This is a genomic window from Escherichia sp. MOD1-EC6098 (genome assembly GCF_002965865.1).
GTDB lineage: Bacteria > Pseudomonadota > Gammaproteobacteria > Enterobacterales > Enterobacteriaceae > Escherichia > Escherichia marmotae.
In genome coordinates, this window is record NZ_PTSN01000020.1 from 1 (window position 1) to 54,037 (window position 54,037).

General features: G+C 48.7%; 73 protein-coding genes, 2 tRNA genes and 2 pseudogenes (1 of these 77 cut by a window edge). 17 read left to right on the plus strand and 60 right to left on the minus strand.

Translation table 11 applies throughout. From position 1 onward, the window contains the following. The 4 genes from C0K55_RS19225 to C0K55_RS19240 form a co-directional block, all read right to left on the minus strand. The coding region (locus tag C0K55_RS19225) for a phage tail protein (RefSeq protein WP_105283424.1) at positions 1-835 on the minus strand (835 nt) is incomplete at its 3' end. Further along, a complete protein-coding gene (locus tag C0K55_RS19230) occupies positions 832-1,458 on the minus strand; it encodes a hypothetical protein (protein WP_001199731.1) in 627 nt (208 codons plus the stop codon). The genes C0K55_RS19230 and C0K55_RS19225, both read right to left, overlap by 4 nt. Beyond that, a complete protein-coding gene (locus C0K55_RS19235) occupies positions 1,442-2,668 on the minus strand; it encodes a baseplate J/gp47 family protein (protein ID WP_105267037.1) in 1,227 nt (408 codons plus the stop codon). Before C0K55_RS19235 ends, C0K55_RS19230 begins: the two co-directional genes overlap by 17 nt. 42 nt (positions 2,669-2,710) lie before the next feature. Beyond that, positions 2,711-3,457, minus strand: a complete 747-nt coding sequence (locus tag C0K55_RS19240; RefSeq protein WP_061322967.1) for a lysozyme inhibitor LprI family protein — start codon at positions 3,455-3,457, stop codon at positions 2,711-2,713. 332 nt (positions 3,458-3,789) lie between these two features. Here C0K55_RS19240 and C0K55_RS19245 point away from each other — a divergent pair, with 332 nt between their 5' ends. Beyond that, positions 3,790-4,359: an antA/AntB antirepressor family protein gene (locus tag C0K55_RS19245; protein ID WP_097453493.1), complete on the plus strand. Its 570-nt coding sequence runs from the start codon at positions 3,790-3,792 to the stop codon at positions 4,357-4,359. Here C0K55_RS19245 and C0K55_RS19250 read toward each other — a convergent pair. From C0K55_RS19250 to C0K55_RS19475, 48 genes and pseudogenes are all read right to left on the minus strand, one after another. Beyond that, complete coding sequence (locus C0K55_RS19250; protein ID WP_001261330.1) at positions 4,335-4,682, minus strand: hypothetical protein; 348 nt, start codon at positions 4,680-4,682, stop codon at positions 4,335-4,337. The two genes, C0K55_RS19245 and C0K55_RS19250, sit on opposite strands and share 25 nt — an antisense overlap. A 453-nt stretch (positions 4,683-5,135) precedes the next feature. Beyond that, positions 5,136-5,849: a phage baseplate protein gene (locus C0K55_RS19255; RefSeq protein ID WP_105266332.1), complete on the minus strand. Its 714-nt coding sequence runs from the start codon at positions 5,847-5,849 to the stop codon at positions 5,136-5,138. Then, positions 5,849-6,856, minus strand: a complete 1,008-nt coding sequence (locus C0K55_RS19260) for a hypothetical protein (protein WP_063100418.1) — start codon at positions 6,854-6,856, stop codon at positions 5,849-5,851. The genes C0K55_RS19255 and C0K55_RS19260 overlap by 1 nt, the downstream gene beginning before the upstream one ends. After that, the gene (locus C0K55_RS19265; RefSeq protein ID WP_063100417.1) at positions 6,856-7,122 is read right to left on the minus strand and encodes a hypothetical protein; all 267 of its coding nucleotides are present in this window, start codon (positions 7,120-7,122) and stop codon (positions 6,856-6,858) included. The genes C0K55_RS19260 and C0K55_RS19265 overlap by 1 nt, the downstream gene beginning before the upstream one ends. Further along, positions 7,119-7,787: a hypothetical protein gene (locus C0K55_RS19270; protein ID WP_105266331.1), complete on the minus strand. Its 669-nt coding sequence runs from the start codon at positions 7,785-7,787 to the stop codon at positions 7,119-7,121. Before C0K55_RS19270 ends, C0K55_RS19265 begins: the two co-directional genes overlap by 4 nt. Positions 7,788-7,790: 3 nt before the next feature. After that, positions 7,791-9,905: a hypothetical protein gene (locus C0K55_RS19275; protein ID WP_105266330.1), complete on the minus strand. Its 2,115-nt coding sequence runs from the start codon at positions 9,903-9,905 to the stop codon at positions 7,791-7,793. A gap of 64 nt (positions 9,906-9,969) precedes the next feature. Further along, positions 9,970-10,587, minus strand: a complete 618-nt coding sequence (locus C0K55_RS19280; RefSeq protein WP_105266329.1) for a hypothetical protein — start codon at positions 10,585-10,587, stop codon at positions 9,970-9,972. Further along, complete coding sequence (locus C0K55_RS19285) at positions 10,584-11,015, minus strand: hypothetical protein (protein ID WP_000613368.1); 432 nt, start codon at positions 11,013-11,015, stop codon at positions 10,584-10,586. The genes C0K55_RS19280 and C0K55_RS19285 overlap by 4 nt, the downstream gene beginning before the upstream one ends. A gap of 23 nt (positions 11,016-11,038) precedes the next feature. Then, positions 11,039-12,376 (minus strand): hypothetical protein, encoded by a 1,338-nt coding sequence (locus tag C0K55_RS19290; RefSeq protein ID WP_105266328.1) that lies wholly within the window; start codon positions 12,374-12,376, stop codon positions 11,039-11,041. Next, entirely contained in the window at positions 12,376-13,320 is a 945-nt protein-coding gene (locus tag C0K55_RS19295; RefSeq protein WP_105266327.1) for a hypothetical protein, read from the minus strand. The genes C0K55_RS19290 and C0K55_RS19295 overlap by 1 nt, the downstream gene beginning before the upstream one ends. Beyond that, a complete protein-coding gene (locus tag C0K55_RS19300) occupies positions 13,307-13,747 on the minus strand; it encodes a hypothetical protein (protein WP_000762302.1) in 441 nt (146 codons plus the stop codon). The genes C0K55_RS19295 and C0K55_RS19300 overlap by 14 nt, the downstream gene beginning before the upstream one ends. Further along, positions 13,744-14,184: a hypothetical protein gene (locus C0K55_RS19305; RefSeq protein WP_000175376.1), complete on the minus strand. Its 441-nt coding sequence runs from the start codon at positions 14,182-14,184 to the stop codon at positions 13,744-13,746. Before C0K55_RS19305 ends, C0K55_RS19300 begins: the two co-directional genes overlap by 4 nt. Continuing rightward, positions 14,184-14,654: a hypothetical protein gene (locus C0K55_RS19310; RefSeq protein ID WP_089674428.1), complete on the minus strand. Its 471-nt coding sequence runs from the start codon at positions 14,652-14,654 to the stop codon at positions 14,184-14,186. The genes C0K55_RS19305 and C0K55_RS19310 overlap by 1 nt, the downstream gene beginning before the upstream one ends. Positions 14,655-14,711: 57 nt before the next feature. Then, on the minus strand, positions 14,712-15,740 hold the full coding sequence (locus C0K55_RS19315) for a hypothetical protein (RefSeq protein ID WP_001272364.1): 1,029 nt from the start codon (positions 15,738-15,740) through the stop codon (positions 14,712-14,714). Between the two features lie 14 nt (positions 15,741-15,754). Beyond that, complete coding sequence (locus tag C0K55_RS19320; RefSeq protein WP_001349881.1) at positions 15,755-16,372, minus strand: hypothetical protein; 618 nt, start codon at positions 16,370-16,372, stop codon at positions 15,755-15,757. Further along, complete coding sequence (locus C0K55_RS19325; RefSeq protein ID WP_001559066.1) at positions 16,365-17,687, minus strand: DUF2213 domain-containing protein; 1,323 nt, start codon at positions 17,685-17,687, stop codon at positions 16,365-16,367. Before C0K55_RS19325 ends, C0K55_RS19320 begins: the two co-directional genes overlap by 8 nt. Beyond that, entirely contained in the window at positions 17,668-18,501 is an 834-nt protein-coding gene (locus C0K55_RS19330) for a hypothetical protein (RefSeq protein WP_001018390.1), read from the minus strand. Before C0K55_RS19330 ends, C0K55_RS19325 begins: the two co-directional genes overlap by 20 nt. Further along, entirely contained in the window at positions 18,446-19,882 is a 1,437-nt protein-coding gene (locus tag C0K55_RS19335) for an anti-CBASS protein Acb1 family protein (RefSeq protein ID WP_105266326.1), read from the minus strand. The genes C0K55_RS19330 and C0K55_RS19335 overlap by 56 nt, the downstream gene beginning before the upstream one ends. 19 nt (positions 19,883-19,901) lie before the next feature. Further along, the gene (locus tag C0K55_RS19340) at positions 19,902-21,230 is read right to left on the minus strand and encodes a terminase (protein ID WP_105266325.1); all 1,329 of its coding nucleotides are present in this window, start codon (positions 21,228-21,230) and stop codon (positions 19,902-19,904) included. Further along, the gene (locus C0K55_RS19345) at positions 21,220-22,311 is read right to left on the minus strand and encodes a terminase small subunit (RefSeq protein ID WP_105266324.1); all 1,092 of its coding nucleotides are present in this window, start codon (positions 22,309-22,311) and stop codon (positions 21,220-21,222) included. The genes C0K55_RS19340 and C0K55_RS19345 overlap by 11 nt, the downstream gene beginning before the upstream one ends. A 3-nt stretch (positions 22,312-22,314) precedes the next feature. Continuing rightward, the gene (locus C0K55_RS19350) at positions 22,315-22,524 is read right to left on the minus strand and encodes a hypothetical protein (RefSeq protein WP_000126790.1); all 210 of its coding nucleotides are present in this window, start codon (positions 22,522-22,524) and stop codon (positions 22,315-22,317) included. After that, positions 22,502-23,434: a hypothetical protein gene (locus C0K55_RS19355; RefSeq protein ID WP_001204025.1), complete on the minus strand. Its 933-nt coding sequence runs from the start codon at positions 23,432-23,434 to the stop codon at positions 22,502-22,504. The genes C0K55_RS19350 and C0K55_RS19355 overlap by 23 nt, the downstream gene beginning before the upstream one ends. A 523-nt stretch (positions 23,435-23,957) precedes the next feature. Continuing rightward, positions 23,958-24,215 (minus strand): annotated as a pseudogene (locus C0K55_RS27195) (ParB/Srx family N-terminal domain-containing protein); the annotation flags it as partial. A 118-nt stretch (positions 24,216-24,333) separates the two neighbouring features. Then, positions 24,334-24,522 carry a hypothetical protein gene (locus C0K55_RS19365; protein ID WP_033873284.1) on the minus strand — a complete coding sequence of 63 codons (189 nt, stop codon included), beginning with the start codon at positions 24,520-24,522 and terminating at the stop codon, positions 24,334-24,336. 32 nt (positions 24,523-24,554) lie between these two features. Beyond that, the gene (locus tag C0K55_RS26245) at positions 24,555-24,710 is read right to left on the minus strand and encodes a hypothetical protein (protein WP_169025355.1); all 156 of its coding nucleotides are present in this window, start codon (positions 24,708-24,710) and stop codon (positions 24,555-24,557) included. Positions 24,711-24,751: 41 nt separating this feature from the next. Then, positions 24,752-25,129 carry a M15 family metallopeptidase gene (locus C0K55_RS19370; protein ID WP_105266322.1) on the minus strand — a complete coding sequence of 126 codons (378 nt, stop codon included), beginning with the start codon at positions 25,127-25,129 and terminating at the stop codon, positions 24,752-24,754. Between the two features lie 2 nt (positions 25,130-25,131). Beyond that, the gene (locus tag C0K55_RS19375) at positions 25,132-25,407 is read right to left on the minus strand and encodes a phage holin family protein (protein WP_063116910.1); all 276 of its coding nucleotides are present in this window, start codon (positions 25,405-25,407) and stop codon (positions 25,132-25,134) included. Further along, positions 25,397-25,789 carry a putative holin gene (locus C0K55_RS19380; protein ID WP_063116901.1) on the minus strand — a complete coding sequence of 131 codons (393 nt, stop codon included), beginning with the start codon at positions 25,787-25,789 and terminating at the stop codon, positions 25,397-25,399. Before C0K55_RS19380 ends, C0K55_RS19375 begins: the two co-directional genes overlap by 11 nt. Positions 25,790-26,547: 758 nt before the next feature. Next, positions 26,548-26,622: transfer RNA gene (locus C0K55_RS19385), tRNA-Gly, on the minus strand. A gap of 3 nt (positions 26,623-26,625) precedes the next feature. Beyond that, a tRNA-Thr gene (locus C0K55_RS19390) sits at positions 26,626-26,701 on the minus strand. Between the two features lie 366 nt (positions 26,702-27,067). Continuing rightward, a complete protein-coding gene (locus tag C0K55_RS19395; RefSeq protein WP_000640128.1) occupies positions 27,068-27,610 on the minus strand; it encodes a DUF1133 family protein in 543 nt (180 codons plus the stop codon). Further along, positions 27,607-27,897 (minus strand): DUF1364 domain-containing protein, encoded by a 291-nt coding sequence (locus C0K55_RS19400; protein WP_000228020.1) that lies wholly within the window; start codon positions 27,895-27,897, stop codon positions 27,607-27,609. The genes C0K55_RS19395 and C0K55_RS19400 overlap by 4 nt, the downstream gene beginning before the upstream one ends. Further along, entirely contained in the window at positions 27,897-28,496 is a 600-nt protein-coding gene (locus tag C0K55_RS19405; protein WP_063116900.1) for a DUF1367 family protein, read from the minus strand. The genes C0K55_RS19400 and C0K55_RS19405 overlap by 1 nt, the downstream gene beginning before the upstream one ends. 155 nt (positions 28,497-28,651) lie before the next feature. After that, positions 28,652-28,729 (minus strand): annotated as a pseudogene (locus tag C0K55_RS26680) (hypothetical protein); the annotation flags it as partial. A 280-nt stretch (positions 28,730-29,009) separates the two neighbouring features. Further along, the gene (gene hokD, locus C0K55_RS19410) at positions 29,010-29,165 is read right to left on the minus strand and encodes a type I toxin-antitoxin system toxin HokD (RefSeq protein ID WP_000813254.1); all 156 of its coding nucleotides are present in this window, start codon (positions 29,163-29,165) and stop codon (positions 29,010-29,012) included. A 271-nt stretch (positions 29,166-29,436) separates the two neighbouring features. Continuing rightward, complete coding sequence (locus C0K55_RS19415) at positions 29,437-30,033, minus strand: hypothetical protein (protein ID WP_096247239.1); 597 nt, start codon at positions 30,031-30,033, stop codon at positions 29,437-29,439. Between the two features lies 1 nt (position 30,034). Beyond that, on the minus strand, positions 30,035-30,253 hold the full coding sequence (locus C0K55_RS19420; RefSeq protein WP_096247240.1) for a DUF4014 family protein: 219 nt from the start codon (positions 30,251-30,253) through the stop codon (positions 30,035-30,037). Position 30,254: 1 nt separating this feature from the next. After that, positions 30,255-30,470, minus strand: a complete 216-nt coding sequence (locus C0K55_RS19425; RefSeq protein WP_063116897.1) for a hypothetical protein — start codon at positions 30,468-30,470, stop codon at positions 30,255-30,257. 1 nt (position 30,471) lies between these two features. Further along, positions 30,472-30,663 carry a hypothetical protein gene (locus C0K55_RS19430; protein WP_032348680.1) on the minus strand — a complete coding sequence of 64 codons (192 nt, stop codon included), beginning with the start codon at positions 30,661-30,663 and terminating at the stop codon, positions 30,472-30,474. 330 nt (positions 30,664-30,993) lie between these two features. Then, entirely contained in the window at positions 30,994-31,350 is a 357-nt protein-coding gene (locus tag C0K55_RS19435; RefSeq protein WP_000403792.1) for a hypothetical protein, read from the minus strand. Between the two features lies 1 nt (position 31,351). Beyond that, a complete protein-coding gene (locus C0K55_RS19440) occupies positions 31,352-31,882 on the minus strand; it encodes an ead/Ea22-like family protein (protein ID WP_096246955.1) in 531 nt (176 codons plus the stop codon). Further along, complete coding sequence (locus tag C0K55_RS19445) at positions 31,869-32,135, minus strand: hypothetical protein (protein WP_096246956.1); 267 nt, start codon at positions 32,133-32,135, stop codon at positions 31,869-31,871. Before C0K55_RS19445 ends, C0K55_RS19440 begins: the two co-directional genes overlap by 14 nt. Then, complete coding sequence (locus C0K55_RS19450) at positions 32,132-32,779, minus strand: ead/Ea22-like family protein (protein ID WP_096246957.1); 648 nt, start codon at positions 32,777-32,779, stop codon at positions 32,132-32,134. Before C0K55_RS19450 ends, C0K55_RS19445 begins: the two co-directional genes overlap by 4 nt. Continuing rightward, entirely contained in the window at positions 32,766-33,509 is a 744-nt protein-coding gene (locus tag C0K55_RS19455) for a DUF1627 domain-containing protein (protein WP_096246958.1), read from the minus strand. The genes C0K55_RS19450 and C0K55_RS19455 overlap by 14 nt, the downstream gene beginning before the upstream one ends. Positions 33,510-33,529: 20 nt before the next feature. Continuing rightward, positions 33,530-34,276: an ATP-binding protein gene (locus C0K55_RS19460; protein ID WP_096246959.1), complete on the minus strand. Its 747-nt coding sequence runs from the start codon at positions 34,274-34,276 to the stop codon at positions 33,530-33,532. A 6-nt stretch (positions 34,277-34,282) separates the two neighbouring features. Then, entirely contained in the window at positions 34,283-35,071 is a 789-nt protein-coding gene (locus C0K55_RS19465) for a hypothetical protein (RefSeq protein WP_063116892.1), read from the minus strand. A 77-nt stretch (positions 35,072-35,148) separates the two neighbouring features. Continuing rightward, positions 35,149-35,571: a toxin YdaT family protein gene (locus C0K55_RS19470; protein ID WP_045174332.1), complete on the minus strand. Its 423-nt coding sequence runs from the start codon at positions 35,569-35,571 to the stop codon at positions 35,149-35,151. Continuing rightward, positions 35,555-35,830, minus strand: a complete 276-nt coding sequence (locus tag C0K55_RS19475) for a YdaS family helix-turn-helix protein (protein WP_061892277.1) — start codon at positions 35,828-35,830, stop codon at positions 35,555-35,557. The genes C0K55_RS19470 and C0K55_RS19475 overlap by 17 nt, the downstream gene beginning before the upstream one ends. Positions 35,831-35,937: 107 nt before the next feature. On the opposite strand from C0K55_RS19475, the gene C0K55_RS19480 reads away from it, so the two are divergent. From C0K55_RS19480 to C0K55_RS19535, 12 genes are all read left to right on the plus strand, one after another. Further along, on the plus strand, positions 35,938-36,399 hold the full coding sequence (locus tag C0K55_RS19480; RefSeq protein WP_000753628.1) for a helix-turn-helix domain-containing protein: 462 nt from the start codon (positions 35,938-35,940) through the stop codon (positions 36,397-36,399). A 249-nt stretch (positions 36,400-36,648) separates the two neighbouring features. Beyond that, positions 36,649-36,783, plus strand: coding sequence for a hypothetical protein (locus tag C0K55_RS26960; protein ID WP_000233807.1), 135 nt, complete (start codon positions 36,649-36,651; stop codon positions 36,781-36,783). 11 nt (positions 36,784-36,794) lie between these two features. Further along, positions 36,795-36,947, plus strand: coding sequence for a DUF1391 family protein (locus tag C0K55_RS19490; protein ID WP_001169149.1), 153 nt, complete (start codon positions 36,795-36,797; stop codon positions 36,945-36,947). A gap of 420 nt (positions 36,948-37,367) precedes the next feature. Further along, a complete protein-coding gene (kilR, locus tag C0K55_RS19495) occupies positions 37,368-37,589 on the plus strand; it encodes a killing protein KilR (RefSeq protein ID WP_000560218.1) in 222 nt (73 codons plus the stop codon). After that, the gene (locus C0K55_RS19500) at positions 37,589-37,759 is read left to right on the plus strand and encodes a YdaE family protein (RefSeq protein WP_105266333.1); all 171 of its coding nucleotides are present in this window, start codon (positions 37,589-37,591) and stop codon (positions 37,757-37,759) included. Before kilR ends, C0K55_RS19500 begins: the two co-directional genes overlap by 1 nt. Positions 37,760-37,833: 74 nt before the next feature. Continuing rightward, positions 37,834-38,109, plus strand: coding sequence for a hypothetical protein (locus tag C0K55_RS19505; protein WP_001351479.1), 276 nt, complete (start codon positions 37,834-37,836; stop codon positions 38,107-38,109). Positions 38,110-38,210: 101 nt separating this feature from the next. Next, positions 38,211-41,336, plus strand: a complete 3,126-nt coding sequence (gene recE / locus C0K55_RS19510; protein ID WP_105266321.1) for an exodeoxyribonuclease VIII — start codon at positions 38,211-38,213, stop codon at positions 41,334-41,336. Positions 41,337-41,350: 14 nt separating this feature from the next. After that, complete coding sequence (locus C0K55_RS19515) at positions 41,351-42,439, plus strand: RecT family recombinase (RefSeq protein WP_096246965.1); 1,089 nt, start codon at positions 41,351-41,353, stop codon at positions 42,437-42,439. 63 nt (positions 42,440-42,502) lie between these two features. After that, complete coding sequence (ralR, locus tag C0K55_RS19520) at positions 42,503-42,697, plus strand: type I toxin-antitoxin system endodeoxyribonuclease toxin RalR (RefSeq protein ID WP_021500490.1); 195 nt, start codon at positions 42,503-42,505, stop codon at positions 42,695-42,697. Beyond that, a complete protein-coding gene (locus C0K55_RS19525) occupies positions 42,690-42,878 on the plus strand; it encodes a DUF1187 family protein (RefSeq protein ID WP_096246962.1) in 189 nt (62 codons plus the stop codon). Before ralR ends, C0K55_RS19525 begins: the two co-directional genes overlap by 8 nt. 106 nt (positions 42,879-42,984) lie before the next feature. Continuing rightward, the gene (locus C0K55_RS19530; protein ID WP_001311878.1) at positions 42,985-43,266 is read left to right on the plus strand and encodes an excisionase; all 282 of its coding nucleotides are present in this window, start codon (positions 42,985-42,987) and stop codon (positions 43,264-43,266) included. After that, positions 43,232-44,308 (plus strand): tyrosine-type recombinase/integrase, encoded by a 1,077-nt coding sequence (locus C0K55_RS19535; protein ID WP_096246963.1) that lies wholly within the window; start codon positions 43,232-43,234, stop codon positions 44,306-44,308. The genes C0K55_RS19530 and C0K55_RS19535 overlap by 35 nt, the downstream gene beginning before the upstream one ends. Positions 44,309-44,700: 392 nt before the next feature. Here C0K55_RS19535 and C0K55_RS19540 read toward each other — a convergent pair whose 3' ends face one another. From C0K55_RS19540 to yobA, 3 genes are read right to left on the minus strand one after another with little or no spacing between them, the layout of a single operon-like run. Further along, complete coding sequence (locus tag C0K55_RS19540) at positions 44,701-45,042, minus strand: YebY family protein (protein WP_000976465.1); 342 nt, start codon at positions 45,040-45,042, stop codon at positions 44,701-44,703. A 12-nt stretch (positions 45,043-45,054) separates the two neighbouring features. Continuing rightward, complete coding sequence (copD, locus tag C0K55_RS19545; protein WP_105266320.1) at positions 45,055-45,927, minus strand: copper homeostasis membrane protein CopD; 873 nt, start codon at positions 45,925-45,927, stop codon at positions 45,055-45,057. Positions 45,928-45,930: 3 nt separating this feature from the next. Further along, positions 45,931-46,305: a CopC domain-containing protein YobA gene (gene yobA, locus C0K55_RS19550; RefSeq protein WP_105266319.1), complete on the minus strand. Its 375-nt coding sequence runs from the start codon at positions 46,303-46,305 to the stop codon at positions 45,931-45,933. A gap of 138 nt (positions 46,306-46,443) precedes the next feature. On the opposite strand from yobA, the gene holE reads away from it, so the two are divergent. The 3 genes from holE (at position 46,444) to exoX (ending at position 48,118) form a co-directional block, all read left to right on the plus strand. Further along, the gene (gene holE / locus C0K55_RS19555; RefSeq protein ID WP_000916764.1) at positions 46,444-46,674 is read left to right on the plus strand and encodes a DNA polymerase III subunit theta; all 231 of its coding nucleotides are present in this window, start codon (positions 46,444-46,446) and stop codon (positions 46,672-46,674) included. Between the two features lie 100 nt (positions 46,675-46,774). Next, positions 46,775-47,431, plus strand: coding sequence for a carbon-nitrogen hydrolase family protein YobB (yobB, locus tag C0K55_RS19560; RefSeq protein ID WP_000122137.1), 657 nt, complete (start codon positions 46,775-46,777; stop codon positions 47,429-47,431). Between the two features lie 24 nt (positions 47,432-47,455). Then, positions 47,456-48,118: an exodeoxyribonuclease X gene (gene exoX, locus C0K55_RS19565; protein ID WP_000944296.1), complete on the plus strand. Its 663-nt coding sequence runs from the start codon at positions 47,456-47,458 to the stop codon at positions 48,116-48,118. Here exoX and ptrB read toward each other — a convergent pair. The 4 genes from ptrB to yebG all read right to left on the minus strand — a co-directional run bounded on the left by ptrB (position 48,115) and on the right by yebG (position 52,063). Further along, a complete protein-coding gene (gene ptrB / locus C0K55_RS19570) occupies positions 48,115-50,175 on the minus strand; it encodes an oligopeptidase B (RefSeq protein WP_105266318.1) in 2,061 nt (686 codons plus the stop codon). The two genes, exoX and ptrB, sit on opposite strands and share 4 nt — an antisense overlap. A gap of 208 nt (positions 50,176-50,383) precedes the next feature. Next, complete coding sequence (locus tag C0K55_RS19575) at positions 50,384-51,043, minus strand: tellurite resistance TerB family protein (RefSeq protein WP_000024720.1); 660 nt, start codon at positions 51,041-51,043, stop codon at positions 50,384-50,386. A 306-nt stretch (positions 51,044-51,349) separates the two neighbouring features. Further along, positions 51,350-51,706, minus strand: coding sequence for a protein YebF (yebF, locus tag C0K55_RS19580; RefSeq protein ID WP_016248629.1), 357 nt, complete (start codon positions 51,704-51,706; stop codon positions 51,350-51,352). 66 nt (positions 51,707-51,772) lie between these two features. Beyond that, positions 51,773-52,063, minus strand: a complete 291-nt coding sequence (gene yebG / locus C0K55_RS19585) for a DNA damage-inducible protein YebG (protein WP_016248628.1) — start codon at positions 52,061-52,063, stop codon at positions 51,773-51,775. Positions 52,064-52,204: 141 nt separating this feature from the next. On the opposite strand from yebG, the gene purT reads away from it, so the two are divergent. Then, complete coding sequence (gene purT / locus C0K55_RS19590) at positions 52,205-53,383, plus strand: formate-dependent phosphoribosylglycinamide formyltransferase (RefSeq protein ID WP_105266317.1); 1,179 nt, start codon at positions 52,205-52,207, stop codon at positions 53,381-53,383. A gap of 55 nt (positions 53,384-53,438) precedes the next feature. Here purT and kdgA read toward each other — a convergent pair whose 3' ends face one another. After that, positions 53,439-54,037 carry the 3' portion of a bifunctional 4-hydroxy-2-oxoglutarate aldolase/2-dehydro-3-deoxy-phosphogluconate aldolase gene (gene kdgA, locus C0K55_RS19595; RefSeq protein WP_000800529.1) on the minus strand. It continues 43 nt past the right edge of the window, so only the last 599 of its 642 coding nucleotides appear in the window; the start codon falls outside the window, past its right edge — the gene reads right to left on this strand; it ends in the stop codon at positions 53,439-53,441.

The window sequence follows — 54,037 nt, forward strand, 5'->3', positions numbered from 1 at the left end:
TCTCGCCCTGACCTTCACTGGTAGGGATAAGGTGCAGGCACTCTTCCGAACGACGAAAAATCAGACCAAAGGCTTCGTTGAAAATCCTCAGCGCATTAACACCACGGATTTTCAGTTCCCCGGTCATCAAATCACCAGATTTTTTTACATATCGCAGATCAAAATCTGAATAGATATTTCCAGGATTTATCACACTGAAATAGCTTTTCTCGCTATCAAGAAGGCAAATCAAAGGAATACCCTTAATGATATCATTCGCCACCAGCTCGGACTTGTTCCCCTTATAAAGTGGGAACGTACCAAGAACCTTTCCGCCTAGTGTTAGTTGAAGTGTCGCCGCGTTGGTATTGTTCTGAACGGGGAAAACGATAATCGGGGTTCGTAGCGTCCAATCTGTACCCTCATTAACAAAAAACGTCGAGGGAAGTTCCAGCGTCAGTGTGTTTGCAGTGCCACCAGCAACACCCGCAATATAATGACCGCTCTGAAGCTGCGCAATCTGTACGAAATAGTTTTCCGATCCACGCGTGGCAAAGTTAGCCACAACGTCATTAAGGGACCAACCTTTCGCGGTTGTTCCTTCCTGCCCACGAATGACTTTCAGCACATCACCGCTTACCGATACCAGGTGACAAATCTCAAATGCAGACTCTTTATTATCGGTAAGCGTAATTTTTGCATAGACGCGTTGCCCGTTCGATTTATTTTCAAAATCGGCAGAAAGCAATTTTGCAAATTTAGCTCCCGTGCCCGGCATCACCGGAATATCAGTCTGAATCGTCGTAATATCACCAGCCAGTGCTGAAACAACGTTATTGCCGAATCCAAGAATCATTTTTGAATCACCGTTGTTGCATAGGAATAAATAAAAGGGAGTTTTACATATTTCTGGTCAATGGCATCTTTCAGAAAATAGCCTATACCATCACCATATTCTGGTATCTGAATAGAAAAAACACTGTCCGATACAGTCACGCTCACATCAAAAGTGTGCTGCAACGGCGGGTCTATTCCGTTTTTCCCATGAATGAACCGCGCCACACGGCGCTTTAACCAGTCAATGCAGAAATGCGAACCGTCAGCCTTATAAAAATTCCACGTTAATATTCGTTTGAAATAATCATCAGGGACATACGATGCCTGCCCCGGAACGTAATTCCGCATTGCTGCGTACGGGATCGTATTGTATTCAATGGTATCGTATGCGCCGCGTGCAATAGCCTCCTCGGAAACCTGTAGTAAAGGCCTTTCAACGCCATAAATCCCGAGTGCAATCCAGTCCAGCAATTGCCCGGTTATTGATTCCGATGTCCAGCATGGCAATGCCAGATTGTTGAGTGAATCGAGGTATTCCTGAGCAATTTCATTGTATGCATCAAAGAACGCAACAACATTCGGATCATCTCTGTACTGCACAAATGGATAAGCAGGGAGAATTTTCTCAGTCAGATATTGCATACTTGTTGACCTGAACCTGTGATGCCACCGTTGAAAAATAGGAATAGGTATCGCCATAAACCAGGCTTGTGTCTTTTGCCGGAAGAACAATATGGCCGTTAATACCAATGCTCACACTGATTGTTGAGATCAACGTCGCATCAACCAGCAATTTTACGGAGCTGGTAAAAATATCCTGGATTCGCAGCAGATTTATCGGGTGACCGACTTCAATAGAATTGATGTAATCAGCAACGTTTTGCTGCACAGCCATAGCAATACCCGCCGGATCAACATAATCATCAGACACCGTGTTCCAGGTGATTAGCACCATGACGTTTTGTGATGACGGGATAACGAACGGCACCTGATAAACGTCCGGCGAAACGGTTATTGAAACCGTGCGTTTTTCCACTGCCGCACCGGATGGATTGCTAACATCGTTGGTCAGTTTCGAAATATCCGGTACAGATTTGTAAATCGCATAAGCCACATCATACGGATCACCGCCACCAACAACCGCAACCCATTTCCCCAACGACGACTGCCGGAAAGAAATCAGGTTTTCTCGCACACCGCTTACTGATTTGAGCATCGCTTTAAAGCAATCCGGTGTTCCCTGCACACCAAACATGCCGGACTCCATGACTTCGGCGCGGTATGATGCCCACGTTTGCGCCTCCTGACCTGGCATCCCTGCGGTTAGGTTGGTGCATTTTACAGGCTGGTCTTTGGGTACTGATGTAATGACCTGCGTCACGGTCCCTTCCGGTACAGCCCATGAGCCTGACGTAGTGGCCACACAGTAGACTGGTTCAGTCTGCCCACTTTCCGGCACCACCGTATCGCGGGAAACCGCATACTGGTAGTTACCGTCTCCAACCACAAATCCTTTAGGGATACCAAACCCCGGCAACGCCTCAAACACCACGTATACCGCCGTATTTGTACTTAATCCCTTCTGTGCTCCATAAATGTTTCCGAGTTGCATCAGTAACGGAATATTTGCGCCGTATGGGCTTACGGAGTTAATAAGGTCCACCCGCGCCTGGTCTATTAATGCCAGCGCCCCGACAGCCGTGCTGGCAAGGTCTGTAATAAGTCCTGCCGGAAGGTTGGCTGTATATCCAGGTACTTTTTCAGCAACTCTGGTGATAAGATTCGCGAGCAAATCATTGGGTGGCGTAGGCTGCGCACCCGCACTGGTCATAGTAATTGGTATTTCAGACATATCTACCCCATAAAAAAACCGCCGAAGCGGTTTTAAGTTAACTTATTTTGCCTGTTTCATTTTTTCCACCCTCTCAAGCATTCTTTTTACATTTGATGGAGGATAGTTAAATTCATCGCCGTCTCCAAAAGAAATTTTTATAGGCTTCATTTTCATAACCAATTCTTTCAGAACCGCTTTACCAATTTCAGTTTTTGGTACTATAAAACCATTTCCATACAAGCATGATTTATAAGTTTTATAATATTCACCATTAATCAAAATTGGTGGATACTCTAATGGTCCATCAATTTGCACTGAATTATCGCAAAATCCATTGCCTTTAGATTTTGAAGCAATAAAAATAGCTATTGTCCCATCATCGCCATACATCAGGAATCTATTTTTACTAACACCTTCCAGTGGAGGTAATATTATCAGTGCACCATCAATATACCATTCAGCGTAATTCTTTGATTCATTGATTATGTTCTCATTAATTTCATTTAAAGATGAATATTCCCTGAATGCATTAGAATACCATTGTCGAACACATGATTCTGTTTTGCACTTCTCTCTTTCATTCCACAAGTCTGAAACAATTTTTCTAAAAGCTTTCTTATCAGCGCTCTCTAACTTTACTTTTTGATATAAAGAATTTAATTTATCATCAAGTTCAGATAATTCACTGTTGCTGCAAATTAACTTTTCAGAATATGATTTAGCTTTCGAGCAATCAAAAGATACCGCATTCGCAGTTCCGATTTGTAATAAAAAAGCAAACACTACAAATAATTTAAACTTAATCATCCGTAATCTCCTTAAAAACAGGAGATTAAATTTTACCCATTCTTAATGTCCGTTCAAGTTCATACTTTACAACCGCGCCCAGTTGAGTATGATTAAGCGCATGAGGCGTCGAAACCTCTTCTCAGTGCGGTCACAACCAACCCCGTTAGTGTTGGATTTTTTATGCCTGCTATTTAGTGATGGCACAATGTGCGGTCACATCCCCGAACAATGTCGGGAGGGCGACGAATACAACACCCGAAAGGGGAATAAGTCCGCGGCCTCACTGAGCCGTTTCGAACCTCCCGGCTCCACTCCGATAGTGGAAATTCGAAAAAATCAGTGAGGTCGTTATGACAATACAATTAATCCCCGTTTTCAACGGAACTATCTCAAACGAAACCGCCCTACTCTGTAATGCTCGTGATCTGCACGCTTTTCTTGGTGTAGGTAAGGTTTTCGCTGCCTGGATTACATCCCGCATCGCAGAATACGGATTTACAGAAAATCAAGATTACATTTTGCTTTCCAAAACAGGAAAGCAATCGTTAGGAGGCAGAGGAGGACATAACCGCAAGGACTACCACCTCACCCTAGACACTGCCAAAGAGCTGGCAATGGTCGAGCGCAACGAAAAAGGACGCCAGATCCGCCGATACTTCATCGAGTGCGAGAAGAAGCTGCGCGAAGATACCACCAGCACACAATCCCCTCTGAATGTTGACATCATCATGCGCGTCAGAAACGGCTCGGTTACCCACATTGAGCACCACAAATCAGGCTCAGTTATCACCACAGAATGGGCAATTCACTTACTACGCAAAAGTGGATGGATTGTCATGCCACGCGATGAACTTCTTAACACGCCACTGGCCCAACTGATGCCCGAAAATTTGACTCAAACCGGAACCTGCGTCCGGTAACTGGTCCCATTAAAAAACACAACATCAATGTTATAGGTGGGGTTCTCTGCCCCATCTACCTTTGAAATTGCCAGCGATGCAAAATACCCGGCAAACTGTTGCTGAACCATGTTCACATAGTAGTCCGGGTAAATTTGCTGCACGATGCACTGCTGCGCTGGAATGCCGTAATTCGCGTAAAACGGCGACTCCCCCAACCCCAGCTTTAACGTCTGAATGAGCGTCGTCAGCCAGCCGTAGGAGAAATCACCGCTGGCGTCTGACTCTACTGCAACCCATTTTTTGTTGCCGTTCGCGTCGGTGACGCGGCCCCATGTTCTCATGCGTCAACCTTTCAAGTAAATTAGGGTACCGGTAACCAGAGCGGTGCAAATGATCCACGCTACTGGAGTCAGAATATGCCGAATCCCCCGACATACTGCGATTATTCTCGCAGCCTTATCAGCCCCTTGTGGGGTTGTCTCAGCCTTAAGAATCAGTTCGCTATCCATTTAGAACCTTTATGATCTCTGCGATTCCCGGAAGCGATTTAGCAACTGCAAACCCTCCGATAACTATAAGAACTGCATAAAACATTCTTCTCAGAACCGGACTTCTTTCGAGCAATTTTAGAGCTTCCACAATCCAGTCTCCTCCGCTAAAATTAATCACGGAAGACCTCCAAACATACGTAATTATCCCTTGCCTTATTCAAGGTCAGAAACAGAAAGCCCCGACTGTTTGCCCAGTCGGGGCTTTCGCTTTATGGATAGAATTTAAAGTGAAATGAACCGGTATTAACCCGGATTTGGTTTCTTTGACGTGATCGTGCTGTTGCCGCTTTGAACCCCAGTCACATCGTGGCTGTGACCGCTGGCGCTGACACCTTTTATCATCGCGTCGTTTTGCACAGTAAGCGGGCCAATCAGCGAAGCAGTTGTATCCTTCATCTGGGCTTTGTCCTGGACGATCGGTCCGTTGAGGTGAATTTGACCGTTCATGAAGATATCTTCGGCCTCGAGGTAAACAGCTTTCGACTTTAGCCTGATTTCTTCCGGTGCCACCGTTACCGAGCTACTGCCGTCCTCTGTTTTGAGGATCGCGCCATCCGGACCGTACAAAACGATTTTTTGCGGATCTTCGTCGGACCAGTCCTTGTTTGCCAGTGGCACGAAAAACAGTGGAGTGAGCGACATCGAGTAAGAAAGCGTCGCCATACCGGTTCCCAATCCGGACACACCGCGCAGGGATACATCAGCGGCAATTGTTACTCCTCGATCGCCCGGCTGTATCGGGTAACGAATATACGGGAATGTGGCGACAGGGATTGTTATCTGCGGAAAGTTGATCCCCTCCGGCAGCATATCAAACTGAACTGTCACTATCTGCCCGCTGACACCGACAACATGGCAGGGCAATTCACGGCCTTTAAGCTCGGCTTGCTGGTTGCCGGAAAAGGACACCATTTCCGAAAAGCGTTGGAGAGGTAGTCGTTTTTGAGCGTTTGACATTACACCCTCACCCAGTTTTCAGCATACGCCTCGAACACTGTCACCCATGCATCACCATCGGCCGTCAGATACGAGCCAATGTGTCTGACAGATTTAACCATAAATTTTCCGGTAAACGTGGTCGAGTTTTTGGAGATAACGCTAGGAGCCATTGTATTAGCCATCACAATCGACGCTGCACCTGAATATAGCCCCTCCGGTAGTTTAACCACATCACCACATCTGATATCACCTCTCATTGGGCATTTGAAACTGACAGTAAACGGCTCAATCCAAGTCGGCTGTCCAACCAGTTCATGGGCATGAATTGTTTTAGGTTCTCCCCACTTTGCCGACACGTTATCGTAAATTCGTATTCTGTCGGAAAGAATGCTGATGGCTATTCCGCTATATTTCGCATCACGCATCATCGCTATGGATGCGTTTTTTACGACCATCGCTAACGAGCCAATATTCTTATAGGACGCAGCCCATCTCTCAGGTAAAACAAGGCTGTCATTGACCAGACATTCAATCTTTTTTTTAGGAAAAGCTTCTTTCAGTGCACGTGCGATAACATCCCCTACTTTCTCACCAGCTTCACCTTTACCCTCGATTGAGAAAGGGCTTCCATCTTCTTTTTTTCTGAGCGTTGGATTAATAACCAGATTCAACGTCTGGTTGGTGCCAATCCAGTTAGCATAAGCCAGATAGACTTCACCGTAGATGATTTCCCCCTGCTGCTCAGGGTTGGCCAGAGGCAATCCTTCTGAAAACCCACCCCGCATTCTTACAATACACCCTTGCAAGTTAACGCTCTGTTTAAGCATATCGAGCGGTAAACCATATATCGCAAGCATGGTTCCCGAGTTCACCACATCAAGTCCAGTCACCTGCACGTCAAATTCAATATGTAACCCACACCCGGGTGTTTTACTGGTATCAAAAGGCCCGATAGGTTTACCGTTGCAATCCACTGGCGGCTTGCCTGTTTTAGGATTGATGATTTCCAGTCGGTAATAGCGCATTACGAAACCTCAAACTGATTAGAACTTTCACGAAAAACGAGTTTCCCCGGCGAGCAAGGCAGCGCCAGATTGATGTCGTAATTGTCAGGTGACGCGATCAACGGTGTGTACACAATCACGTCGCCAGAACTGTCTTTCAGTTCCAGGTAGTAACGATTTGCATACAGATTAAACGGAACGCGGGCGAATGTTTCATATTCTCCGATTCTGGCCGTGAACTGAAACGGACCTCGCCCGTCCGGTTTGAAAGGAATTAACGTTGTCATAAGCCAATACCAAACTCCTGCACGACCTGGTTCTTAATACCTGACCACGATAGCGGACCGTCTGACGGCATCCCTTTATCAAATTTATCCAGAACATTCGCCAGCGTCTTTACTGTTTGTTCGACAGACGACAATGGTTGCTCAAACTCAATCTGCCAGGTGTGCTGAACCTGCTTGTTCTGCTCAGAGAAACCGGATGTATCGATAAACGACCGCATCAGGCAGCGCGTGTAGATAAACGAGGGAGTCAGAACGGTGTAACAACCGCCATACTGGTTATGCATATCAAGCGCCATTTTCAGCGCCGTGAACGTCATTCCCTTCGTGGTGTAGCCACCGTCCTCCGTTGATGCCGGACGGATCATCTGCATGGCTACCCGATTGGGCTTCCTGACGGTCGCATTCGCTGCCGTTACCTGGTTATAGAAATTCAGGTTACAAAGATCCTGCTGGACTAACGTTGTCCCCGCCATCGGGGTAAACGCCGCCATCGAACGTGTGCGTATCTCGCCATGCAGCAGACCGTTCGTGATGCTTAGCCCTTCAGTCAAAACAGCAATCGGCATCACCCCACCTGGAATTTTCGACGCTATGCCGTCAACCAAAAGAATGGGCGAGACTTCAAACGCCAGTTTGAAAGCCTGTCCAAAGTAATTAAGTGACATGGTTTACCCCGGTATTTGTTGCATTCCGGCGAGTTGTGCCAGTATATCTGAACCTGGTTTTTGTTGAACTTCGAGCCTGATTACCTGAGAAGCATTATTTGATGAATATACGTTCCCCCGGTTCATTGCCAGCGCCCGCATCACATCATCGCCACTTACAGCACGAGCGGCGGCCCCATTTTCATGGTTAATAATGCCCTGAATTAGCTTTCTCATTAGCTCAAAATTAGAACCATCGATTTTCTCCTTAACACCTAATCCGGTGTACTGAGAGAGATAACTTTTATAGGACGATGTGTTATTTCCATCAGATGAAGGGGCATAAATATCAATAATCTGATCAATCGTATTTTTGCCGCGCTTCAGATATAGCATGACCTGTCGATCCAACGCAGCAATACCTTCCAGCATCGTCGGGAAGCTGGCAAAACGGGCATTTGGCCCCGATTCCAGGGTCGCCCCTTTTTGTCCTGCGAAATTAAGGTTTCCGGGATTGTTATTCCTGATCCCTCTGGATAAATATGCTGACCTGTTTACATTGTTTGAATATTCCTGCAATCCGTTTGCTGTCGCCACTCCCGGAATATCCATAGCAATTTCAGGCGTTCCCTGAACGGTATTTTTACGCCCAAGATCGGTATCAATACCTATCCAGCGAAGCGCATCACCAACATTTCTCTTGGTGTAGTCCCATGATGAATTTGCCGAAGCGATGATATTTTCGTGATCCTTATACGCATAAGCACCATAAGCCATTGCCGCAGAGATCAACGGATGCCTCATCATCGCAGTTACAACCGCACTCGCCACTCCAGTGAAAGCCCCGCTTCCTCCGGCAATAACCGCAGCCCCAAAAAGCCAGGGATGCTCAGCCGCAAAACCTACAAATCCGCCAAGAGCCTTAGTGACCTTTGCAACATTTCCGGCAAAATTATTCAGGTCGTTATTAAAATCCGGGCCATTTACGTACTTACCAAGCTTATCCAGCCCCGTTCCAACATCAGTCAGAATCCTTTTAAAGTTCTCACCATTCATGAAATTCAAGGCAGCATTCGTAGTACCATCAGAAATTCTGATTAAAGCGTCTGCATTCCCCGCCATAGCTCCTTGAAATCCACTGGTCAGTCGATCCCAGTTATTTTCCAGGTTACTGGTAAGATTCTGATATTTACTTGTATGTGCAGATGTGAGCAACGAGTCATTCTGAGAAGCTCGCGATAAAAACTCTTTGTTGAGTTCAGGTATTTTGTCCTGATATTTGACTAACTGGTTAGCAAGACCAAAATTTACCCATCCAAGGCCACGGCCTCTGAGCATGCTCTGAGTAAGCCCGGAACCTTCATATTCCTTTGCAAGAGCAGCGACTCTTTCTAACAACACAGGGAGATTTTCTGCTGCCCCTTTTTTAGGATTTATCCCTAACCCAATTAGCCCGTTGTAGGCAGGATGCTGAGTGTCATTCTGCGCGGCTGCCAGTGTATTGAGCAAATTACCAACACCGGAAAAATAAGGCGAATAGGTACTCTCTGCCGCCTTTAATTCTCCCGGCGTTGCCACAAGCTCATCTGCATTTTTCTGTTTTTCTACAACACTACGGGCCATCATGCCAAAGCCAAACGGCCCGGCAACGCCCATAACCGCAAGTTTTGTCCCCCACGATACGGTGGTTTTAAACAGGTTGTTTAATCTCGAAGTGGTCGTCCGTAGCGTAGAATTGATCTGCTTGTAAGTTTTCAGCGTCTGTTTGGCGTTTTTCCCCAGCCCGCTGAGGTACTTATCAAACATCGTTTCGCCGCGACCTTTATAGTTGCTCACCAGCGAATCCGCTGTTTTTCCGCTGCCAACAAAGCGCCCTTTTTCATCCCTTAAACGTCCATCACTGGACGCAGCCGGAACTGGCGCAGGTGAAGACGGTTTCCTGGGAGCCTGATTGGCTTCTCCGCCTGTGGTTGTCTGCCGGGCGCCACCTCCCTGACCTGTATTTGAAGGTATTTTAAGCGGCGTCCCGGCAGGACCAATCATCAGCCCGTTGCGATACTTTTCAAATATCGCCTCAAGCCGCTTGAGGTGTTCTTCATTAACATCCAGCGTCAGAACTGGCATCTGGTTACCAGCCATCACAATACTCCTGCGGGATTTTTGAATTTGAGCAGCTCACGAAACTGAGCTGCCGTTTTTACATTCAGACCGGAATCTGCACAGATGTCTCTGAATCCGGCTCCGGCTGAGTAGTCGAGGATGTCGCTGATGACGTGTTCGCCGTCGCGCCAGAACTGGCGGCTGATTTCAATGTCGGCAATGAAACGATCCATTCCGTAAGATTCAATGACGAGCATTGAGTGCTCCATATTCCATTGACCACATCCATAGTCCCCTTCGCCTGCTCCGGTGAATTTATCGACGAGACGCATGTAAAAAAAACGAGTTCACCCGCAACATCATCCAGCTCAACGATTTCACGCTCCAGCGCCATATCAAGAGGGATTGTGTCGTAACCTTTGCCCTCCACCGGATAAACAAGGTTTGCCAGGCGAATTATTTCGTTCACCAGCGTATTACGAACTCCCTTATCATCGTCCCAGATACCGGAATCACGCGAGATCCGCTCCAGCATCAGAAAAGCGATACGCGGACCCGCAACGACGCCAAGACCTTCAGAAAAAATGGCAGAAAAGGTTTTACTCAGAATGAAGAAATGCTCTTTAAACACCTCTTTGCTGATCGGCGTGGCATGGATCCAGCCATTACCCTTTTCTGTCCGGACAGGAATAATCAGATTCAGATTTCGGGAGATTTTCATACCAGATCCCACATTTCAGAGTTGATGTAATACGTACCGGTAATGGTGATGGCCACACCCGGCTCGCCCCCGGCGAAGGTCATATCCTGCACGTTGGTGATCGCCGTGTTATAGATATCGAAGTCACCGAATACCGTGCTGTCGCTATACACTTTTGCGTCGCCGATCGTGGCGTTTTTTTCCCATTGCGCCTTGAATTGTTTTCCCAGCGCCTGGCTACGCAGCAGATGAACACGCGCCTGTAAAATCATGTATGGCTGCGGCGACTGCACAGCTCCCGTCATAGCGGGTAAAAACTCCGTGATATTGCCCTGAAAGGACAATTCGACGCCTTCTTTTGCCAGAAATGAGGCGGACACATTCAGTTCGGAATGAGAGGTGAATTTAACGCTGGCGCGAACCCGGTTAAGGGTGCCAACGGGAATCATTGGATTAGGCACGGTTCAGTCCCTCACGAAAGCTGCATTGTCACATTGATGTTAAAAATGATTTCGACAAATCCGCGCATCGGCGTATAGGAGGCCGAAAGGCCTGCATAACGCCCGATACCGTAATCATTCGGATTAGTGTTGATATACTGGCGGAAAGGCACTGCATCGACGACAGGCTGGCCGTTGACCAGGCCGTAAGATACGCCCGTATTGAACACCGCCTGTGCGACCTGCTGTAGACGGTCGATCCCGTCCTGGTTGTAGTAAAGCGGGTTAATTGGGTTATTGCTGCCGTTGATCACCGTGTTGGCGAGCTGCATATCGACGTTAATCTGCACCCAGTCTACGGAATACCAGTACGTCATATCGTTACCGTCACTGGTAACGCCTTTCACCAGAATCGTGTTGGAAATTCCACCCTCAGCACCCGTATCGACGTAGTTAATATTCTGCTTTGTCATCGTGGCCAGAATGGAATTTTTGCCCTTGTGGGCGTTTACCGCCTGCAGATAGCGAAATGCCATCGGCGGCACCTTGTTGATTTCTGAAGGTGATGCGGAAACATAGTTCCACATTACGGCTGCTGCCGCGTTTGTCGCCGGGTACGTATCATCCGCCGTTGCAATAACCGACTTAATACCGGCATAAGGCGAAACGTAATTCGTGTCGTCCGGCGTTTTCGTCAGCACGAAGAAATACTGCATCGCTTCGTTGGCGGTGTGGAGTTTTGCCAGACTGATAAACTCTGCGTCACCATCCCACGGCTGCGGCACCAGATACGCATAAAAACGCAGGAGCGGATCTTCCATATAAGCTTTCAGTGCAGCGATTTCCTTACTGATCCCGCCTTTCTGTACTCCCAGCTCCAGCAGGTAAATCCCAACTGAATTTCCCTGGGCAAAAAACGTGTTTACTGCCGTCACCAGATTTTCACTGCCGACAATGGAAAACTGCCCCAGTGTCACTGGCGAACCGGAAAGCTGAGAATCAGCAATCGTCCAGGTCAGTGTTTTTTCATCCGTGACGGTAGCAGTATATTCGCCATTCCACGCGTCGGGCGAACACCCGGAAACAACAATTTTCACCTCAGAACTGTTTTCGCGTCGGATGTTGCTCCCTTCCGGAAGCGTCATCGTAACGGTGACGTTTGCCGCAGATTTTCCTGCGGCAGCCGCCGACAACGCAGCAATCGGATTTTTAACCAGATCGTTAATATCCTGATTGCTGGTGAGTAATACAGGCTTCCCCGGCTCATGAGTCGTGGAGCCAAACGAGAGAACCGCAGACATCTGCTGCAAATTCGAGGGTATAGCCCCGATGGTCTGGGACACATTCACCGTGACGATATTAAATCCCATTATTTAACCTCATATTTACAAATAACTTTTTCAATCAACTGCCGGGATATTTCCCGGGCGGTGCTCTGGTAGTAATTCACGTCAAAATCGACAATTTTTTTCTTCGCCAGAGCGTTGATTTCAACCTGTCCCGACTTTGCGTCCTGAACCACCGGAATATTAGTTACACCAAACCTTTCCTCCTCCAGCGCCCTGTTCACCACCGAGTCGACAAGATCCAGCGCCATTTTGTTGCTGAATCCGTAAAGCGTCAGGCGAACCGAATCCTGGACTAGCTGGAACCGCTCACCGCCGAAAACAACGGGAGCCACCTGCAACGGAATACTGTTGCGAACATCCACCGCGATATACGGAGGGCGAAGGTTCTGCGGTACCAGGTAAGACGGATACACGGTCGCGGCATCTTTCATTTGCAGCCAGATCGGGATGCTGTTGGAGATGATCTGCTCGTCGCTGATATCCTTCTCGCAGTCAATAATCTGAGAACGCATGGTTGGTAAAATCGCCATGCCGCGATAATGAAAAATACCCGACTGCTGATAACGGCTCTCCATTCGTGAAAAAGCGAACTGGACGCCTCCGTACTCACCGAGATAGATCGCATCGGGATTTTCCACATTAAAATCATCAACCTGCTGAACAGGCGTGAAAATAATGTTGTTCACATCCTTCGAGACAGACTCGTCCTGAATCGCAATAACCTGACGATGCAGGCTGCCTTTGATTTTCAGACGAGTTGGTGACTCAATATTCAGGCGACACAGTTCATCGCAACTGATGATTTCCGCATTAACCCAATAGACAAAGCCATCCAGCGGCAGAACCTGCCGGACATAGAGCCTGAACGTGATTTCCTGGTCTGACGAGATGGTTTCAACTGCGGATTTAAGAACGGACGAGAGCTGCGAACTGTGCTGTTCGGCTAATTCCTCAAGACTCGGCATTATTATCTATCCACGCTATAAAGCTGCCCTTAAACAGGCCGCCGTCTATGAATGACGGACGCCGCTCTCCGGTATATTTGTCCTTAAGCCTGGAGTTAACGCCCAGTAGCGCGGCCTGAGTTGGCACAGGGTTTCCGTTAATCGTCATCCCGGCCATTTCTTCAGTTTCAAGAAAAATATGGAAAATCTTCCCGGTCCCTTCCAGAAAATGCTCGCCAGGTAGCGGAGCCTTATACTTGAAGTGATTGACCAACTGGTACGCCAGTTCAGTACCTGCCTCCTGGATAATCTCGTCCTTATGCATTTCCCAGAAGTGCGTAAAAATTTCGTATCGCTCCTCGAGGTCACAGGCTACGTCAAACGTGGTTTTTCCCGGCTCGTCGCCGTAGTCATACGGCTGGTCGATAACCCCAAAACAAAGTTTCATGGCGTGTAACCCCATACCGTGCCCATCTGCATCAGCACCGCAACAACCTGTCGTCCATACGGATCCTGTAACATCTGCAAATCCAGCAAAGACAGATTACTCAGCGCATCGCTGATGGTGATCGAACCCGATGTCCCCTGGTCTGCTGCCGCACTGACAAGCCCAGTAGCCAGTTTCCCAAGGTTGAGTTTTTTTCTCAGGTCGGCAAACCACGAGCCTGGAGCGAAATTCAGGAGAAATGAGGCGGCAGCGTTATAAACCGTTCGCACATAGATGATGGGTAAACGCTCCAGCCCCTGATCGTGAGGGATTAGCTCCATCGCAGACTGAAAGCAACATTCCAGCGTCGGATCATCGTCAGCAATAGCGTGAACCGGTACTTTCATGTCGTCACGAACAAAGCGAATAAACCCCTCCAGTGACGGACGCAGGGTCATTATTTTTTAACCTTAATATTTCGCTTTGTGCTGGGCGGATTTTCCTGTTCGGTGTTAACCGCTTCCCCGGTGATTTCCATTTCAATACCACCTGGTTGAGGTTTTTCGCCACTCTGAATCACCGCCTGATCCACTGCGTTATTCAGCGATACAGCGCTGGCTGCGAGAATTTCTTCTGACAGGGATTCCAGATTTTCCGTTTTCTGCTCCGCGCAATCCTCAATGCGACCAACGCTCACAGGTTTATCGATGGAATAGCAGATACCAGAAAAATTCTTGTCCACCTTGTCACAACGCTGGAATCCGTAAGGCTCATGCTGTCGGATGATGTGGTCGATAATATCGGACTGATTTTCGATCATATGCTGACGTCCGGACGGAATTGTCACACCGAACGACTGCATTTTTTCGGGGAGTTTGTAGTTGAACGTGTGCGGCTGACGTGAGCAGTTAGCGATGTAGAGTTTCATAAATTTTTCCCACAAAAAAGGGGAGCATTTAGCTCCCCGCGTTATCAGGTTGAACGTTTATGCGTATTTGGCAGACAACAGGGTGATCCCCTCAGGGCGGAAGTTCCAGCCCGGCGTCGCGCGCATGGTATACAACGTGGTCAGGCCACCATCCGGCATAGGGGATGGTATTTCCGTCGGCGCTGCCATATCACAGAACATCACGTTGACGGCCTGCTGGTTAGGAACCAGCGTGGAGAAAATATTGGTGTTAATGGTATGACGCGCTTCCGGAACCTCAATCGTCGGGTTCGTAACGATGATCAGGTCATTACCACCAGCGCCTTTACCGATCAGCGTGTCGTCCTGGCAGAAAATGATGTCGTCGCCTGTCGCCTTATCGGCGACATCTTTAACCATCGTTCCCACCGTTCCGGTACCACCACCAGGACGCTGATAACTGGTCAGCTCAACAATTCCTGTCCACTCCAGCGCCTTCATGAATCGCTGTGGGCTCAGAATAACAGTCGTTAATGGCTGCCCCAGCAGCAACATGCGGGTTTTCTGGTCAGCAATCAGGCCAAGCATAAATTTAGCCATCTCGCCGGAATCCCAGGTGGTGTATGAATCGTTACCTTTGCTGTCGTTGCCCAGATTCAGTGTCACTGCATTCGGGGAGTTGGTGATCCCTTCGTTATTCTTCGCTTCAACACCGTACAGCAGCATATTACGCAACATTTGAGCGTGTCCCTGGCGGTTAGCCAGGCGCAGGCCTTCAATCAGAGAATAGCCCCAGCGATCTGCTGCATCAGTATCGAGATAGCTGTATTGCGAGCGGGAAGAAATTCGGTAAGTCATCATCCCGTCATAGCCGCCAGAGATACTGGAAGACGGTAACTGGCCCGGCAGAGACTGGCTGACCTGAGCCTGCGAGGTCATGCGCAGATATTTCTGATAGACCATCAAATCACTGGAACTGATTTTTACTGCCGGAGCACCACCAGCCAGGACTTCAAACGCCCCGGAAGCCATGCTCTGTTGCACGATCATTTCCGGCAGCACCATTGACGGCGACACAATAGTAGTCGCAGGAGTAAATGCGCTCATTAATTAATATCCCCTTAAATTAAAAACAGGCCGCACGGTTTGCCGATTTCCCAGACAACGTTACCGCCATCCTCTTTTTTCACCGTCAGGTTTCCGTCAACTGAAACCATCAGCAACTTAATATCCACTTTCGGATTAGCTCCGGGTGATCCCGAATAAACATCAACCATGTTTTTCGTCAGATCCCACACAAAACCACTGGCAGCAACGGTGTTATTTCCATCAGCCAGCGCAACAACTTCTGCACTGACAGGGAGAGGAATGCGGGCACCTGAGCCAACGCGGTAATAGTGAACAAAGCCACCCGCGAGATATAACGGCACCGGATTATCCGGCGTGGTAATGCCATGAAATGCCTGATTAAAGACAGTAAAGGCGTTACAGGCGTCCTTCGTGGCTTGTTTAATTACCGCGCCGTTAACGCTGTCTTTCGCGGGAGCAATGCACTCCATAACTCCAACGCCACCCCATACCGGTTCAGTGATTTTGCTGTCCAGTCGACCGGAGCAAAGTTGCAGACGAATTGCCGGATCATCCTGCGCATCCCCCTGCATCAGCCCACGGGATTCGACGTTAAAAAGGCCACCAAATGCTCCACGGTTTTTAAACGGATGAAAGTTAATATCAGCCATTGTTCAGGCTCCCTTGAGTGTTAATTTTTGCCAGACGACGCCCCGGAATTTTGAAGGCACTCAGCCAGACGTTCGGATCGCCCTGATATTCAGTAATGCGACGCCCGGCTTCATCGTTGCGGATACGTTTATGCAGTTGCCCCTGGGTACTCATCATTTCTTTTTCGATGGACTGACGGGCGGCACTGAAAATTGCGTCCTCAAGCACAGCCAGCGTTGCAGAATCCGCAATCGCGCGAATATTGACGTCCTTATGTGCCGGAGAGTGTTTCTGCATAGCGATTAGCGCACGCTTGCGGTAGTCCAGCGCATTTTCACCAGAAAACGGTGCTGGCGCGTTTTTACCGCAGGCACTGAATGCGGAGTCGGCTTTTGCCTGCGCTTCTGCCAGGGCAGAATCATTGCGTTCTTTTTCTGCCTCCTCGTCGGCCTTACGCTGTTCTTCTGCTTCGGAATCAGCCTTTGCTTTCTCCTCAGCATCTTTAGCTGCTGCCTCGTCAGCTTTGGCTTTTTCTTCCGCCTCCTTTGCCGCAGCTTCATCAGCTTTACGCTGTTCCTCTGCGGCTTCATCGGCTTTGGCCTTTTCTTCGGCCTCTTTTTTCGCCTGTTCTTCGGCATCCGCCCGCGCTTTGTCCCGCTGTTCCAGTGAGTCCATGCGCGTAACGACACCATCGATTTTCTGATTAATGCCTTGCAGGGCATCGCTCACAACCCCCTGTAACAGGGCCTGGAGTTCTTCTTTTTCCATCTCGATTTCACCTGTGTTTGTCACTTCAACCCCTGCGGGGATCCGGTCTTTATCCCACACGCCCAGCGAGCCGTGGGCTTTCGTCACCAGGGCGATGTGATCAACCAGGAAAGGAACGCCCTCGATTAAAAAATTGGTGTCACCTTCCTGTACTTCCACATTTCCTGATGTGCTGTTGAACACCACCGACGGACTTGTCGAAACATCCCCCTCAGTGATTTCTTCAACAATGCTCTGGAGGTAAACGCGGCACACCGCCCATACCTCATCACCCCGGATATACGGCAGCATGACGCTACCGACGATCCGCGATTTAAAATCCTCCTCCGTCAGAACTGCGTCGTCAGGATGGTTTGTGATAACCGGAAGGCCATTGCATCGCCTTAAAAACTCCTCGTTCAGATAGAGCTTTGGATCACGCCAGACGTGCTCTTTCAGCCCGGCGCGATAGGCAAGCCCGGTTCCGGTTATGCGCAAATTCACCAACCACATGTTGGAGAATTTCACCGGAGACGGTACGGTTCCGTCCCTGATGCGTTCTGCCACTTCAAGCTCGGTTAAACTCACGTTTGCCCTTCTCCGTTAAAAATTCGTCGGGTAGTTTCTGAGGGGCGTAGATCGGCAGAGCATCGCAACTGCAATAAACCTCCTCCCCGGCAGCAGTGATTTCGTCATAAAAACCATATACGGGCTTAATAAGCCCCTGCTCCAGCGCCCACGAATCGCGGAGGAGATAAATTTTCTCGTCGCGCTCTTTGTGGTCCTGTCGGTATTTGTAGCCCGGACGCCGCCAGTTAGAATGCCAGCGCAGAGCAATCGCACCACTCTGAACAGCCAGCAGATACTTAACGTTGCTCGCCAGCTTATGTCCCTGGTCAATTGCCACCCGGCGACTGATAAAATCCATATCCTTCACGGACTTCTGAAAACCGGACTTCACTTCCCGGCGATCAATTTCGCTCACCCCGTCAGGCGGAATGGACGTAACCCATCCCTGAAAACGCTGTATAGTTTTCTCGATAGCCTGTTCGCGGTTGAGTTTTATCAGGTTGGCACTGGCGAAAATTCGCCTGTCGAGTTCCTTGCGAAACTCAGGTTTCAGTTTTTCAACAGTGATTTTTTTAGGGCCGTCAGGAGGCTGATCCCGTAATGCCCCGCCGTCGATGACAAGACGGCTGTAGATAGCGGTGAGGTGTTTTCTGGCTACGGTATCATCAGGGGTTTCTCGCTGAGCGGCTACACGGAGTTTCCGGCACCATTCGAGCAATGATTTTTCGCTATCCCACCCGTGATTTACGTAGTAGTTAACGGCATCCGTCAGAACCTCATATAGCGTCCTGATCCGTTTCTTCTTCCTCACCGCCCGGCTGGAAATTGCCATCAGGCGTCTCCTGCTTCGGTGGTTCATAATTCGCCAGCGCGTCCACATCAATGATGAGTGGAGCTTCGCCATAGGTTTGCGTGGCATTAACAAGGCTTGCCAGCCATTCAGTGACGGCGGCACGGTTTTCAGGATCAACCTGTGGCGACACGGCAGAGAAAAGTGCTATCGCCTGTTGAATCACTTTACTGTCGCTTTCCCGGCGTTTGTCCGGCGACTCCTCCACCAGCTCCTGCCATGTCGCGGTAAATTCACGTCGCCACTGGTAAAACGTGGTTTTATAGTCATCAGTTATGATGTCCGGGTAATCATTTTTCAGCGACTGATAAAATTCCTCGTTCCAGGCGATGTACTGCACCAGGCGTTCGAAATAATCCATCACGGGTTCAATCTGCTGGCGTACACCATCGATATACTGGCTGATGGCTTTCGAATCTTCGGTCCCCTCACCGAAACCATTCGAAAAGGCTTCCTCTTTGATGAGGATCGCCGGAACGTCACTCCCTGACGCAATATCGGAAATAATATTGTCGCGTGCAGCGTTTAGCGCACCATCGATGTTTTGTAGATTTAGCGAGGTAACGTCCTCATCCTTCCCGATACTAAGCACACCTTTATTTTTTGCCTCTTTGACGTTTTCCCTTTTTCGTCCCGTGGCGGCAGCCATGAGCCCGTCAAGTTTCGAACCGTACTGCACAACTTTAGCTACCAGTACGCCCGCCTTCTGGCTGACGAGATCATTCGCCTCCATCGTGTTGATATAGGATTTCAGGGAATAAAGAACGCGCTGAAACACACTTCGTCCGGTGAATCCGAACGATGAACTCTGAAACTCCAGATAAATCGGTGTGCCGTTGAAGATTTTCAGTGTGCGTGACGGATGCCAGTCTTTTCCGCCAATCTTCAGTTTTTTATTGGCTTCCTGGAAAAACGGGCTGTTGGGGTTCTGGTCAGTCACCATCGAACCGGAAGCGTTCAACGGGTCCCACGCGTTGATATACACGTCATCTTCTGTCAGTCCGAACGTCGGAAGCGGTTCACGACATGAAACACTGTCGGTGCCCACGCCGATCGCTGCGGCACCGTAGCAACGAGACAGAAAAAACAGATTTTTAATCTTCTCGTTAACCTTCATACGTTCCCATACCTCCTGGAAACGCCGCACAACCCGCTCGTCAGGGTCTGTCTCCACGTTGTACTGGCGCGGCTTACACATCGCCATAAGTATGGGTTTTTCGACAAGTTTCCCGCCCAGCGGGTGGTACTGCCACAGCAGTTTACACAGTTCATAGCCAATGTCGGTTCCCGGCTGAATTTCTTCAGCCTCAAGAATGCGCATCAACGAAGAACTGAGATTTACAGAAATCTCGATCTCAGCCATCAGAAAAAAATCCAGATTTTTACAATTCCGCGTAATTACCGTGCGCGATGATCAATCCATAGGTGTAACAATCGAAAAGGTCATCAGCACGTTTATGCGCATCTTTGTCTGCCAGGTGGAACCCGGCGATTTGTTTTATGAGGTGGTTTGCGGTGGTGCGTTTGAATGAAACGGTCTTGTCGTAAGCCTCCCGGACGATTTTGCACATCCCCTGATAGTGGTAGCTGGATGCCATCACCGCCCGTTCGTCTTTGCCCTTGCTGGTTAGTGCCGATTTAATCGGCGTCATATCCCAGCCTTCGGTTTCCGCCTTCTGGTTGAGGATTGCCCCCATCGCGGCGTCTTCCATAAAAATACCCTGGCTGCCCAGACGCGGACGGCATAATTTCGCGAGGCGCTCGAGGTTGTCATAAACGCCGGGGATATACTCAGGAAGCAATGACGCTTTAATTTGCGTCACATCCCAGTCAATAATCGTCAGTTTTGGATCGTCCGAATACGTTGACTCATAAGAGAAATACACCACGCCAGTACCATCATTTTCGGTCCCGCCTTTCAGCGCCGTATCCATCACTGCGAAAATCATGTCGCAGTACGGCGGCATCTCAATTGGTTGACCGTCCACCAGCAGCTTATCGACATCGAGTAACGCGTCTTTGGACCAGTCTACGAACTCTGCAAGATATTCCTGCTGCCAGACGCGCGGATCGGATTTCTTCTCCGTTTCCTCCAGTTCTTCTTTCGGAATATACGGATTCGATGAAGTTGGCGCATGGTGCATAACAAATCCCAGGGATTCATCGTGGCATATCGCGTAGAAAAAATTGCTCTCGTCGATACCGTTTGGTGTGGAAAATACCCACGCACAGCCGCGGTAATCGACAAGCGTCGGGCGTATCGCTCGGGGCCAGATTTCCTCGAGCATTTCCGGCGATTTAGTGAATGCGGCCTCATCAATCAGCACAGCGTGATATTTACGCCCACGCCCGGCCAGTTTGTTATTGTCCGTTACCCAAAAGTCGATGCGCCCCCCATTACGGAGAATGATGCGCTTTTCATTTTTTGACTGACTGAGGATCAGCGGTTGCAGAACGGCGCTAATTTCATCCCAGATTTCCTGGTACTGGCGGTATTGCGCGGTAAAAATCCCCACCCTACCCGCGATAAGTTGCCCGGTGGTAGGAACGGCAAATTTCCGCGTAGCGAAACTGGTAGCGATGTTCACCAGCATCACCGTTTTACCCCAGCGACGACCACAGCATACCGCGTGGAAGCGTTCCTCTATTGCCGCCGTCCATGCAGCTATTTGCCCCTCATGAGGTTTTGGGAGGTAGATTTCAATCGACATTATCCACTCCCGGCATCGGCAGAGAGTTGTGGATAATTATTTCGTTATTCTCACCACCCACGCCTTTTTTGAGGTTTTCAATCTCAGTGCGCAGCTTTTCGTTGCGAAGCCTCAGTCCTTCAAGCTCCAGATCATTGCGACTGTCAGTTGCACCACCAGCAGAACTTCCTTTCGTCGCCATTATCAGCTTGATAAGTTCACGCCGGGCGGCAGCCTTATCCTCCAGCAGGATCTCAACACCAAATTTCCCGAGCTTTGCCCCTGCATATAATTGCCGCGCATCCCCATCAAGCAGAGTGGTATCAGCCATATAAAGCTGCCCCGTTCCCTCACCGCAGCACTTCGGGCAGTCCGGATTGGGTATGGCGTTATCAACAAAGCCGAGGCCTCCATATTCCGGCTCGGGTTTGCCATCTCTGGAGGCCTGTGCCGCTGCCTTATCGAATTCTGCAATATCACGCCACTGGTAGAGATGATTCTCGCCCCAGCAATAACGGCAGTTAACACGGCGAAATTGTGCCAACTGATTGGGGTCGGCCTGGACAATGGCCATCAACTGACTCACCAGTAAATCCAGGTCTGCGGTATAGCGTTTCTGGTACTGATTGCGGAAGTAGCTGATAGCGCGAAAAACCTTAGGATTTCTTAGGAGCTGGCTGGCGGTTACGTAGGCCGCATTCCCCTCTGACTCGTATCCTGCCAGGCGATATGCCTCAACGAGTTTTTTCCCCTGGGCAACCAGCATTGCGAATTTCGCCTGCTGGTCTGAAATACCGAATTCATCGGGACAGAATGAAATTTCCTCCGCGTCGCCCTCATTCAGGCACGCATCGGATACTGACTTTTTTTTCTGAGATTTTCCGTTCCGCTTTTGCGCAGTCTGCGCAAATTTTTTCTGCGCACTTTTTTGCGCAGTTTTGCGCACTTCTGTCTGCGCATTTTTCGGAGGTTTTTTGATGTAACGACGGGCTGTTGCGTAATTCAGTCCCCTTGCTTCACACCATGCCACCGGAGATATACCGGAGCGGGTGTATTCAGCAATATACTCCTGCTGCAACGCCCCCCAGTCCGGTCTGCTCATCAGTTAGTCCTGATTTTTATCCACCCTGAGTAGTTCGCGCAGGGCAAAGGCATCCCCTTTTCTGGCAAGCTTAAACAATGCCGCCCGTAGCTCGGCTTCACCTTTCGCTCTGCCCTTACGGATGGACGCATAAAAATTTGTCATTGCTTCCCGATTTTCTTTCAGTCGGTTCAGATCAACATCCAGAACGTCAGCTATTTGTTGTGCAGTCATCCGGCACGCTGCCAGAGACTCGACTTTCGAATACGGAATCATTTGTCACCCCCATTGATATGCAGGGTGTCTTCTTCCTGTATTTTTCGTGAAGGATTTTTACTGCAGCGTTGTTCCAGGTGACCTGATGGTGAATGCGTTTATGGCTGGCACCCATCAGTGAGATTTTTACGCACGACGGCGCATACATGACGGAGTAAAAACTTTTAACGTAGGTTCCGGAATCCAGATACAGCTCGGTCATTCCGCCGCTGTTTTTCTGCGTCTGTTTCTGCCCTAACTGGACAGCACCGATCGTCATAAACAATTCACCACGGCGACCGAGATTCGTGTACGTATTCACATCCTCGTTAATGCGCCCCATGAATGAGAACGGTCGCTCGACCGAACAGATAAAGCTGTTCATTGCCTTGCGTTTCACCCATGAAGCATGGCCGCCATTGTCACCAAGAAAATCCCCGCCCTGCGACATAGCGATGGAAAGAGCAGGTATTGATTCGTAATACGCCAGCATTTCAGAAAGGATCGCATCCAGTTTCCTTATCGGAAAATAGGCCTGGTCATAGTTGCGATCCACCCGAAACTGAAACTCGTGATAATCATCATCGAGCTGAATGAAGTATTTACACCCGACCTTTTTTGCCAGGTCAAAACTGGCATTACGGGCGTAAAAAATTGAGCGACGATCACCGAAATTATCGGCTTCGTCAAAACGACTGGCGATATCGGCTTTGGAAAACACCAGCACCTGTTCACCAAATTCTGCTATGTACTGATGCCGGGTTTTATCTTCATCATCAACGACGATAAAAATTTTCCCGGTATAGCCAGCACGACGCAAAGTCCGGTAAGTCAGAACTTTGTCCGGTCGCCCGTGAGTCAGAATAAAGGCGCAAAAATCATCACGCATATTCCTCCTCCCCGCCATGCATGATCTCCACCATGCACTGCGTCATCCGGACAAAACCATTTTCGATGGCTTGCTGATAATCAATGATCACCAGCGCCGACTCTTCGAAAAGCGCCTGAACTTCAGCGGGCGCATGGGCGTAATAGTCCGCAATTCTGCTGAAATTAAACACTGTGTGGCGTTCTGCCGCACACAGGAGGAATTTTTCGATATCAGGATCAAGGGACGCCGAACGTATCCGGCTGACCAGCTCCTGAGTTTTCGTATCGTCGTACAGTTCGCCGATATCCGGTTTATCGCCTGACGGCTCATAAACAGGTGTATCAATTTTCGTCGTGTACTGCTCCTCCTCATTTCCGGTACCTGGCAAAACATCCGTCAACAGTTCATCAATTTCTGTTGGGCTGAATCCTGTCAGGGAGATATCAAAATCAGCATTGATTAGCTCCGACAGTTCCACCCGTAACAGTTCTTCATCCCAGCCAGCGTTGAGCGGCAGGCGATTATCTGCCAGGCGGTACGCCTTTTTCTGATCATCCGTCAGGCCAGACAGAACAATGACCGGAACCGAATCCATTTTGAGCATTTCAGCCGCCATCACGCGACCGTGACCAGCAATAATTTCGCCCTTTTCGTCAATCAGCACCGGATTGGTCCAGCCGAATTGCTTAATGCTTTCTACCAGTTGTGCCACCTGCTCAGGGCTGTGTGTCCTGGCGTTGTGCGCATACGGAGACAGTTTTTGCAACGGGCGATAGACGATCTTTAATTTCTCGCTCATACAGCCTCGCTTGATGAATAAAAAAGCTCACTAACAGCCAGTGCGCTGGGTGCGCGGCGGGTGCTGTTGGTGAGCCTGGCATTATCGCAGCCCCTCACTGAAGGGCTGCTGTAATGCCTTAACCCAGTTTCGCTCGCACCAGAGCATCTTTTGCTTCAAGCAATTTACGTAACCCAGCCGACTTTTCCGGACCGTCTGGCAAAGATTCATCCATTACTCTTGCCAGATCACCAATTGGCTTACTCACTTCCTTTAACGAAGTCGGAAGATGCTCATAATTGAAATATTTCATAATTGGCGATTCCATCATTTCTCCTTAGTAAAACAATTATCAGGCGATCAGTTCTGCATACACTGCCGGACACCGTCGACAATTTCACAGACCTGAGAAGCTGTATCGAAAAGCTGGCGCGCCTTATCCAGGCTGACGCATCCCACCAATAAAAAAGGCACCAGTATCGCTACCAGTGCCCATTTCGCTGCCGTTCGCGGCATTCTGTGTGTCCAGTGTTTTCGACTCATAACTCGCCCGGCTATCAGCGTTTCAATTGGAAGTGCGGCCCGTCCTTCAGCGTTTTCCAGTCCCCGCCCCATTCGATGGCGACTCCCAGCTCTGCGGCAGCCTGCTTAAATGCCTGTGCGATTTTCTCGTACAGAGGCCAGTCCCATGACACCTGGCTGCCAACATAAGCCACAACATCCACAGCATCACCGGTCAGGTGGCGGCTGTTCATGGTCTGGCTTTTCCCTTCCGCGACCAGCTGTTTCTGGCGTTCTTTCGTGCGCAGCCCTTCCGTAATACCGAAATCAACCTCCGTCAATTCCAGCGCACGGCGAACGACAGCAACCAGCTGTGGTTTGACGCCCTCCAGATTTTTTTCACTGCGACGACTGAATCTGAATTTACCCGACATGCTCACCTCCGGAATGAAAGGATTTTTGAAACGTTCCCGCGTGCACGTATCACCAGCACGCAGAACAGCAGATTAAGCCCCACCGCCAGCCAGTTCGCCGCTAACGGGCGACCGCACAGATAGCTGAGGGGTGCAAAGGCATACAGCAGCATCAGCAGCCAGGCCAGCCATGACATCAGCGGTTTGTGTCTGGAATCACGGCGACGATAAAAAAAGAGCGTCAGCACGATAACCGTGCATAACGCCACATTCAGCAATCCGGAAAGGTTACTTAACATTGCCGCCTCCTCCGCCCCGCAGGCGGGAGAACAGGCCGGACACCAGCGATGCAATATCCTGCTGGTGGATGAACGAGAGAATCTTCACCGACACCACTGACACCAGTACTGCACACAATGCGTCGACAGGCGCGCTGTCAAATCCTGTGTGCTTTACCAGCCAGGCAGCCAGAACCTCTGCGCCCAGCACGCCAATAATGAACGACACCAGAAAATGCGCCGCCACACGCCAGGCTGAAAGCGCCTGCGGCATCGTTGCCACAAATAACGCCCCGGCGAACGCACCAAACACAATCCCGAAATCCGTTCCGGTAAACAGCCCGTACACCGTCGCCCCACCGAGCGCCGCAGCCGTGCCGGAACCGGATAAGGGTTCAGACATACTTTTTTCTCCTGTAAATAAAAAAGGGCCACCAGCGGCCCGTAAAAAACACCCCGTCAAAAGCACCGGCATCCGCAGATGCCCTTTGCGTGGCGTTATTTGATGCGCGCCAGATGTGGCGCAAAGAAATGAAATAAGACTTATCGGAAATTAAGGTTAATTTGAGGATTTAAACCACTTCTGAAGCTTAGTAGTATGAACATGTCCCCGGAAGGGGGCCAATACTTATTATTCTTCATGGACTTTGTCCCGCGGTCTTAATCCGACGACCGCGCTACTTTTCACCCTCTCGCAAATTGCTATCCAAAGGACGTTGTCCCACGAGTATTCCTGGATGCTCGTGTCTTTTTTCGTCCTGAGAAAGGAATAAAAAAAACCGCCAGATATGGCGGTTGGTCAATGCAAGGGATGAATTTTTTTAATTGTTATTAAACCGAGGCGTCGGGTGCCTCCCGAAGTATTCCGTGCTGTATGGATACTGTGGTTTCCCGCTAAACCGACTCTTTAAACCACCCTCGCACTGAGGTGCGCCTCTTTGGTGCGATTTACAACACCAGAATGATGCATCACCGACCCTGCCAGGAAATACAAAATCTCCACCGATAATGCACCATTCTGCTGTCGTAAAAAAATCAGCACTGAGGCTACACCTGGCCTCAAATCATAGCCAGAGAACAGAATGCTTTTTCAAAACAACCTGCTCCCACGTAATAAAAAATACGCCAGTGCCGCAATACAATAAGGCTTGTTTCAAATGCTGGAGCGGGTAGCGGGAATCGAACCCGCATCATCAGCTTGGAAGGCTGAGGTAATAGCCATTATACGATACCCGCATATGGTGCCGACTACCGGAATCGAACTGGTGACCTACTGATTACAAGTCAGTTGCTCTACCTACTGAGCTAAGTCGGCATTGGTTCTTCAGGGGAGCGATATCACCGAGCAAAGAAGAGTTCCCCCCTCAGAACCGTTTTCGATGATACGATTTAATATTCCAATCGCAACAACACTTTACGTCAAGTTATGTAAATTAATTTATATGTTTTTATTTTATGTGAATAATTCACTTTCATTTAAAATATACATGACAATATATAAACAAATTTATTTTGAAGGCGATTATTAAATGTCGTTTCTTATATCACACCATAGAAACAACAAAACCCGCTCGATGGCGGGTTCTATTAAAGTTCAATTGCGCTTGGTTCGCCTCGCGATACAGCTTTGCGAAGCATAGCTGAATTGAAGCAGTTTATTGGCAAAAATGCAATAACTTTTTTATTGGCTTTCTCCGCATAACGCCAATTTCATTGGTATATACAGAATGTGTTCAGCAACACCCAACCATGCATCAATGCGATTTCTGCAAGTTTTCAAGCTCCAGCCAGGGCGATACTTATTTAACTGTTGTGCCATTTTCAGCTTACTCATCCCCCGCCCTTCATATCTTTGTCGGAGGATAAAAATCAATCCAGGATGCTCTGCCATCACTTCACTAATTACCCGGTCAATACATAACGCCTCGGCATCAGTGCAATGGGACAGCCAGCTTTTTTGCTTACTGTCGATCATCTCACGCAAAAATGCTTCCAGCTCTGGCTTCTCTATTCCCGCTTTTTTCATTCTGCGCAGAGCTTCATTGATGGCTGTTTTCGTCAATTTTTTGGATGCCAGCAACTGGTTGAACATATTCCCCGTCTTACCGCCACCAATATACGACCAGCGCCCCCACATACGCAGTTTTCCCTGAATCCAGACACTTTCCAGCGTGGTGAGACGAAGGTGTTCTCCGCTTTTTCCTGTATTCGTTGGGTAAATCACAAATATCCCTCCTTTCTCCAGATTTCTTGTGTGCGAAAAACACCTTCTGCATGCATCAGGCGTAATTCTTCTTTGGTGTAATCGCTGGTTTTTACCCGCCCGTCGATTAAATCGTGGCACGAGCTACAGGCAATCGCGGCCTGCATATCGTGTGGCTTTATCGCTGTTCCGCACGTTCCCGCCAGTCGGTAATGCGCCAGCACAGACGTTTCGGGATTGTGATTGCAGTAGCCAGGAATTCTGACCTGGCACATCTGGCCCCGCGCCGCTTTACGTAAATCCACCATTACGCAAACTCCAGCAGCTGCACGGCCACATTTTCGACTTGTTCCGGAGAGGAAAATTTACGGAACAGAATCCAGTTCCACAGCACATTCAGTACAGATTTATAAACCTGCTGAAACTCGGTTTCGTCCATATTCGCAAACGAGATGGATTTCGCCCTGCGCCCACGGCTACCGTCCGGATAAATATGCTCGGTGTAAAATCCGGCCTGAATGGTTACCCACTCGCGGAAAGCCTCAAACGACTTTAGCAATGCTGTATCTCGGGTTCTGCGTGTCGCAACTGTATTCAGATATTGCTCTGCGGCTTCGCTCAGAGCTGGCGTATGTTCCCGGCCTACTGATTCGCACAGATAATCAACGAAACCGGACACCAGTTTTCGCTCGCGAGGAGTGATCGCCCCACCGACCGGAGTCCAGTAATCGAATCCGAGTTGCAGAAGTTTGAAAAAACGCTTATGGAATGCGTAGTTACGAACGCGCTTAAAATCAGCGTGTATCCACTCGCCTATTTTGATTTGATGCAGAAAATCACAACTCTCCGGCGTCGCCGGGAGAAGTAATCCGGAAGAGGTTTGTTTGACCAGTTGTATATGCGCCATTGCTGTCTCCAATGGCGCTGTAGGTTGCCAGTTGTTCAGGCTGGCTTACGAATTATAACTCATTCCCGAACCACCTTGAAACCGAGCCTTTCCAGGTATTCAATGAATGCCTCGATAGATAAAATCACATGATCATCAGGAATTAACGTTGTGTAGATAACGTCTCCATTCTCAACGCGCACAGCATAGAGGCCATTTTCACTAAAAATTTCACCCAATTCTTCGATTTTCATCATCAGAATCCTTCCAGATAAATAGCTCTCCCCTTCGGGGTCCGTCCTTCTTATCCTTGCGCGCTATTTAAGAGCCCACGATTCTAGCCGTGAAGACACACCAATCAACAGCAACAAGCCACCGAAATAACAAAATTAGTCACCCACATCAGTACAACCAGATGCATCATGCTCACCGAAAATAAACAACAAAAAACCCGCCGAAGCGGGTTAAATGCGGGTGCGTTGAGGATGTCTGGCACATCAGAGGTGGCGAGGGATTTCTCCCCCGCCTGGTCTCTTACTCCTCAGGTTCGTAAGCTGTGAAGACAGCGACCTCCGTCTGGCCGGTTCGGATTCGTACCTCGCAGAGGTCTTTCCTCGTTACCAGTGCCGTCACTATGACGGTTAAACAGATGACGATCAAGGCGATTAACATCGCCTTTTGCTGCTTCATAGCCTGCTTCTCCTTGCCTTTCGGCACGCAAGAGGCTAATCTTCAGTTGTCGAGACATAAGACTGGCCTCACTTCGATTTATAGTCGGGTGGGGCTTTTCTCTATCTGCCTTTTGGTGTTCATGCCCGAGGCAGATAGCCTCAAGCACCCGCAGTAATTCTACTTAACTCTCCTTTTCCCGCAAACCGTTTTTATCCCCATCGGCAAATCGAATACACAACCAGCGCCACCGCCAGTGCAATTCCTACCGTTGTGAATGCTTCAGGCCAGGTCATCGTAAAATATCCTCCGCGCTTATCAGTCCGTTTCGCTTCAGGTAGACCATCGCCTTCTCCGGTAATTTGCAGTCCGGCTTCGCTTTCCTCAATTGGCTAACCAGTTGTTTAATCAGCATTGTTAATTCCCGTACCTGAACGTCCCCTTTGGTATCCTCATTGGTGAGGATACCATCGTCTTTCCCCTGAAGCATGGCGGCGCAGCAGGCGTTCCATGAAATTTCCTGAAGGGAACGACGAATCTGTGTGCTGCATATACTCCTCCCTGACTCCTGGCTGTTAAACCATGTTTCAAATTCCGGCACTACCGTCGCTGGCGGGGCGGTGTAAAGTGGAACAACTCGCCCTCCCCATTGCTTAACACTACTCTCCGCGAACACTAAATGCTCAGTCCGATAATACCCGGGGGCATCAATATCTTTTCTTTCGCTATCCCACATGTAAACCACCGGCTCTGCTTCCAGCGATGCCAGTGCGATACGAAACACATTAGTAAGCAGGCTGTTTGAAGATTGGTTATCGTGCGCCGGATCGCTCAGGAAACCAGTGATGAATGATTTAATTTCCGCGTTTTCTCTGGTAATAGTGGTCATATCAGTTTTCCTTATACGGATTAATTTTATTGTGTAGTGTGTTGAACGGCGCCCATACCACGTCGTTATACAATTCAATAACTGGCTCAATTATTTTCCCGATTGCCCAGACAAAAATTAGAGGGGATATCGGTATCATCAACACGATAAACAGAATGAGAAACAAAAATTCTGTCGCTCTACTTTTTCGCAGATATTCTTTTCTGAATAATGTAGGCACATCACTCTCCTTTGTTGCTCCTCAAAATTTTATGCCCTGGCGCAAAAGCACGCGTTTTGTCGGCGCTTATTCGCCACCCATCTTTACGTGCCTCTTTTGCACAGCCAGCCCATGACGTACCGATATACTCACCGAAGTCTGGTGACTGATATTTACCATTTGTACACTGGCGACAATCACAGTAGAGATGCATGGTGTAACTTGCGGCAATAGCCATATCAGGCTCCTTTAGTGCGCAAGTGGTTTTTCCAGCGGTTTTGCGCCGCGCTGCGCTTATCTTTGATTCCCTCTCTGGCAATTCCAGAATATAAGTACAACACCACACGGCGATTGCTAACTCTCAACCACTGGCTGGGATAGCAACGTCTGTATACACGGGAAATAAGCATCTTTGCTTTACGGTTTTTCATCGTTTTGCTCTCCTGCGTCTCTTTGCTGCACGTCGCGCCGCTGCAATACCGGTATGGCGCTTTGGTGCCGGGATAATATTGTCAGCCATCATGACATGTGGAATAACTGTTAATGACGACGCCCCAAACCGCACCAGATACGGCAATAAACAATTTTCCATCCGCATTTCTCACCTCAATTGATCTGAATATCAGTAATTGTTTGTTGCAACCATTCTTTAGTTAGTTCTGCCATTTTTATTACCGCCCTTTCGGGCGGCCTCCGGATGATTTGAGGGTGCAGGAATCCCTCCGGTTAAGGATTAAAATTATTTACAGTGCTAAATTTAATTATTCAGTTCTGTTTTTTTTCGCCCTGCGTATCCGCGCTTTCGCGTTACGCTCAATCTGAATTAACTTTTCTATATTTTTCCGCCTTTCCTGTTCCTCCTGGCGCAATAGCCTTACATCATCTGCCAGTCTGGTTTCTCTTTTCGCCACAGAGAGCATCCAGTCAAACGGCTCCACAACTGCACCGCAGATTTTACAGCGGACCTGACGCTCTTTTTCGTCAACCCGAACAGAGGCGTGATGACAATATGGTCTTTCCGATGACTCATAAAGAAAATTAACCTGATTACGTGGGTCATCCTCTTTTACCGGAAATAAAACAATATTACTTAACTCATCTTCTGGTTTTATTTCCACGTCACTCTCCTTTGATGCGAATGCCAGCGACGCGTGGCACATTAACTTCCACGATGCGCACATTTGGTTTGTACATCTCAATCGCTGTCAGCCAGTCAGCGCCGGTCATACGCTTTTCTGCATCGCCATTAGTCCATTGAACCGGCGCACCAATAGCTTTCATCGCAATTTCTATTTCCCCGGCAATGGCGCTTTTCCCGCAACCAGTAAAACCAGATACAACGACAAGAACTTCACCTTTGGCTGGTTTTATTTCCCGTGCTTCCAGTTCTGCAATGCGCTTTTTGGCTGCTTCCAGTTCATCCAGTAGTGCCTGCACTACTGCTGGGTTGAAAGCTGCGATATAACGAGCGTTGTTCTCTGCGTTTTTCTGTCCGTCAAAGCCGGGCCATTTGATAACGTCTTCACATCGTTTATCACCGGGCGTATGCACCGCATACGTACCAGTACCCGACGAAATAAATGCGCACCATTCGCCCTGCGTGGCCTGTTTTGCTATCTTACGCAGTACCTTATATTCAATTTTGCCCACTGGTCGCCTCCGCTTCCCACGTTTTCAGACTTTCACCACAGAACGGGCAAAATGAAACCCGAACTGGTGATTTAGAAAATTCACCGGAACGCAACATCACCAAATCAGGGCCGCGAGTTAAACTCTCATTCCAGATTTTGTATATCAGCAGACCTTTTCGCGTCGTGTATTCAGCATCATGCTCAAGGGATTTTGCCAGAGCCGTACACGGTTCTATCTTGTTGCCATTAATTTGGCATTTTGACTCACTCACTGGTTGTCTCCTTTGCGAATCTGTTCCACCCATTCTTCAAGGGATTTCTCCGCATATTCACCGGACAGGCCATCAATCGGGTGCGGTTCATTAGCCAACTCTTCTTTCGCTGACAGAATCATGCGCGTAACGTCGAAAACTTCACGTAAAGACTTATTGATAAATCCGTGGTTGAAAGCAGCAGCAAGACGGCTGGCGGTATAGTTAATCCCCTCGTTGCGAGCCTCCGCACGTACTTCAGCCAGGAAAGCATCGGTGGCTGGGGTTTGCGGCATCCTTCCGTCTATTGCGCAGATATACGCATCAGATAGTTCATCCTGCTCGCCATCAAACACGTAGCAACTCTGTACGATAAATTTATTCAGCCCCGCATTCTCCGCCGCCAGCGCCACAAGATTAGCTTCCAGCTCTGCAATGCGTTTGCTTTGGGCTTCCCGTTCATCAAGCACTGCCAGCACGGTAGCCGGATTGGCTGCCGCTATGAATCGCTTATTGGCGCGATTATCTGGTCCTGAGCATGATGCTATGTAGTAATTTGCGTTCAGTCCGGCATCGGCAATTACCCCATAATCATCAGAACACCATTCGCCAGGGGTTGCATTTTCTGCCGCCATTCGCAGTGCCTGGTAATTAATGTTGCTCACTGGTTTCCTCCTGGCAAAGCTGGGCGACAATATCGCGATATTTATTCAGCTCCCGCAGCGCGGCGCAGACTCGCTCCCATTTCCGGATATCACTTTTCGCCCGACGCAGTTCGCGGTTTGCCTGTCGCAGCGATGGCAGAACCAGATTATCCACTCGCTTCTCAAGCGGCTGCACAATGTCCGCCACAGTTTCTGTTTTAATATCTTCCTGTGTTGCAGCTTCCTGTACTGGTAACGCAACATATGCAGGCTGAGGAAAGGCTTTACCATCAGTTTCCGCTACCGATGCCGCTTTCGGCTCTGCTGGTAAATTACCGCCCGGCATGCAGTAACGAAATTTACCGTTCTGATTAACACGAATCAGACGACCTTTGCTGATTGCCATTGCCAGCGTTGAAGCCACTTTGCGGGATGTTGTACCGAACAGAGTAGCCAGTTCATCCGCCGTTTGTGGTCCGCGTTGTTCAATCGTCGCGGTTAAATCGCACTCTGAGATTTTCGCTACTGTCGCCGTGGTGGTTTCTTCCGGCTGTTCTTCTGGCGCTGGCTGTTCCTGCTGAACGTTGTTATCAGCCACACGCCAGGTGTATACGCTTTTATCAACGAAGCCAGCCTTTTTCAGTTCCCACAGCTCGTTCAGTACTTCTTCACGACTGATATCAAGTCGCGCAGCCAGCTCTACCGACGTGGCTTTTCCCATCGCTTTCAGTGCGTCAAAAACAGTCTCCATAAATTTCCTCCCGGTAAAAATTACTTTTCAATACCTGGCTGACCAACATTCGGGCGCCAGCTCTCCCAGTTAAAATTCACCCAGCGCCCGCCGTTCATGGTCATGCGATCCATAATCCGCTCGCCGAGCAATGTTTTCATGGCCTCATAGTTCAGGTTTGTCAGCATTCCCACGCTACGCATCGACGCTGTCCGTCGATCAATAATCTGGTGCAGTACCACCTGCTCGTTTTTCGTCTCGCGCTGAATGCCAATTTCATCAAGAACCAGCAGATCCACTTCGCACAGTTCCCGCAAAAATTTTTCGCCTGACTGCCCGTCGTCATAGCTGGCGTGCAGGGCGCTCATAACATCAGCCACGGTAACCACAATCACTGTCTGACCGTCTTTCAGCAGGCGATTCCCGATAGCTGCCGCTAAGTGATTCTTCCCGGTACCAGGTTTTCCGCTGAACGCAAAATTTGTACACCCGGTCATCAGTTCATCGGCGATGGATTTCGCCTGGCTTAACGCGTATCGCTGGTCGTCGTTCTGCACCTGGTAATTCGCAAACGAGCATTTACGGTGCAACGGCTGGATGCCTGAGCGATTCAGAATTTTTTCCACCCGCAACTGGCGATTCAGGCGGTTGATCTCCTCGCTACGTTTCTGGCCTTCAGCAAGTTGCCACTCGCGCCACTCCGCAACCGTTCTGAATGGGGCGGTTACATGTGGTGGGGCCAGTCTGCGGATACGCTCCAGAACGCCTCCTGTCGCAATATTTTTCATGGTCTGTTACCCCCTGAAGCCTGGCGGGATCGCACTGTCCGGCAACGAGACGGTGTTAACCTGTCGGAGCAACGTCTCAGGCCGAACGCCTTTCGGCGCGAACAAGCCCTGGTATTCATTGGCGATGCTGTGTCTAATCACCTGCTCAGGGGTAAAACCCTGCTGGCGGAATTTTTCCAGCTCCCGTATCGCCCCGTTAGCGCCCTGCTCCGTTCGAATCGGTTTTCGTAATGCCTGTCTGAACCGGACCCACTCATGCCAGAGTGTTTCCGGCAACCAATCGGGCAACTCAATAGCCTCCGGCTCGAATTTTTTAGATGCTCGTTTTTGGCGAGGGGGATTTAGGGGGAGATCAGTATTTATATCTTCCTCTTCCTCTTCCTCTGGTAACGCTTTTTGATCCGTTTGTGTAACGCTGCCAGCGTTACCTTTTCGTTTCAGCTCGCGTAATTTTGTAACCCTCTCGTTTGTAATCGCCCGTTTTTTAGAGCTTTTTCCGTTATGGCGTTCAAAGTTAGGTAGAGAAAGCCCAACGTCATTTTCGACCAGCCATCCAACCTGAATTAACGCATCAGCAAAACCAGCCATAAAAGTGATGCGATCTATTGCACTTTTTGTAACGCCGCGAGCGTTACAATCTGCATTACCGTCTATCATTTGTTGATCCGCCCATGCCCAGAAGCGAATAACCTTCCCTAATGCGGCATCTGGATCAATATTCAGAATCTCAGCAAGCCTGAATATTTCCGGCTTATCCGGCGTAATAACCTCGAGCTTTATCCAGTTTGAAGCCATTTGTTTTCACCTTGTAACGCTCGCAGCGTTACATTTAACTGATACCGAACAAAACAATCCGGCACGATTAATTTCAATCAATGCACTACGACAGAATCACCGGGCGACCCACCACCGCTGAAATGTGCTTTCCGGTAAACGGCCTGGACTGCATCATCATGCGCATCAATTGCCGTACTCAACGCTTCCTGCGCCGCCAGTAATGCACGGCGTTCCAGGGTATCGAAGATGCAGAGTCGGTGACGCAGCTCGCGCGGAAGAATTGCCAGAACCGCAGGGATCAGTGTCTGAATTTTTTCCCTTTGCGCTTTCGTTTCACCTTTTAACCAACGGTGATAGATGTTCTGCTGATTATTCCAGTCCTTGCCTGGTACCAGGGGCAATTCGCCGCCCCCCTGGCGCAGATATTCTTCAGTAATTGCATTGGCTACCCATGCCTGCCCTTTTTCAGCGGCCAGGGCTAACAGCACTGATTCGATGTGCTCATGCCTGATTTTCATGAATCAACTCCTGTGCATTTTGTGTGTTAGCCTTACATCCAACAGGTAAACCATCGGTCGGATTCGGGTAGATATCAGGCCGGAGTTCATGAGGTGTAACCTCGAAATTCGTTACTTCAGCAACACGTAATGCTTTTTCAGGGCTGAATCTTTCATAGCCCCCCAGCACTCGACTTACATGCACCTGAGATAAACCCGTTAGCTTCCCAAACTGTAACTGGGTGATATGTTTCTCTTTTAAATAGTCTCTTAAGTTCATAGCCAACCTTCTACGTTATGCCTCGAACAAATATTAGCTCCACTAATTTTAAAGATCAACAGTCAGACTATCTTTGATAATATTGGTAAAACAAATAAACTCTATGTATGAAAAAAACACGCGAAGTGATTGCAACTCCAGAAGCGAGCAAGAATTTAAAAGCCGCATGGAATGCAAGAAAAAAAGAGCTGAAGCTGACTCAAGAGCTGGCGGCTGAGTTGTTGGGATTCGAATCTCAAGGCACCGTTAGCCAGTATCTGAACGGCAAGATACCGGTAAATACCGACGCTGCGCTAAAATTTGCGGCTCTATTAAAGGTAAAACCAGAGGACATTCGAGAAGACCTTAAAGACTTAATGAATTATGTAAGATCATCAGATACTTATGATGATAGCTTTTCAGGCAAAGGATGGAGGCTGGTCAATGAAGAACAGGCTGAGTTACTTAACCTCTTCGAGATTCTACCTGCGTCAGAAAAAGCCAAACTCCTTAACCAGCTACGTGGACTAAACAAGCTCTACGAGGAAGCCTTCGAGAACATGCTGGCACTAAAGAAACGTAACCAGTAGCCACCACTCACTACCCCCTCCACAACAAAAAAACCGACGTCTTAGTCGGTTTTTTTGTGCCATAACTTCTGCAAATCAGCTGTATAACTAATATTTTTCCCTTGAAAAAACATTTACATAGTTACTAAATCAAAAATATCATACGCCATACTGTTGACTTAAAATATCCGTGTTACTAATATTTCTATCAAGAACAGCACGGCGCTGTAGGTTTTAGTTCCGCCACCCGGCGTTAAGGGGAGAGATAAGATGGTGCATTACGAAGTAGTTCAGTATTTGATGGATTGTTGCGGTATCACTTACAACCAGGCTGTGCAGGCTTTACGCAGCAACGACTGGGATCTCTGGCAGGCAGAAGCCTCTATCCGCAACAACAAGATGTGAGGGTTCCCAAAATGCAAAAAATCGACCTCGGCAACAACGAATCCCTAGTTTGTGGCGTGTTCCCCAACCAGGATGGAACGTTCACTGCCATGACTTATACCAAAAGCAAGACATTCAAAACGGAAACGGGCGCACGTCGCTGGCTTGCCAAAAATACCAGCTAATCCATTTATTGGATTAATTCAATATTCTCGCTGTAGGGGTATAGCCGAGGCCACCAAAGCCCGGAGGTGGTGAAATAAAACCGGGCACAACACGAAGGCGCATTTCCGATATCCATAAAGAGTCGGTCTTGTCTGTTAAATTTAAATGGTGGGAATGCGCCTCCGGTTGTGAATAACAACACCGCTGTGTGTAGTCTTGGTGGCATCAGTTTTTTCTTGAAGTTCGACTGATGTCCGCCCTTTTTAAAGTGAATTTTGTGATGCGGTGAATGCGGCTAAGCGCACGCGGCACAGTTAAAAGTCATGTTAGTCCTTATTGGTTTGGGTGGGAAAGCCGACTGTAATTGTTAACTGGTTGCAGTCACCTGGAGGCACCAGGCACCGCATCAACAAAGTTCATTTGTAAAAATGGAGATAATTATGATTGCACATCACTTCGGAACTGATGAAATACCACGTCAGTGTGTGACTCCTGGTGATTATGTTCTTCATGAAGGCCGGACATATATCGCCTCGGCAAACAATATTAAAAAGCGAAAACTTTATATTCGTAACCTGACTACAAAAACATGCATTTCTGACTGCATGATTAAAGTCTTCCTCGGTCGTGATGGTTTACCTGTAAAGGCGGAGTCATGGTGATGACTAAGAAAATAAAATGTGCTTACCACCTTTGCAATAAAGAAATTGAAGAAAGCAAAAGTATTAAAAGACCTCTTCATTTCATGCGTGGAGTTATCCCAATGACGGAAATGAAAAAATATTGTAGTGAAAGTTGTGCCGAAAAAGACCAGATGGCACACGAACTTTAATTAACTGACTATTCGAAACTGAATTTATGCCAGCAATGGCAGGGATTCGCTCAACCTTAATTAAGGAGAAAAACATGATTACCAATTATGAAGCCACTGTTGTAACGACCGATGACATTGTTCACGAGGTTAATCTGGAAGGAAAGCGTATTGGCTACGTGATTAAAACAGAAAATAAAGAAACCCCATTCACTGTGGTTGATATCGACGGTCCATCAGGCAACGTAAAAACACTTGATGAAGGTGTCACAAAAATGTGCCTGGTTCACATCGGAAAGAATCTGCCCGCAGAAAAAAAAGCCGGATTTCTGGCAACTCTGATTGCAATGAAATTAGGCGGTGAAATCTGAAAGAAATAGCCTGCGCCATACGCAGGCTATGAACAGTGTGTATCCGGCAAGATCATTCACTGAACAAAACGAATTTTAATCTGAGTTGAGGTTAAAAAACAATGAGCACAAAACCACTCTTCCTGTTACGGAAAGCGAAAAAATCATCCGGTGAACCTGACGTCGTCCTGTGGGCAAGCGACGATTTTGAATCGACCTGTGCCACTCTGGACTACCTGCTCGTTAAGTCAGGTAAAAAACTGAGCAACTATTTTAAAGCTGTTGCCACAAATTTTCCTGTCGTTAATGACCTTCCCCCTGAAGGTGAGATCGATTTTACCTGGAGTGAACGCTATCAACTCAACAAAGACTCCATGACCTGGGAACTAAAACCGGGAGCAGCGCCAGACGACGTTCACCATCAGGAGGATGCACCGGAAACCGAAGAACCGACGGGAGGCCAGGAAGAAAACGCGCAGGCAGACGCCCACGAGGATTGCCAGGATTGCGAAGTCTCTGTAGCCACTTTGCGGTTCACACAGCGTCTTCTGCACATTTTTACGTATGCAGCCGGGGATCGAAAATACCTGCATCATGCCACCCGTGAACAACGCAAACACATTACTGCTCTTGAGATGGATCAGGAAAACAGCTATGTCCAGAATCTGCTGTTGGCCATACGCAGCATGGCAGAACCGACAACTCTGGATAATGCCGCCCTGCTCCGCCTGACTGATGCAATTAAGGCAGTGTTCTCTATCACGAAAAAACATCAGCCCTATGAATTTAAGAATTTCATTTCAGCCTGGCTGGATACCGAACACATTGATCGCGGTCTTCTGACAAAAGAATGGCGAAAAGGGAATCGTGTTTCACGCATCACTCGCACGGCTTCCGGTGCTAATGCTGGCGGCGGGAACCTCACCGATCGCGGCGAAGGTTTCGTCCACGATCTGACGTCACTGGCGCGCGATGTAGCCACTGGCGTACTGGCCCGTTCAATGGACGTGGACATCTATAACCTTCATCCGGCACACGCTAAACGCATTGAGGAAATTATCGCTGAAAATAAACCGCCCTTTTCTGTTTTCCGCGACAAATTCATCACCATGCCTGGCGGGCTGGATTATTCCCGCGCCATCGTGGTTGCGTCCGTGAAAGAAGCACCAATTGGGATCGAGGTCATCCCCGCACACGTCACTGAATATCTGAACAAAGTACTGACTGAAACCGATCATGCCAACCCTGATCCGGAAATCGTGGATATTGCCTGCGGTCGCTCCTCGGCCCCGATGCCGCAGCGAGTAACAGAAGAAGGAAAACAGGACGATGAAGAAAAACCACAACCATCTGGCGCAATGGCAGATGAACAGGCAACGGCTGAAACAGTGGAACCGAATGCAACTGAACATCATCAGAACACGCAGCCGCTGGATGCTCAGTCACAGGTAAATTCTGTTGATGCGAAATATCAGGAACTGCGGGCAGAACTCCATGAAGCCCGGAAAAACATTCCATCAAAAAATCCTGTCGATGCCGATAAATTGCTTGCTGCATCACGTGGTGAATTTGTTGACGGAATTAGCGACCCGAACGATCCGAAATGGGTTAAGGGGATCCAGACTCGCGATTCTGTGTACCAGAACCAGCCAGAAACGGAAAAAATCAGCCCGGATGCGAAACAACCTGAGCCAGTAGTGCAACAGGAACCGGAAATAGTCTGCAATGCCTGCGGTCAGACTGGCGGGGATAACTGCCCTGACTGTGGTGCGGTGATGGGCGACGCAACGTATCAGAAAACCTTTAATGAAGAAAATCAGAATGAATATCAGGAAAAAGGTCTGGAGGAAATGGAAGGCGCTGAACATCCGCACAATGAGAATGCTGGCAGCGATCCGCATCGCGATTGCAGTGATGAAACTGGCGAAGCGTCAGCTCCTGTAGCAACTGAAATCATGTGGCCGTCATATTTCGAGCCAGGCCGCTATGAAAACCTCCCGAACGAGGTTTATCACTCCGCCAACGGAATAAGCAGCACGATGCTGAAGGATGCCCGTATCAGCCTGATGTATTACCACGGGAGGCACATTGCCGGAACTATTCCGAACGAGGAAAGTGATGCACTGCTGCGTGGGCGGATCATTCACAGCTATGTTCTGGAAACGGATAAATTCGCTGATGAATATGCCATTCCGGTACCGGTTCCTGAATATGTGGTTACTACTTCTAACGAACTGATCGCCATCATTAAAAAACACAATGCCAGTCTGCCAGCACTGATGACACCAGAGCAGATGAAAGAGTGGATCGAAAGCTACAACAGCACTCTTATACAGCCACTGTCTGTAAGTGCTGGGGCCGAAGAAACAGGCATCCTTTACGGTTCACTTCCGGTGGAATTTCGGCGTATTCCTGAGGGGGAAAAACACACAGCATCAGCAATGAAAGCCTGTATTAAAGAATACAACGCAAGCCTCCCTCCTCTGTTGAAAACCAGTGGAGCACGGGAGCAGCTTCTGGATCAAATTGAAACTGTAGACCCAGAACTGGCAAAAAAAGAACGTGCTAAATCGTTGCCTTACAACATCAGTGGCACAAAAGAGCAATTAACCGAAATCGCACGGAAAATTCGCCCGGAACTGGTGACACTGGAGGACTGGCAAAAACGCCAGCAAGAAGAAAACGCCGGGAAAACGTTTATCAGTCCGGATATGTATGAACAGGCAAAAAATATTCACGCGGCACTGCAAAACAATACCGATGCAGCAAGGCTACTCAACCACCCGGATCGCAAATCTGAAATCAGCTATTTCGGGTTTGATGAAGAAACCGGGCTGGAAATCAGGGTCCGCCCTGATATCGAAATCCGGCTGCCATACGAAAGCATTTGCGCTGACGTGAAGTCAGTCAGCCTCGGTTATGTGCGGCAGGAACGACTTAAAGATCGCCTGCACCTTGAAATTATTGAGCGTGATTATCACCTCAGCGCCGCAATGTATTGCGATGTGGCAAACCTGGACAAATTTTTCTGGATCTTCGTCAACAAAGATGTTGGCTATCACTGGGTGGCAGTCGTGGAAGCCTCGCAGGAACTCCTGGAGCTTGGTCGACAGGAATATCGCCGGACGCTACGCCAGATAAACGAAGCCCTAGAGACAAACAACTGGCCAGCACCTATTACCGAAAGTTACACCGACGAATTAAACGACTTTGATCTTCGTCGTCTTGAAGCACTGCATCTGGCTTAATGGAGAACCTGACCATGCAAAATACCAATATCATCACGACAGAGCAGACACCAAATACCATTTCTGCCAGTAACACTATTTTTAACGTTCAGGCGTTGACGCAACTTCAGGAAGTAGCCGGGTTGATGTCACAGGCCACCGTCACAGTTCCCGATCACCTTCGCGGAAAACCTGCCGACTGCATGGCAATTATCATGCAAGCCATGCAATGGGGCATGAACCCCTACGCTGTGGCTCAGAAAACACACCTGGTAAACGGAGTTCTGGGTTATGAAGCACAACTGGTTAACGCTGTGATCTCTAGCTCAAGTGCAATTGTAGGCCGCTTCCATTACAAGTACGAGGGAGACTGGGAGAAATGCTCTCGCACCCGAGTGGAGACCGTTAAGAAAACGGCCAAAGGAGGCGGAATCTATGAGAAAAAAGAAACGATCCCATGTTGGACCAGTGAAGATGAGTATGGTCTATCAGTTCGAGTGGGTGCAGTTCTTCGCAGTGAAAGTGAGATTACCTGGGGAGAACCGGTGTTTCTTTCCAGCGTGATTACGCGTAATTCTCCTTTATGGACCTCAAACCCGAAACAACAGCTCGCCTATCTGGCGTTGAAATACTGGGCTCGCCTTTATTGTCCTGACGTCATCCTGGGCGTGTATACCCCCGACGAACTGGAAGAGCCACAGGAAAAAATCATCAATCCTGTGCCGGTACAGAATTATAGCGAGGTAAGCGAGCAGCGAACAGAAACCATCGAACAGCGTATTGACGAAGCGTGGATTGATGAATTCCGGCAGCGCGTCGAAAGCGCGGCCACGACTGAGGAAACCACTGCATTACGCCAAGAGATAGAGGATCAGAAAAACCAGATCGGCGAATTCTTTGCCGAGCTTAAAGGAAAAGTGGTTCGGCGCCATCACCGTCTCAATGCTATTGCCAGTATCGAGAAGATGATAAATGACCTGCCTTCATCAGGTGATCCAGAAGCAGAACAAAAATTTACTGCTCTGGAAAATACGCTGAATGCTGCACGACCACATCTGGGTGAATTATATGAGGCGTATAAAACGACACTGACAGATATAAAACCAGAATATATCAGCTCCTAATATTGACTTTGGCGGTGTAGCCTCACCGCCATCACAAAATTTTATTATATGAGAGAAAAGACAATGCGGTATGAAAAAGTCAAACCATGTCCGTTTTGTGGTTGTCCATCAGTAACGGTGAAAGCCATTTCAGGATATTACCGCGCAAAGTGTAACGGATGCGAATCCCGAACCGGTTATGGTGGAAGTGAAAAAGAAGCACTCGAAAGATGGAATAAACGAACCACTGGAAATAATAATGGAGGTGTTCATGTATAAAATTACCGCCACTATTGAAAAGGAAGGTGGCACTCCTACTAACTGGACAAGATATTCAAAATCTAAACTAACGAAATCAGAATGCGAAAAAATGCTCTCAGGGAAAAAAGAAGCAGGCGTTTCCAGAGAGCAGAAAGCAAAACTGATAAATTTTAATTGCGAGAAACTTCTGTCATCGTGAGTTGCATTATATCCAAACTAGAACTTCATAGGTGATTATTAAAAATCAACCACGCCCGCCAGTATTCTGTATATTTACTGGCGGTCATATCGTAAGAGGTATGGCAATGAATCTTGTGACACTCAAAACGTGGGGAAAACTCAGATATCCGGATAACCCACCATCAATATCAACGCTGAGACGATGGGCAAGGAATGGAAACATTTATCCTGCACCTGAACTACACGGGAGGAGTTACAGGGTGGTTCCGGAGGCTTTCTATATCAACCCAAATAAGGTTGATACCGATATAACACACCATCAACCTAATGGGCGACAAGGGAGAGACAGTCCGTTACTGGAGAAGTTAAAACATGCAGCGGAAAAAATACGATCCCAATTTGCCTAAAAACTTAACATATCGAAGGAGGGACAAAGCATATTACTGGCGCAACCCTCTGACGAAAGAAGAATTTACACTAGGTAAAATTTCAAGGAGAGATGCAGTAGCGCAGGCAATTGAAGCAAATCATTATATATACAAAAACTACTCTCCTGCAGCCTTAATTGAAAAGCTTAAAGGGTTCGACTCATTTACTATGGCAGACTGGATTGAACGTTACAAAACGATTCTTATAAGGAGAAAAGTGTCCAGAAATACTTATAAAATTCGGATAAATCAACTGGAGACAATAAAAGAAAAATTGGGAGGAATTTTACTGACAGAAATAACCACTCGCCATATTGCCGAGTTTCTTGATTTGTGGATTGAAGGAGGGAAAAACACAATGGCAGGATCAATGCGTTCTGTGTTGTCTGATATGTTTCGCGAGGCCATTGTTGAAGGACGTATATCTCAAAATCCAGTAACGCCAACAAGAGCACCGAAAATAGTAGTTACAAGAGAACGACTGAAACTAAAGACATACAACTGCATCAGGGAGGCAGCAGATCAACTTCCGGCATGGTTCCCATTAGCTATGGATTTAGCCCTTGTAACAGGACAACGTCGCGAAGACATAACGAATATGCGGTTCAGTGATATTTATGATGATCGTCTCCACATCAGGCAAATTAAGACAGGAATGATGATTGCTATCCCCCTGTCACTCAGCCTTCCTGTCGCTGGTCTACGGCTTGGTACAGTAGTTGAACGGTGCCGCCTGGTAAGCCGGGGAGATTATCTAATCAGTGCCGGGATTAGAAAAAACAGCCCTGACGGCAGCATTCACCCGGATGGCCTGACAAAAAAATTTGTCGCAGCCAGAAAATTAACAGGTATCCAGTTCAGTGAAAACCCACCAACTTTTCACGAGATCAGAAGTCTGGCTGGACGATTGTACAAAGAAACATGTGGAGAAGAATTTGCCCAGCGCCTACTTGGTCACACATCGGAGAAGACAACAAAAATGTATCTTGATGAGCGAGAAAAAACGTACTTACTGCTCTGATTTTAACGTAAATGGATTGTTAAATGTATATTGGTTGTGATATAACCAAAAAAGACCGGAATACAGAAATTCGAGTAAATTTCGGGGGATTTCGGGGAGATGCTTGCAACTAATTGATTTTAAATACAATTAAAAAGAGACCGAATACGATTCCTGTATTCGGTCCAGGGAAATGGCTCTTGGGAGAGAGCCGTGCGCTAAAAGTTGGCATTAATGCAGGCTTAGTTGCCTTGCCTTTTAAGAATAGATGACGACGCCAGGTTTTCCAGTCCGCGCGTAAAGTGGTCAGAAAAAAAGCGCGTTTATCATCCTCTAAAATGTTAAAAACCGCCCGTTCTGGTGAAAGCACCCGGGCGGTTTTTTATTTAAAATCAAAAAATTACTATAGATAATTAACAGAGTCTCTCAGCTCTTTCAATAAACGGTGCCAGACTCACTTTTTCACCTGGTTTATTGGGATCATCAATCTGGATCACCGAAATGGGCTGGGCTTTAGTCTTCCCGCTGGCTACTTCCTTTTGTGCGATATCGTTTAAAGGATACTGTACCAGGGTACTTGGGTTAATGACATACAAAGCATTGCCCGGACGACAGGTCAGCATCACCTCTTCGCGATTAAACGCCCATTTGTCTTTACCCATTTCAAAACGGCTGACGGTAATCACCTGCGGAGCCGCCAACGCCGCTGCCGAACTGGTGAGTAACAGAAACGCCAGAATACTTTTTTTCATCATTTTCGTAATCCATCAAAAAGGTTCGAGAGTCGCAAGCAGGCTGATAATCACCAGCACTACCGCACCTATCGCCCATTCGAGTTTAGTCATCCACACAAACCAGGGTGCCGCACGGTCTTCGTCCTGCCCCATGCGCGGAACAAGAACATAACGATTTGCCAGCGCGATGGCCACCATAACCATTACCAGTATGACTTTAAGTAATAAAAGCAGCCCCCAGTACGTCGCAAGTGTGGGGGAAAATCCAGTGATTAACAATGTATTAAGCACACCACTGCCCAGTACACCTATCACAGCAAAATGTCCACACCGGGAAAATCGCATCAGTGCATGAATGGCCTCACGTCGCCAACGCCCTTTCACCAACTGCATACACCAGACGACCGGCAGCAAGCCACCAAACCATGCCGCCGCACAGATCAGATGTACGGCGTGATTCGTCTGATGGATTTTCGCCGTTAATCCTTCGTTTAATGTCGCGTGTCCTACTCCCGCCATCAAAATAAATTGCGCGGTAGTTAACATAAACAACAGACGAGGCATATTCCGTGGTTGCATCAGAGCCACGGTCAGCGTAACGAGGGCGAGAACGATTTGCCAAATCCAGACACCACCAAACTGTGTTTGTAACACCGACAACCAAATGTTCAACGACACCACATCCGGCCATCCCGCGCTCATCAACCCTCCCTGAACGGCGAACATCGCAGCGGCACTGCTCAAACTCCAGACGGCGGCGTGCTGTTGTATACGCAGAAAACGTTTCGTCAGTAATCGACGAATTGTTACTGGTGCCAGCCATGCTCCATACATCGCGAAGCCAAAGACCAGCATCAGGGAGATAAAATGGATAAATCGTAGTGCGACCCAGGTAAACGCCAACATGCTTTATTTCACTGTAAAGGTGTATTGCCCTTTGGTTTTATGCCCGTCCACCGAAACAACATGCCAGTTAACGGTATAACTCCCGGGTTTCAGGGCGTCGGTAAGCGGAACAATCAATTGGGTTTTGTCCTGTTCATTACGCTTCGCGGGTAACGTTTTAATATTTTCATTCTTTGAGCCAATGACTTTTGCGCCACTGAACCCGGGTTCAATACTTTCAGAGAAGTTTAAAGTAATGGCCTGTGGAGCAGCGATAACCTCCGCATTCGCCGCAGGATACTGATGCGTCAAATGCGCATGCGCCCAGGCAGAAGGTACTCCCAGCGAAGCTGTCAGAAATGTCAGCGCATAACTAAGGGAACGTGCAGTTGAAGCCATATTATCTATTCCTTTTTGTAATAACTTTTTTACAGAGCATAACCTTGTCTAATGATAGAGTCGAGGATCATCAATTCCGGCTTGCCATCCTGGCTAACTCTTAGTAACTTTTGCCCGCGATTAATGAGGAGACACAGCATGTTGAAGAATCTGGCCAAACTGGATCAAACTGAAATGGATAAAGTTAATGTCGATCTGGCGGCCGCCGGGGTAGCATTTAAAGAACGTTACAATATGCCGGTGATTGCTGAAGCGGTTGAACGTGAACAACCAGAACACCTGCGAAGCTGGTTTCGTGAGCGCCTTATCGCCCACCGTCTCACCTCTGTAAATCTGTCACGTTTACCTTACGAACCTAAACTTAAATAAACCTTATATTAAGTTACACTTCCTTACATGATGCCTGCTAAATTATGAGTATTTTCTTATTCTCACCAATATTTGCGGACACTGTGAAAAGGAAGTCATCATGTCATACAGGAAAGTCGCAGCAGCACAATATGAGCCTCGTAAAGCCTCACTCACTGAGCAGGTAGCCCATCATCTGGAGTTCGTGAGGGCTGCCGCCAGACAGCAGTGTGAACTTTTGGTTTTCCCCTCGCTTTCTCTACTGGGATGTGATTATAAACGACGCCCTCTTCCTGCCCCGCCCGACCTCTCGCTATTAGACCCGCTTTGTTATGCCGCAATGACTTATCGAATGACCATTATTACCGGCCTTCCCGTTGAATATAACGATCGATTTATTCGTGGAATTGCCGTATTTGCACCGTGGATGAATGCGCCAGCAATTTATCATCAAAGTCACGGAGCATGCCTGGGGCGACATTCCAAAACCATCACGGTGGTGGATGGACAACCTGAAGGTATTGATATGGACCCGAGCTGCTCACTCTTTACCACCGGTCAGTGCATCAGCGAGCCAGATTTATTGACTTCTACTCGCCACTTACAATTTTTCTCACATCAATATTCCATCGCTGTTCTAATGGCTAATGCCCGCGGTAATAGTGCATTGTGGGATGAATATGGTCGCCTCATCGTCCGCGCCGATTACGGTTCGTTATTGTTAGTTGGTCAGCGCACATCGCAGGGTTGGCAAGGCGATATCATTCCATTACGCTAGGCGTTTTCGACCCGGAGTTTTGCCATGTTGCGTATTATCGATACTGAAACCTGCGGTTTACAGGGAGGGGTCGTGGAGATTGCCTCTGTTGATGTTGTTGACGGGAAAATCGTTAACCCTATGAGCCACCTTGTTCGCCCCGACCGCCCTATCACTCCGCAGGCTATGGCGATCCACCGTATTACTGAAGCCATGGTTGCTGACAAACCGTGGATTGAAGACGTGCTCCCACACTACTACGGTAGTGAATGGTATGTCGCCCACAACGCCAGCTTTGACCGCCGTGTACTGCCTGAAATGCCCGGTGAGTGGATCTGCACGATGAAATTGGCCCGTCGTTTGTGGCCGGGGATCAAGTACAGCAACATGGCGCTGTATAAAACACGTAAGCTCAATGTGCAAACGCCGCCGGGGCTGCATCACCACCGTGCGCTGTATGACTGTTACATCACCGCGGCCTTACTTATCGATATTATGAACACATCCGGCTGGACGGTAGAACAAATGGCGGATATCACCGGGCGTCCGTCATTGTTAACGACATTCACGTTTGGCAAGTATCGCGGCAAAGCGGTATCAGAAGTTGCAGAGCGCGATCCGGGCTATCTGCGCTGGTTGTTTAATAACCTCGACAGTATGAGCCCGGAACTGCGTTTAACCTTGAAGCACTATTTGGCGGATGCTTAAGCCGCTGGCTGACCAGGTAATGTTCCCTGCGCCAGCGCGACCAGAAAAGCATATTCCATTGCCACACCTTCGTAAGATTTAAAGCGACCGGATTTGCCGCCATGCCCCGAGTCCATGTCGGTACATAACAGCAACAGATGGTCGTCTGTTTTAAGCTCGCGCAATTTAGCCACCCATTTTGCCGGTTCCCAGTATTGCACCTGTGAATCGTGTAAACCTGTCGTCACCAGCAAATGTGGGTAAGCCTGCGCCGTGACATTGTCATACGGGCTGTAGCTTTTCATGTACTCGTAATATTGTAGATCCTGCGGATTCCCCCACTCTTCAAACTCGCCCGTAGTGAGCGGAATCGACTCATCAAGCATCGTCGTCACCACATCGACAAACGGCACCTGGGCAATAACGCCGTGGAACAATTCTGGTCGTTCATTGATAGCGACCCCCATCAACACGCCACCCGCGCTACCACCCATCGCATAACAGAGCGAAGGAGAACCGTAACCCAGCTTTAACAGTGCGTCGCAGGCATCAAGATAATCATTGAAAGTATTTTTCTTTTTCAGGAACTTGCCATCTTCGTACCACTGCTGTCCCAGTTCACCACCGCCACGAACATGCACAATGGCGTAGACAAAGCCGCGATCCAACAAACTCAGGCGACTAAAACTGAAATCGGCATCAATACTTGCGCCGTAAGAACCATATCCGTACACCAGCAGCGGGTTGTGCCCTTTGCGGAAATGTTTGCGATGATAAACCAACGAAACCGGAACTTCGACGCCATCACGGGCGGTGATCCACAGGTGTTCACTACGGTAATTCTCTGCATCAAAACCGGGCACTTCAGTTTGTTTTAATACGCGGCGTTCACCGGTGTCCATATCCAGTTCAAACAGCGTGTCTGGCGTGGTCATGGAGGAATAGCCGTAACGCAATCGCGAAGTTTCAGGTTCCGGATTATAGGCAATCCAGGTGACGTAAGCCGGATCGTCAAAAGCAATACCGATAACTTCCCGCGTTTTGCGATTGATTTGCCGCAGACTGGTTAACCCACGCTGGCGCTCTTCAACCACCAGCCAGTCGGTAAACAGCGTAAATCCTTCCAGCATGATGTTATCGCGTGGCGGAATTAACTCTTCCCACTGCTGCTCTTCACGCATTCGGGTACGATATAAACCAAAGTTTTTGCCGTTACGGTTAGAGCGTAGATAAAAGCGGTGCTGATAATGATCGAGACTGTATTCGTGATCTTTACGCCGCGGCAAAAAGACAAACGGTTCTGCATCGGCCAGCTCGGCATCCAGCAGACGAACTTCACTGGTCGTGGCGCTGGCAAGGTGAATAACCACATAGTGTTTTGATGTCGTTTTATGCAGACTGACATAAAACGTATCGTCTTTTTCTTCGTAGATCAGTTTATCTTGCGATGCCGGAGTCCCGATGGCGTGCCGCCAGACCTGATAAGGCAGCAGAGTTACCGGATGCTTACGCACATAATAAAAAGTCCATGAGTCATTCGCCCAGACAAAGCTGGGTTCCACATTATCCAGCAGTTCGGGATACCAGTTGCCCGTTTCAAGATTGCGAAAACGGATGCCGTACTGGCGTCGGGAAAGGAAATCTTCTGCCAGCGCCATAATGGTGTTATCGGGCGTTATAGCCATGCCGCCCATAGAATAAAATTCACTGTGTGCCGCCCGCTTGTTGGCATCAAGCAACGTTTCCCATTCGTCCCACTCTTCAGTGAATGCAGACTGGCGTTGATAAATGGCATATTCACTGCCGGGTTCATAAATATGCCGGTAACGATAACCGTTTTTAATATAAGGCGCAGAGACTTCTCTTTGCGGGATACGCTCAATGATTTCTTTTAGTATCCGATCCTGCAGGGCTTGTTGCGAAGCCATCACCTGGTGCCCGTAACTATTTTCCTGTTGCAGGTAATTCAGTACTTCCGGCTGCGAGCGCGTGTCGTCCCGCAACCAGTAGTAATTGTCGATACGCGTATCACCATGAAGCGTCATGGCATGGGGAATTCGAGCAGCTTTTGGTAGCATGTTATTGTTCTTTCTGGTTGAAGCATCTTATAAGGGTGGCAAAACTCACCCGGGATGCAAGCGAAACAGGACAGTCATTGCAGCGATGATGACACGTTATGAAGTGAAAATCGAAAGGTAGCAGGCAGATAAAATCAGTCGGTTCAACTAGCTGTGCGAGTTTGTATAGCCCGAAAAACGTAAATATAGGGCTATACAGAGAGAAGGATTATTCAGACAAAGTACGCTTTTGCTGTTCGAGATCGCGTTCGATCCCTTCGCGAACATCCTGGGGAATTTTCAGCGCGTCGCCCAGTGCATTCAGGTAACTACGCTCCATAAAATGGTCAATATCAATAGCTGCACAGCTCAGGAAATAGATTTCCAGCGCCTCTTCTTCGTTTCGAACCCCCAGGGCCAGACGCTGAGGATCCAATGGCTGTTCGATTGCCTGCTCGATAAGAACACGGCCCTGCTCTTCTACACCCGCTTCACGCAATTGCTGATCGATAGCCGCACGTTCTTTGGCATCAATATGACCATCACTTTTAGCGGCAAATACCAGCGCGAGGATCAAACGTTCCGTGCGCTCATCCAGCGGCGTGCTCTGGGTGCCGAATTGCGGTTCGTTCTGGTGCGCCGCGCGAATTTTATCTTTGTATTTGTTCCACAGCACCGTACCAGCCACCGCGCCACCGCCTACCAGCAACGCGTTCGTGCCATACTTCGTTAAAAGTTTACGTGCTGATTTATTCGCTACCAGTAACCCAGCCAGCCCGCCTAATGCGCCCGGCACTAAAAGTTTGCCCAATCCCTGATCCGTAGACGAGGAGGTAGAAGAACTGTTTTGCCCGAGAAGGGATTGCAGTTGATTTAACCAGTTAGCCATGTTTGCTCCTCAATAACCATTTTAATGCCTGTAGCATAGCGGATGAGGATGTCAGAAAGTGTATATTGAGGCAAAAGATGCGCAAATTAGCGGACAGCAAGGAAGCCAGCCACGGAAAATGGTGATCGGGTTATTTAGGGTAATTGCGATGGTAGAGGTTTGTAGCCGTAATTGGAGTTGCCTTATGCTGATTGCCTGATGCGACGCTGTCGCGCCTTATCAGGCCTGCGGGATCTGGTGCGTTATAGAGCGGATAAGACGCTCGCGCCGCATCCGCCAGGGGTTATGTGCAATGACTGACAGCAATTAACGACGCTGGTAATCCGCCATTCCCGCTTTACAGTCCACATTAACCAGATAATGAATATCAGCGCTTTTACCACGCACGGTCAGCGGAACTGACCATTTATCATCTTTACCCTGAATATCCTGCACACTGACCCACGCTACCGGATCGGCCTGACCAACGATTTTTTGATCGTCTGCCCAGCGCGCGACGCGGTTTTGTTGATAATCGCGTTTTACACTCGCAGCGATTCCGGCTGCATCCAGACCTTCACACTTTGGGAAAGTGACCGACTTGCTGGCTTCGTTATTTGCAGCGAAAACTGATGCACAGGCAGAAAGCAGTAACAGCCCCAACAACGCCCCTCTTTTTTTCATGTTTTTCTCCATAGCACAATGATTCAGGAGAAAGCATGGTACAAATTATCAGGAGCGCAAGTGGCTTCAGGCGGCGTGTGTCTCATCTGCCACATCAGAGCGACTACCGACCACCTGGGGAGACGGTAATTTACCAGTTTTCAGAATCGTGCTAAGCACATCTTTCTGTTCTGCCAGCCACAGCGAAAGCGCTTCACGTTGCTCGTCTTCCATTTGTACTGGAGAACTTGTCAGCCAGGTGTCGAGCAGATCCGCCGTATCAAGCATTTTGTCATAAGCATCGGCTTCCTTTTTGCTGGTAAACGACATCTTCTCTTCGCCCTCACGAATGACTACGTATTTAATTTCAACCGCCATTTGCAGCCTCTCACAATAACTGTAATTTTATACAGCATAATTCTTTTCGGTCTTGAAATCAACACGAGCAATCAAGCAATAAAGACATACGCAAACGTTTTCGTTTATACTGCGCGCGGAATTAATCAGGGGATATTCGTTATGACGTTATTAGGCACTGCGCTGCGTCCGGCAGCAACTCGCGTGATGTTATTAGGCTCCGGTGAACTGGGTAAAGAAGTGGCCATCGAGTGCCAACGCCTCGGTGTAGAAGTGATTGCGGTCGATCGCTATGCCGACGCGCCAGCCATGCATGTCGCGCATCGTTCTCATGTCATCAATATGCTGGATGGCGATGCGTTGCGCCGTGTGGTTGAACTGGAAAAACCGCACTATATCGTGCCGGAGATCGAAGCTATTGCCACCGATATGCTGATCCAGCTTGAAAAGGAAGGGTTGAATGTTGTCCCCTGCGCTCGTGCGACTCAGCTAACGATGAATCGCGAAGGGATCCGTCGCCTGGCGGCAGAAGAACTTCAGCTTCCCACTTCAACGTATCGTTTTGCCGATAGCGAAAGTCTTTTCCGCGAGGCGGTTACCGCCATTGGCTATCCCTGTATCGTTAAACCGGTCATGAGTTCTTCCGGCAAGGGGCAGACGTTTATTCGCTCTGCCGACCAGCTTGCTCAGGCGTGGGAGTACGCCCAGCAAGGTGGTCGCGCCGGGGCGGGCCGCGTGATTGTTGAAGGCGTGGTTAAGTTTGACTTTGAGATTACCCTACTAACCGTCAGTGCGGTGGATGGCGTCCATTTCTGTGCACCAATAGGTCATCGTCAGGAAGATGGTGACTATCGCGAATCCTGGCAACCGCAGCAAATGAGTCCACTGGCTCTGGAACGTGCGCAGGAGATTGCCCGCAAAGTGGTGCTGGCGCTGGGCGGCTATGGTCTGTTTGGTGTGGAGTTGTTTGTCTGTGGCGATGAGGTGATTTTCAGTGAAGTCTCCCCTCGCCCGCATGACACCGGGATGGTGACGTTAATTTCTCAGGATCTCTCGGAATTTGCCCTGCATGTACGCGCGTTCCTCGGACTGCCTGTTGGCGGGATTCGTCAGAATGGCCCTGCCGCTTCTGCTGTTATCCTGCCGCAACTGAGCAGTCAGAATGTCACGTTTGATAATGTGCAGAATGCCGTTGGCGCAGGTTTGCAGATTCGTTTATTTGGTAAGCCGGAAATTGATGGCAGCCGTCGTCTGGGTGTGACACTGGCTACAGCGGAGAGCATTGGTGAGGCGATTGAACGCGCGAAGCACGCCGCCGCACAGGTGAAAGTACAAGGTTAAGTCCGTCAGAAACACGCTGCAAAAATGCCCGATCATGGATCGGGCATTTTGACTTTTACAGCTTCGCGCCTTCTACTGCTTCACGTGCCAGCTTAGTGATGCGGTCGTAATCGCCTGCTTCCAGCGCATCCGCCGGAACCAGCCATGAACCACCGATACACAGCACGCTTTTCAGCGCCAGGTAGTCACGGTAGTTAGCCGGAGAAATACCACCAGTCGGGCAGAAACGAACCTGGGAGAACGGGCCTGCGATCGCCTGCAGTGCTTTCACGCCGCCATTAGCTTCCGCCGGGAAGAATTTGAACTCTTTCAGGCCGTAGTCCATACCCAGCATCAGTTCAGAAACAGTGCTGATACCTGGAATCAGAGGAATGGAGCCTTCAGTCGCTGCTTTCAGCAGTGGTTCAGTCAGACCCGGGCTAATAGCGAACTGTGCGCCTGCTTCGGTCACTTCTGCCAGTTGCTGTGGGTTCAGCACAGTACCAGCACCCACAATCGCTTCCGGTACTTCTTTGGCGATTGCACGGATAGCATCAACTGCACACTCGGTACGCAAAGTCACTTCCAGAACGCGCACGCCACCAGCAACCAACGCTTTTGCCATTGGCACCGCGTGTTCCAGTTTGTTTACCACAATAACCGGTACAACCGGGC

Coding starts and splice junctions, on each gene's coding strand:
- C0K55_RS19500 (WP_105266333.1), top strand. CDS start 37,589: ATGACTAAGAAAATAAAATGTGCTTACCACCTTTGCAATAAAGAAATT.
- yebG (WP_016248628.1), bottom strand. CDS start 52,063: ATGGCGGTTGAAATTAAATACGTAGTCATTCGTGAGGGCGAAGAGAAG.
- C0K55_RS19530 (WP_001311878.1), top strand. CDS start 42,985: ATGAATCTTGTGACACTCAAAACGTGGGGAAAACTCAGATATCCGGAT.
- C0K55_RS19465 (WP_063116892.1), bottom strand. CDS start 35,071: ATGGCTTCAAACTGGATAAAGCTCGAGGTTATTACGCCGGATAAGCCG.
- C0K55_RS19295 (WP_105266327.1), bottom strand. CDS start 13,320: ATGCCGAGTCTTGAGGAATTAGCCGAACAGCACAGTTCGCAGCTCTCG.
- C0K55_RS19345 (WP_105266324.1), bottom strand. CDS start 22,311: ATGAGCAGACCGGACTGGGGGGCGTTGCAGCAGGAGTATATTGCTGAA.
- C0K55_RS26960 (WP_000233807.1), top strand. CDS start 36,649: ATGGTGCATTACGAAGTAGTTCAGTATTTGATGGATTGTTGCGGTATC.
- C0K55_RS19305 (WP_000175376.1), bottom strand. CDS start 14,184: ATGACCCTGCGTCCGTCACTGGAGGGGTTTATTCGCTTTGTTCGTGAC.
- C0K55_RS19480 (WP_000753628.1), top strand. CDS start 35,938: ATGAAAAAAACACGCGAAGTGATTGCAACTCCAGAAGCGAGCAAGAAT.
- C0K55_RS19285 (WP_000613368.1), bottom strand. CDS start 11,015: ATGATTCCCGTTGGCACCCTTAACCGGGTTCGCGCCAGCGTTAAATTC.
- ptrB (WP_105266318.1), bottom strand. CDS start 50,175: ATGCTACCAAAAGCTGCTCGAATTCCCCATGCCATGACGCTTCATGGT.
- C0K55_RS19260 (WP_063100418.1), bottom strand. CDS start 6,856: ATGCGCTATTACCGACTGGAAATCATCAATCCTAAAACAGGCAAGCCG.
- C0K55_RS19265 (WP_063100417.1), bottom strand. CDS start 7,122: ATGACAACGTTAATTCCTTTCAAACCGGACGGGCGAGGTCCGTTTCAG.
- C0K55_RS19540 (WP_000976465.1), bottom strand. CDS start 45,042: ATGATGAAAAAAAGTATTCTGGCGTTTCTGTTACTCACCAGTTCGGCA.
- C0K55_RS19255 (WP_105266332.1), bottom strand. CDS start 5,849: ATGTCAAACGCTCAAAAACGACTACCTCTCCAACGCTTTTCGGAAATG.
- C0K55_RS19525 (WP_096246962.1), top strand. CDS start 42,690: ATGTATAAAATTACCGCCACTATTGAAAAGGAAGGTGGCACTCCTACT.
- C0K55_RS19280 (WP_105266329.1), bottom strand. CDS start 10,587: ATGAAAATCTCCCGAAATCTGAATCTGATTATTCCTGTCCGGACAGAA.
- C0K55_RS19400 (WP_000228020.1), bottom strand. CDS start 27,897: ATGGTGGATTTACGTAAAGCGGCGCGGGGCCAGATGTGCCAGGTCAGA.
- C0K55_RS19470 (WP_045174332.1), bottom strand. CDS start 35,571: ATGAAAATCAGGCATGAGCACATCGAATCAGTGCTGTTAGCCCTGGCC.
- purT (WP_105266317.1), top strand. CDS start 52,205: ATGACGTTATTAGGCACTGCGCTGCGTCCGGCAGCAACTCGCGTGATG.
- C0K55_RS19240 (WP_061322967.1), bottom strand. CDS start 3,457: ATGATTAAGTTTAAATTATTTGTAGTGTTTGCTTTTTTATTACAAATC.
- C0K55_RS19275 (WP_105266330.1), bottom strand. CDS start 9,905: ATGGCTGGTAACCAGATGCCAGTTCTGACGCTGGATGTTAATGAAGAA.
- C0K55_RS19370 (WP_105266322.1), bottom strand. CDS start 25,129: ATGTCGGGTAAATTCAGATTCAGTCGTCGCAGTGAAAAAAATCTGGAG.
- C0K55_RS19340 (WP_105266325.1), bottom strand. CDS start 21,230: ATGTCGATTGAAATCTACCTCCCAAAACCTCATGAGGGGCAAATAGCT.
- ralR (WP_021500490.1), top strand. CDS start 42,503: ATGCGGTATGAAAAAGTCAAACCATGTCCGTTTTGTGGTTGTCCATCA.
- C0K55_RS19475 (WP_061892277.1), bottom strand. CDS start 35,830: ATGAACTTAAGAGACTATTTAAAAGAGAAACATATCACCCAGTTACAG.
- C0K55_RS19375 (WP_063116910.1), bottom strand. CDS start 25,407: ATGTTAAGTAACCTTTCCGGATTGCTGAATGTGGCGTTATGCACGGTT.
- C0K55_RS19230 (WP_001199731.1), bottom strand. CDS start 1,458: ATGCAATATCTGACTGAGAAAATTCTCCCTGCTTATCCATTTGTGCAG.
- C0K55_RS19270 (WP_105266331.1), bottom strand. CDS start 7,787: ATGTCACTTAATTACTTTGGACAGGCTTTCAAACTGGCGTTTGAAGTC.
- C0K55_RS19235 (WP_105267037.1), bottom strand. CDS start 2,668: ATGTCTGAAATACCAATTACTATGACCAGTGCGGGTGCGCAGCCTACG.
- C0K55_RS19460 (WP_096246959.1), bottom strand. CDS start 34,276: ATGAAAAATATTGCGACAGGAGGCGTTCTGGAGCGTATCCGCAGACTG.
- C0K55_RS19355 (WP_001204025.1), bottom strand. CDS start 23,434: ATGCGTGATGATTTTTGCGCCTTTATTCTGACTCACGGGCGACCGGAC.
- C0K55_RS19505 (WP_001351479.1), top strand. CDS start 37,834: ATGATTACCAATTATGAAGCCACTGTTGTAACGACCGATGACATTGTT.
- yobA (WP_105266319.1), bottom strand. CDS start 46,305: ATGGCTTCAACTGCACGTTCCCTTAGTTATGCGCTGACATTTCTGACA.
- C0K55_RS19350 (WP_000126790.1), bottom strand. CDS start 22,524: ATGACTGCACAACAAATAGCTGACGTTCTGGATGTTGATCTGAACCGA.
- C0K55_RS19330 (WP_001018390.1), bottom strand. CDS start 18,501: ATGGCAATTTCCAGCCGGGCGGTGAGGAAGAAGAAACGGATCAGGACG.
- C0K55_RS19575 (WP_000024720.1), bottom strand. CDS start 51,043: ATGGCTAACTGGTTAAATCAACTGCAATCCCTTCTCGGGCAAAACAGT.
- C0K55_RS19250 (WP_001261330.1), bottom strand. CDS start 4,682: ATGAGAACATGGGGCCGCGTCACCGACGCGAACGGCAACAAAAAATGG.
- C0K55_RS19535 (WP_096246963.1), top strand. CDS start 43,232: ATGCAGCGGAAAAAATACGATCCCAATTTGCCTAAAAACTTAACATAT.
- C0K55_RS19415 (WP_096247239.1), bottom strand. CDS start 30,033: ATGACCACTATTACCAGAGAAAACGCGGAAATTAAATCATTCATCACT.
- holE (WP_000916764.1), top strand. CDS start 46,444: ATGTTGAAGAATCTGGCCAAACTGGATCAAACTGAAATGGATAAAGTT.
- C0K55_RS19320 (WP_001349881.1), bottom strand. CDS start 16,372: ATGGCTGATATTAACTTTCATCCGTTTAAAAACCGTGGAGCATTTGGT.
- C0K55_RS19365 (WP_033873284.1), bottom strand. CDS start 24,522: ATGGAATCGCCAATTATGAAATATTTCAATTATGAGCATCTTCCGACT.
- kilR (WP_000560218.1), top strand. CDS start 37,368: ATGATTGCACATCACTTCGGAACTGATGAAATACCACGTCAGTGTGTG.
- C0K55_RS19300 (WP_000762302.1), bottom strand. CDS start 13,747: ATGAAACTTTGTTTTGGGGTTATCGACCAGCCGTATGACTACGGCGAC.
- C0K55_RS19490 (WP_001169149.1), top strand. CDS start 36,795: ATGCAAAAAATCGACCTCGGCAACAACGAATCCCTAGTTTGTGGCGTG.
- C0K55_RS26245 (WP_169025355.1), bottom strand. CDS start 24,710: ATGCCGCGAACGGCAGCGAAATGGGCACTGGTAGCGATACTGGTGCCT.
- C0K55_RS19335 (WP_105266326.1), bottom strand. CDS start 19,882: ATGGCTGAGATCGAGATTTCTGTAAATCTCAGTTCTTCGTTGATGCGC.
- C0K55_RS19405 (WP_063116900.1), bottom strand. CDS start 28,496: ATGGCGCATATACAACTGGTCAAACAAACCTCTTCCGGATTACTTCTC.
- hokD (WP_000813254.1), bottom strand. CDS start 29,165: ATGAAGCAGCAAAAGGCGATGTTAATCGCCTTGATCGTCATCTGTTTA.
- C0K55_RS19515 (WP_096246965.1), top strand. CDS start 41,351: ATGCAAAATACCAATATCATCACGACAGAGCAGACACCAAATACCATT.
- C0K55_RS19425 (WP_063116897.1), bottom strand. CDS start 30,470: ATGGCTATTGCCGCAAGTTACACCATGCATCTCTACTGTGATTGTCGC.
- yobB (WP_000122137.1), top strand. CDS start 46,775: ATGTCATACAGGAAAGTCGCAGCAGCACAATATGAGCCTCGTAAAGCC.
- C0K55_RS19455 (WP_096246958.1), bottom strand. CDS start 33,509: ATGGAGACTGTTTTTGACGCACTGAAAGCGATGGGAAAAGCCACGTCG.
- C0K55_RS19310 (WP_089674428.1), bottom strand. CDS start 14,654: ATGAAACTCTACATCGCTAACTGCTCACGTCAGCCGCACACGTTCAAC.
- copD (WP_105266320.1), bottom strand. CDS start 45,927: ATGTTGGCGTTTACCTGGGTCGCACTACGATTTATCCATTTTATCTCC.
- C0K55_RS19380 (WP_063116901.1), bottom strand. CDS start 25,789: ATGTCTGAACCCTTATCCGGTTCCGGCACGGCTGCGGCGCTCGGTGGG.
- C0K55_RS19245 (WP_097453493.1), top strand. CDS start 3,790: ATGACAATACAATTAATCCCCGTTTTCAACGGAACTATCTCAAACGAA.
- C0K55_RS19315 (WP_001272364.1), bottom strand. CDS start 15,740: ATGAGCGCATTTACTCCTGCGACTACTATTGTGTCGCCGTCAATGGTG.
- yebF (WP_016248629.1), bottom strand. CDS start 51,706: ATGAAAAAAAGAGGGGCGTTGTTGGGGCTGTTACTGCTTTCTGCCTGT.
- C0K55_RS19430 (WP_032348680.1), bottom strand. CDS start 30,663: ATGAAAAACCGTAAAGCAAAGATGCTTATTTCCCGTGTATACAGACGT.
- C0K55_RS19290 (WP_105266328.1), bottom strand. CDS start 12,376: ATGGGATTTAATATCGTCACGGTGAATGTGTCCCAGACCATCGGGGCT.
- recE (WP_105266321.1), top strand. CDS start 38,211: ATGAGCACAAAACCACTCTTCCTGTTACGGAAAGCGAAAAAATCATCC.
- exoX (WP_000944296.1), top strand. CDS start 47,456: ATGTTGCGTATTATCGATACTGAAACCTGCGGTTTACAGGGAGGGGTC.